The organism is Streptomyces chryseus, from assembly GCF_014650755.1.
Lineage (GTDB): Bacteria > Actinomycetota > Actinomycetes > Streptomycetales > Streptomycetaceae > Streptomyces > Streptomyces chryseus.
Genome location: NZ_BMVO01000001.1, coordinates 966310 through 1015554, shown reverse-complemented (window position 1 = coordinate 1015554; position 49245 = coordinate 966310). Strand labels below are relative to the sequence as shown.

Here is a 49245-nt window from a genome sequence, read left to right as displayed (position 1 = left end):
CGTCGAGGAGTGACCAGTCGACGTACGCGGACAGGGCCTGCGCGCACTCGGTCATCGCGGCGGCGAAGACCGGGGAGGTGTCGAGGAGCTCGGCTCCCATGCCGGCCCACTGATGCCCCTGGCCGGGGAAGACGAACGCGGTCTTCCCGTCCACGTCCGCCGTCCCCGTCACCAGCTCCGCAGCGGACTCACCCGCCGCCAGCGCCTTCAGCCCGGACAGCCCGGCCGAGGCGTCGGTCGTCCCGGCCAGCACCACGGCCCGCTCGTCGAGCGGCGCGCGGGTGAACGCCAGTGCGTGCCCGAGGGCGACCGGGTCGGCCTCCTCGGCGACAGCGCGTACCTGCTCCGCCTGGGCGCGCAGCGCGGCCGGTGTCTTGGCCGACACCGGCCACGGCACGACGGCCGGCGCGGCGCCCGACGCGACGGGCGCCTCCTCCTCGGCGACCGCGTCCGGTGCCTGCTCGATGATCACGTGGGCGTTCGTGCCGCTGACGCCGAAGGAGGAGACGGCGGCGCGGCGCGGCCGGTCCAGTTCGGGCCACGGACGGGCCTCGGTCAGCAGCTCCACAGCGCCTTCGGACCAGTCCACCTTCGTCGACGGCCGGTCCACGTGCAGGGTCTTGGGCAGCACCCCGTGCCGTATCGCCTCGACCATCTTGATGACCCCGGCGACACCGGCGGCGGACTGCGCGTGCCCGATGTTCGACTTCAACGACCCCAGCCACAGCGGCTGTTGTCCGTCCCGCTCCTTGCCGTACGTCGCGAGGAGTGCCTGCGCCTCGATCGGATCGCCCAGCATCGTGCCGGTGCCGTGGCCCTCGACCGCGTCCACGTCGGGGGACTGGAGGTGGGCGTTGGCCAGCGCCTGTCGGATGACGCGCTGCTGCGAGGGTCCGCTCGGCGCGGTGAGGCCGTTGGAGGCCCCGTCCTGGTTGACGGCGGAGCCGCGTACGACCGCCAGGACCGGGTGGCCGAGACGCTGCGCGTCCGACAGCCGCTCGACCAGCAGTACGCCGACGCCTTCCGCCCACCCCGTGCCGTCGGCCGCGTCGGCGTACGCCTTGCAGCGGCCGTCGGCGGCAAGGGCGCGCTGGCGGGAGAACTCCACGAACGAGGTGGGCCGCGCCATCAGCGCCACACCGCCCGCGAGCGCCATGGTGCACTCGCCGTTGCGCAGCGACTGGGCCGCCAGGTGAAGGGCGACCAGTGAGGAGGAGCAGGCGGTGTCGACGGTGAGCGCGGGGCCTTCGAGGCCGAAGGTGTACGAGACCCGGCCGGAGGCGACGCTGCCCGCCGTGCCGGTGCCCCGGTAGCCCTCCGACTCGGCCGGCGCGGCCACCACCTGGGACCCGTAGTCGTGGTACATCACGCCGGAGAACACGCCCACCGACTCGCCCCGCAGCCGCGCCGGGTCGATGCCGGCCCGCTCGAACGCCTCCCACGACGTCTCCAGGAGCAGCCGCTGCTGCGGGTCCATGGCGACGGCCTCGCGCGGCGAGATGCCGAAGAACTCCGCGTCGAACTCGGCCTGGTCGTACAGGAACCCGCCCTCGCGGACGTACGAGGAGCCGGGCCTCGCGCCCTCCGGGTCGTACAGCTCCTCCAGGTTCCAGTCGCGGTCCTCGGGGAAGCCGGACACCGCGTCCGTGCCCTGGTCGACCAGGCGCCACAGGTCCGCGGGCGAGGCGACCCCGCCGGGCAGCCGGCAGGCCATGCCCACGATGGCGATCGGTTCGTCGGAGCCGGCCACCTCGGGCCGTACCTCCTCGATCGCGGTCTCGGCACCGGTCAGCAGGGTGTGCAGCAGACGGGCGACGGCCTGGGGGGTCGGGTGGTCGAAGGCGAGCGTGGCGGGCAGCTTGAGGCCCGTGGTCTCCGTGAGGCGGTTGCGCAGGGTCACCGCGTGCAGTGACGTGAAGCCGAGGTCCTTGAAGGCGCGCTCGGGGCCCACCTGCCCGATGCCGCCGAGGTCGCGGACGCGGGCGGCCTCGGTGCGTACCGTCTCCAGGAGGATGCGCAGCTGCTCGGCCTCGGCCAGCGGGGCGAGCCGGTCGCGCAGGGCGGCGGCGACCTTGCTGTCGGCGGAGGCGGGCGTGGCTGAGGTGTCGATGAGGCCGCTGAGCAGCGGCGACACGCCGCCGCTCGCGATCGCCGCCGTGTCCATGGCCATCGGCAGGCAGTGGGCGGGGCCCGAGAGCTGGGCGGCGTCGAACATGGCGAGGCCGTCGGCGGTGCTGAGGGTGCCGACGCCGGCGGTCGTCTCCCGTGCCCGGTCGATGGAGGCCGTCGGCTCCCACGGGCCCCAGCCCAGGGAGAGCGCCGGAAGGTCGCGGTCGGCGCGGTGCTGGGCCAGTGCGTCGAGGAAGGCGGTGTACGCGGACCGGTCGCCCTCGCCCGGCGCCCCGAGGAGGGTGTCGGCGGACGAGCACACGACGAACGCGGCCAGGTCGTGGCCCCGGGTCAGTTCGTGCAGGTGCAGCAGGGCGCCGACGGCCGACTCCAGGGCCCGGTCGGGCCGGTGGGTGAGCGCGGTCTGCCAGCCGTGTGCGTGCACGACGGCGGTCAGCGGGCGCTCGGCCCGCTCCAGTACGGCGGCGAGCGCGGTCCGGTCGGCCGGGTCGCAGGCGGCGGTGGTCACCTTGGCGCCCAGCGAGGCGAGTTCGCCGCGCAGCGCCACCAGGGCCTCGTCGTCGGCGTCGTACGAGCCGATCAGGAGCAGCCGCCGGGCCCGGTGCCCGGCGACGAGGTGGCGGGCGAGCGCGGCGCCCTGCGCGCTGTCGGCGCCGGTGACGACGACGGTGCCCTCGGGGTCGATGGCGGGCCTGACCTGCGCCTCGGTGCTCGCCGCGACGCGGGCGAGGCGGGGGAGCAGCGGCACGCCGGTGCGGAGCGCGAACTGCGGCTCACCGGAGGCGAGGGCCGCGGGCAGCGCCTCCAGGGACGCGGGGGCCTCGTCGAGGTCCACCAGGACGAGCCGCCCGGGGTGGTCGGCCTGGAGGGCGCGGAGCAGGCCCCAGACGGGGGCGTGCGCGATGTTGTGGAGCGTCTCGTGGGGGCCGGCGATGACGGCGCCCCGGGTGGCGACGGCGATGCGGGTGCCGTCGAGGCGTTCGTCGGCGAGCCAGCGGGCGAGCTGGTCGGACAGTTCGCGCACCGTACGGGCCACGGCGCCCGCGAAGTCGGCGGCCGCCGCCGCCTTCGGCACGTCCAGGCCCAGCACCACGGTCCCGGGGGCGGGCCGTCCCGGCCCGGTGGCGGCGAGCCGGGCGTCGAGCCCGGCGGCGAGCGCCGCCGCGTCGGGGCCGGAGACCGTCCACGGCTCGGGGGAGGCCCCGGCGGGGGGCAGGGTGAGCGGCACCCAGTCGAGGCGCAGCAGCGACTCGTAGTGGCTGCTGTTGGCGGCGCGCAGCCGCATGGGGCGGGAGAGCAGCCGGTGGCGGGTGATCTTGCCGGACTGGGTGCGGGGGATGCGGGCGGTCTCGTACAGCTCCTCGGGCACCTTGTAGTACGCGAGCTGCTCGCGGCAGGTGGCGTACAGGAGTTCCGTGTCGAGGTCCTCGGGGCCCGGCACCAGGAAGGCGACCGGCACCTCGCCGAGCACGTCGTGCGGCTTGCCGACCACGGCGACGTCGGCGACGCCGGGCACGGAGCGCAGTACTTCCTCGATCTCGCCGGGGTGGATGTTCTCGCCGCCGCGGATGATGAGTTCCTTCAGGCGCCCGGTGACGGCGAACCAGCCGGCCTCGTCGCGGCGCGCCAGGTCGCCGGTGCGGTACCAGCCGTCCCGCAGCGCCTCCGCCGTGGCCTGGGGGTCGTTGTGGTAACCGGCCATCACGTTGGGGCCGTTGACCCAGACTTCGCCCTCCTCGCCGGTGGCCACGTCGGCGCCGGTCTGCGGGTCCACCAGCCGTACGTTGACGCCGGGCACCGGCAGGCCGCACGAGCCCTCGACGCGGGCGCCGTTCGGCCAGGTCATGGTGATGGAGCCGCAGGTCTCGGTGGAGCCGTACGCGTCGAGCAGCGGGGCGCCGTACGCCTTCTCGAAGGCGGTGTGCAGGGCGGCGGTGGTGACCGCGCCGCCGACCAGGCACACGCGCAGCCGCGGGGCGGTGAAGCCCTTGCGGGCCGCGGCCTGCACCAGCTGGTGGTAGAGGGTCGGTACGCCGGCGAGGAACGTCGAGTCCTCCTCGCGCACCGCGGCGAGCACGTCGTCCGCCGCGAATCCGTCGACGAGCCGCACGGACGCGCCGACCGCGGTGACCGCGACGACGCACACGATGTGCGACAGGCTGTGGAAGAGCGGCAGCGGCCACAGGACGCGGTCGTCCGCCGACAGCTCGGGGATGGGCACGTAGCTGGCGGCCACCGACCACAGGGCGTTGCGCTGGGTCGAGAGCACGCCCTTGGGCTTGCCCGTGGTGCCGGACGTGTAGAGCATCCACGCGACCTCGTCGAGGCCGAGGTCGTCCCGCGCGGGGGCGGGCGGCTCGGTGGTGGCGAGGGTCTCGAAGGAGAGGGTGCCGGCGGGGCGTTCGGCGCCGGTGACCACGATCCGTACCGACCGGTCCGCGCCGAGCACCCGACGTACCTGGTCCAGGTGGGCGGCGTCGGTGATCACGACGCGGGCGCCGCTGTCGGTGAGCAGATGGGTCAGCTCTGCGTCCGTGGAGCGCGGATTGAGCGGTACGCCGATCGCCGCCGCCCGCAGGACGGCGAGGTAACTCTCCACCGTCTCGACGCAGTTGCCGAGGAGGAACGCGGCGCGGTCGCCCGGCTGCAGCCGCAGGGCCGCCAGGTGCCCGGCGATCCGGCCGGTACGGTCGGCCAGCTGCGCGTAGCTGACGGCGCGGCGGGCATCGCGGTAGGCGATCTTGTTCCCGAAGCGGTTCGCGTGCGCGGTGAGCAACTCCGGCAACGGTCGGATCAGCTCGGTTCGCAGCATGTTCCCCACACCCCTCGATAACACGGCAACAATGAAATACTTCTCTGGGAATCTTTGTCCTGACACCTGATCTACAGGACAACATTCTCGTTGTTGCCGACCTGCCCGTAACCCCAGTCGACCCCCCTAATAGGGCCCTGACTTCGGGTGCGGAGAAGGTAGGGTGCGCCGCCCGATAGTGGGAATTATCGGCCGGGCCTAGCATTCAATCGCGCCCGCGTCGTCAGAGCAATAGTCCGGGCATCCCCGCTGGTGACGAACTGAGGTAACCCGATATGACGCACCGTTGGATCCACGCACGCGTGTCCGCCCCCCACGGGACGGGCAGCGGTGGCATCACCCGCCCCGAACCGCCGGAAAGCCTGCTTGAGCTGGTACGTGACATGCGTGCCGCCGACGGGCGCAGCCGGTGGTTCCTCCACTGGACCGAGCTGGGCAAGAACCCCGAGATCGGACTGTGGGCCAGTTCCACTCAGCCGGTTCTCCGCGAGGTCGAATCCCGATTGCTCAAGGAAGTCTCCCCGTACGGAAATGCGCCGGTCGTCGAGGAATTGCGGGAACCCGTACCGCACCACCCGCTGGCCTGCGACATCGAATTCCACGACGACGTCGCCATGGCGTCCAGTGAACTCGCACTCGCCGTCGCGCGGGAACCGGTCGCGCCGTACGACGCCCAGCTGATCCTCACCATCTGGCATCTGCGGCACGTCGTGGCGCTGATACCGGAAGCGGCGCGAAAGGGATTCCTCTTCCAGTGCTGGCAGCACTGGACGGAAGGGCTCACGCCCGCGCAGCGCACCGAGCTCAGAGACCGCGGCGGCCCGGCGGCCGGCGCCCTCGCCGAGGGGCTGCCCGCCATGAGCGGCGAGACGGCCCGGCGCTGGGACGACTACCTGCGCACCCTGCGCCGCACGGCCAACTCCTGGGCGGCCGAGGGCGCGCCGGTCAACTACCTGCTCTTCGACCACGCGCACCTCACCCACCGAAGGCTGCGCATCCCCGCGGTCACCGAGGCGCTGGCCGCCCGTACCGTCCGCGCGGTCCTCGGCGCCTCCGGAGCCGACACCCAGCCGATCGCGGTGCCCGCGGCCGGACTCCAGACCGCGTGACCGCCACCGCCCGCCCGACCCGCGAACGCAACCCTGGAAGGAGCACCCGATGAGCCAACCGCTCGCACCCGACCACCGGGTGGAAGTGGGCCTCGGCGACCGCACGTACACCGTGCACATCGGCGCCGGCGTACGCGCCCGGCTGCGCGACATCGTCCGGGAGACCGGCGCGCGGCGCGCCGTCGTCGTCTCGGCGCGCCCCGCCGGCATGCTGCCGGAGCTCGACGTGGACACCCTGTGGCTGGAGGCCCAGGACGGCGAGACGAACAAGACCCTCGCCACCGTCGCCGAACTGTGCAGCCACTTCGCCGAGTTCGGCCTCCACCACGGTGACGTGGTGATCTCCTGCGGCGGCGGCACCACCACCGACGCCGTGGGCCTCGCCGCCGCCCTCTACCACCGGGGCATGCCGGTGATCCACCTGCCGACGACCCTCCTCGCCCAGGTGGACGCCAGCATCGGCGGCAAGACCGGGGTGAACCTGCCCGAGGGCAAGAACCTCGTCGGGGCGTACTGGCAGCCCCGGGCGGTCCTGTGCGACACCGACTTCCTCGGCACGCTGCCCGAGCGGGAGTGGACCAACGGGTACGGCGAGCTGGCCCGCTGCCACTTCATCGGCGCCGAGGGGCTCCACGACCTGCCGCTCGCCGACCGGATCGCGGCGAGCGTCCGGCTGAAGGCGTCCATCGTGACCCGGGACGAACGGGACCAGGGCGTACGCCACCTGCTCAACTACGGCCACACCCTGGGCCACGCCCTGGAACGCGCCACCGGCTACCGGCTGCGGCACGGGGAAGCGGTGGCGATCGGCACGGTCTTCGCCGGCCGGCTCGCGGGCGCCCTCGGCCGGATCGACCCCGCGCGGGTGGAGGAGCACCGCTCGGTCGTGGCCGGGTACGGGCTGCCGACCGGCCTGCCCCCGGGCGTCGGCCACGGCGAACTGGTGCGGTACATGCGGCGGGACAAGAAGTCCGACGGCTCCCTCGCCTTCGTCCTGGACGGCCCCGCGGGCGCCGAGCTGGTACGCGAGGTACCGGAAGAGGTGGTGCTGCGGACCCTGGAAGGGATGCCGGTCGAGGACCGGCCGTACGACTGACCCGCGCCGGCCGCCCCGCACGGCGGCCGGCACCACGAAACGGCCCGGACGCGGCATCGTCCGGGCCGTTTCGCTGTGGGGGAGGAAGCGGTGGAGCGGTTACGACGCCACGCCACTGGCGACCGTCTGCCCGGCCGCCGCGCAGAACGACACCACTTCCGCGGGGCGGTTCAGGATGGCGACGGGGCCGGCCGCGAGCAGCGCCTCCTCGTCGACCCCGGCCCACAGCGCGGCCACGGCGGCCACGCCCGCGCCGTGGGCGCTCTGGAGGTCCGTCACCGCGTCCCCGATCATCACCGTCTCCTCGGGACGCGCGCCGAGTACGGACACGGCCAGACGCACCATGTCGGGGGCCGGCTTGGGGCGCGCCACCTCGTCGGACCCGATGATCGTCTCGAACATGTCGGCCAGGCCCAGCTGCGCGAGGAGTGCCCTGGCCCGGTCACCCGCCTTGCCGGTGGCGACCGCCAGCGGGATCCCGCGCCCGCGCAGCTCGCGCAGCATCTCGGGCACCCCGTCGAAGACCGGCACCTGGGAGGCGAGCCGGTAGCTCTCGCGGACGAACGGCGCCTCCATCTCCAGCGGCAGCCCCATGATCTTCATGATGTCCGGGAAGTACCGGCCGAGATGCCGGTTGTACTCCGCGAACGGCGCCTCCCCGGTACCGACGGCCTCCCGGTACGCGACGCTGAAGGCCTCCCGCATCACCTCGTAGCTGTCGACGAGCACCCCGTCGAGATCGAAGACGACCGCCCGGAAGCCGGTCCCGGGTATCGGGACCGGATAGGCGGGATCCTTACCTTCGCGGGTGTCAGGCATGGTGATCCTCCGTGTTCAGTAGGGTCGAGTAGGGCACCGGGCGGGCCGCTCTTGTGGAGCGCGCTCCGATCCGCGCCCTGCGGGCCGAGCGGTAGATGCGCTCGATCACCGCGATCGTGCGGCGGACCTCGTCGACGGTCCGCCCCTGTGACGCCGGGTCCGCGAGCAGCCCCGGCAGCTCGTCGAGCTGCTGGAGGTACTCGGCCCCGATCTCCTCCTCGGGCAGTGGCACCTCGGTCTCGACGCCGTCCCGCACCCGGACCAGCGACGAGCCCTTGCGCCGGTTGGGGCTGAACCCGAAGGTGCAGGTCAAGGTGGCACTGCCGGCACTGCCGTCGACCCGGATGCGGGTCACGTCGTACGGCTCGTGCGAGGCCCAGCTGGCCCGTATGGCCACGGACACGCCGTCCTCGGTCACCAGGAAGCCGCGCGCCGTGTCCTCGACGTCCCCGTCGGAACCGGCGTCCTTCGGGGCGTCCTCGCGCCAGGCCGCCTGCGAGGAACGGTCGTTGACGAAGTCGTCCGACACCGTTCCCACCGCCTGGTCGAACCCCACCGGCCCCAGGATCGGGCCGACGGTGTCGAGCAGGTGCCAGCCCAGGTCGACCAGCGCCCCGCCGCCCGCGAACTGCCGCTGCGTGAACCAGCCGCCGGCGTCCGGCACGCCCCGGGCCCGTACCCACGACAGCTCCACGTGCCGCAGCTCCCCCAGGTCCTGCCGTACGACCCGGCGCAGCGCCGTCACGTCGGCCCGGTAGCGGGCCGCGCTGCCCGCCAGCAGCACCGTGCCGCCCGCCCGCTCGGCGGCGGCGAGCTGCTCGGCCTCCGCCGAGTTCAGGCACACCGGCTTCTCCAGGAAGACGGGGATGCCCATCCGCAGCAGCCGGCACGCGACCGTGCTGTGCAGATGGTTGGGCACCGCCACGACGGCCAGGTCGGTGCCGTCGCGGCTCAGCTCCGCCACGTCGTCCAGCAGCCGCGTACCCGCCCGGTCCTGGGGGATCTCGGCCCGGGCGGCCGGGTTCGGATCCACCACGGAGGCCACGGCGAACGCGGGGTGCTGGCGCAGCCGGGGAAGCCAGATGGACTTGGCCGCCCACCCGAGGCCCACCACGCTGGTGCGGACCGGAGGGCCGTCCGGTCCCCGCACGCCCACCGGGGTGCTCACGTCCGTGCGACCACGTCGGCGACGACCTCGGCGACGACGTGCATCTGCTCCTCCGTGCCCAGCAGGGTGCGGTGGTGCAGCCAGACGCAGTCGGCGTTGATGGCCTCGGTGTGGGGGCACCGGGCGGCCACCTCGTCGACGGTCTCGTCGGGCGCCGCGTTCTCCCAGAAGCCGTCCGAGCGGTAGATCGCGCGGAACGCGACGAAGGCCGGCACGCCCCGCGCCACGAGCGCTTCCACCAGCGCGTTGCGCCGCTCCTCGCTGTAGCCCGGCAGCCGGAACATCTGCATGTAGTGCGGATTGGCGGTGACCCGCTCGTCGCGGCCCTGCGGGACCACCCCGGGGATCTCGGCGAGCAGCCCGGCGAGCAGCGGCGCCCGCTGCTCGCGCAGGGCGATCTGCTCGTCCAGCCGGCCCAGCTGGGCCCGGAGCACGGCGGCGGAGAACTCGTTGAGGCGGAAGTTGGACCCCGACGTCTCGTGGAAGTACTTCTTGTCGGTGCGCGAGCGGCCGCAGCTGTGCCGCAGGAACGCCTCCTGGTACGTCGCCTCGTCCGGGAAGGTGACGGCGCCGCCCTCACCGGCCGTCATCAGCTTGCCGTTCTGGAAGCTGAACGCGGCCACCGAACCCAGCTCGCCGACCTTGCGGCCGTCCCACTCCGCGCCGTGGGCGTGCGCCGCGTCCTGGATCAGCGGCACACCGGTGTCGGCGGACAGCTTGCCCAGGGCGTCCATGTCGGCGAAGTGGCCCGCCATGTGGACCGGCATGATGGCCGCGGTGCGCGCCGTGACGGCCCGGGCCGCGGCCTCGGGGTCCAGGCAGTACGTGTCCGGGTCGACGTCCACCGGGACGGCGACGGCGCCGAGGCGCTGGGCGGCCTGGGACGAGGAGATGAACGTGAAGGCGGGGACGATGACCTCGGTGCCGTGGCCCACGCCCAGCACCTGGAGGGCGAGTTCCAGCGCGTGCGTCCCGTTCGTCACAGCGAGCGTATAGGGCGAGCCGTGGCGCTCCCCGAACTCGCGCTCGAACGAATCGACTTCGCTGCCCCCCATGCGCCACCACTGGCCCTGTTCGAGGGCCCGGACGAGACCGACGCGTTCCTCGTCTCCGTACCGCGGCCACTGGGGAAGGTCCGCGAGCAGTTGCTGCGCACGATCATTCATGACGATCCATTCTCTTGGGGATGAATGCGGCCCGGAGAGAGTCTGGAAATGTGCCGAGAGGGCCCGGTACTGTTCCGGCGGGCCGCTCGGCCAAAGGCGCATTCTCATCCGGGAAATATCACGCTAGCGCGTCGGCCACATCTCTTCCCATCCCCTACGGGCCCCACTATCACCCCCCTTACTTCCGTGTGCGGGGGCCTTCACATACCCCCGCGTATTGCATTGCTGCTACAACCTTCAGGGGGAAACCTTGAAGTCTGCCAAGTTCGCCAGGTTCGCCGAGTACGCGAATCCTGTAACCGAGTGCGAGGTGAGTCATGAGCGCGATACTCCTGCTGAACGGTCCCAACCTCGGAATCCTCGGGCAACGTGAGCCCGAGGTGTACGGCACCGACAGCCTGGCCGACATAGCGCAGGCCGTGCGCGAGGAGGTCGCCGGACCCGACTGGAAGGTCGTGTCGATCCAGCATGACTCCGAGGGCGACCTGGTCCGCGCGGTCCACGACAACTACGACACCGTCGGCGCCATCGTGAACCCGGGCGCGCTGATGGTCGCCGGCTGGAGCCTGCGCGACGCGCTGGCCAACTACCCGCGGCCCTGGGTCGAGGTGCATCTGTCGAACGTGTGGGCCCGCGAACAGTGGCGCCACGAGTCGGTCCTCGCCCCGCTGGCCTCCGGCGTCGTCGTCGGGCTCGGTGCGCTCGGCTACCGGCTCGGCGCCCGCGCCCTCCTCGCCCTCGCCGCGCGGGAGTCGGCGTGAGGACCACGGTCACCTGCTCCCAGCAGTGGATACGGCGCTACCACCCCAAGCCGGAGCGCCGGATCACCCTGGTCGCGCTGCCGCACGCCGGCGGCTCGGCCAGTTACTTCCACCCCCTGTCCGCCGCGCTCGGTCCCCACATCGAGACACTCGCGGTGCAGTACCCGGGCCGCCACGACCGCAGGCACGAGCCGCCGGTGGAGGACATCGCCACCCTCGCCGACCGGGTGACGGACGCCCTGATGCCCTGGGCGGGTCCCGTCGCCCTGTTCGGCCACAGCATGGGCGCGACCGTCGCGTACGAGGTCGCGCGGCGGCTGGAGGCCGGCGGTGCCCCGCCGGCCGTGCTGATCGTCTCCGCGCGCCGGGCGCCGTCCGCCGTCCGGGACGACCGGTTCCACGAACTCGACGACGACGCGCTGCTCGCGGAGATGCGGGTGCTCGGCGGCAGCGAGGACGCGATCCTCCTGGACGAGGAACTCGTACGGCTGACCCTGCCCGTACTGCGCAGCGACTTCAAAGCCGTCGCGGGCTACCGGGACACCGGCGGGGAGCCGCTGACGTGCCCGATCTCCGCGCTGGTCGGCGACAGCGACCCGCGCGTCACCGTCGACGAGATGCACACCTGGGCGCGGCACACCGAAGGCGCGTTCTCCCTGCGTGTCTTCGGCGGCGGCCACTTCTACCTCACCGACCACCAGAAGGCCCTGACCGGCCTCTTCCAGACGACCCTTGAACGCCTTATGCACTGAAAGGCAGTCGGCTCATGTCCCTGCGAGACGCGGCCCCCCTCACGCGGCTGGTACGAGATGAAGCGGCCCCGCTCGAGGAGATCCTCGACCGGGTGAGCGGTAAGTGGACGATGCGGATCCTGTCCGCCGTGCGCGGACCGAGGCGGTTCACCGAACTGGAGCGCTCGCTGGACGGGATCAGCAGACGCATGCTCACCCTGACCCTGCGCAACCTGGAGCGGGACGGCCTGGTCGTCCGCACGGTGTACCCGACGGTGCCGCCGAAGGTCGAGTACGTACTCAGCCCCATGGGCTGCGAACTCCTGGACTCGCTGGCTCCGCTCACGGCGTGGGCGGAGCACAACCTGGCATCCCTCGAAGCGGCCCGCAGCGCCTATCGCGTTCGCGTCGCCGCCTGAACACGCCGATTGCCGAGGAATATCCGCAACACTTCGCCGATCGGTTCCGGAAACGCGTTCCGCTCCACGGAATCCTCGTCATGGGATTCCGTGGGAAGCTCCGCGGGCAGCGAGCCATCGGCAGTACTGACGTGTGTCGACTGCATGTGATCCACCTTCGGCAGGCGAAGTATTGAATTCGAATGTAAGAGCCGCGCAATCCGGCCAAGAACCCCTAGGCACCCCTTTGTCCCGCCGGGAGACCACGTGAGTTATCTGGGAATCGATGTGGGCGGCACCAAGGTGGCGCTCCGCCTTGAACCGGCCGGCGCCGACGACGCGGGAAACAAGCGGGAGACCGTCTTCCACTGGCCGGACGCCGGCGGAGTGGACGCGGACATGGAGGTGCTCGCCGCCGCCGTGGCCGCCCTGCGCCCGGCCGGGGCGGGTCCGGTGACGGCGGTCGGCGTGGCGGTGCCCGCGACGCTGGACACCGAGGGGCGCGTACGGGGGTGGCCGAACCGGCCGTTCTGGCGGGGGCTCGATCTCGGCCGGCGGCTCGCGGCCCTGCTCCCCGGGGCCGAGGTGCGCACCGCCGACGACGGCGACCTCGCCGCGCTCGCCGAGGCGGACGCGGCGCACTGCCGCGACCTGGTCCACTTCGGCGTCGGTACGGGCATCGGCGGCGGCATCGTGCTCGACGGCAGGATCTGCCCCGGCACCGCGCGCGGCTCCTGCGAGGTCGGCCATCTGATCGTGGACCGGGCGGGGGAGCGGTGCGACTGCGGGCGGCGCGGCTGCGTCCAGTCCGTCGCCTCCGGACGCGCCGTCCTGCGGCGCGCGGGTGAACGCCTCGGCCGCGGGGTCGACTTCGCCGAGCTGCGCACCGCCTGGCTGGCCGCCGAGCCGTGGGCCGTCGGCACGGTGACCGACAGCGCCGAGGCGCTCGCCGCGGCGGCCGTGGGCCTGACCGAGCTGGTGCACCCCCGCCTCGTCACGGTGGGCGGCGGCTTCGCCGCCGGACTGCCCGGCTACGTGGCGGCGGTGGCCCGCCACGCCGGGGAGCTGGCCAGAGAGGCGGGGCCCGTGACCCGCGTACGCCCGGCGGCGCTCGGCGGGCTGTCCTCGCTGGACGGGGCGGTGCTGCTGGCCCGGAGCGATCGCCGCTGAGAAGCAGGGACGGCCGTCGGACGGCGGCTGTCAGGCGTAACCGCGCCGGTACGCCGGCCGTGCGCGCCCGCCCGGCGCGGCCAGGGTGCCGAGCCGGCTGCACCGGTGCGCGGCCGAGGGCCGTGCGACCGTACGGGTCCAGCGCGGTCCGGGGTCGGGGGCCAGCGCCGGGTCCTGGTTGAGGATGGCGAGTTCGAGCTCCCGCAGTTCCCGGCCCGGGTCGAGGCCGAAGTCGTCGAGCAGGGTGCTGCGGGTGCGCTGGTAGGCGGCGAGCGCGTCGTGCTGGCGACCGCACCGGTACAGGGCCAGCATGAGCAGCCCGCAGATCCGCTCGCCCGCCGGCTCGGCGGCGGCCATCTCCTGCAGCTCGCCGAGGACTTCGTGGTGCCTGTTCTGGTTCAGGGCCTCCCGGGTGCAGTCCTCGAAGACCGCGAGGCGCACTCCGGCGATGGCCGTCAGCTCGGGCCAGGCGATGCCGGCCTCCGTCAGGTCGCTCAGCGCGGCACCGCGCCACAGGCCGAGGGCCGCGCGCAACTGGGCGAGCCCCGCCTCATTGTGCCCGGCCCGCAGCTCGGCTCCGCCCTGCTCCACGAGGCGCCGGAACCGGCCCAGGTCGAAGCTCTCGGGCTCGATGGTGAGCCGGTAGCCGGGCGGGCTGGTGGTGAGGGAGACGGCCCCCGTGGGGCGGGCGTGACGCTCGATCACCTTCCGCAGGCCCGACACGGCGTTCTGCACCATTTTCCGTGAGGTCGCCGGCGGATCGTATCCCCACAGGGCGTGGATCAATTTGCTGGTCGGTACTACTTCGTTCGCATGCAGCAGGAGAAAGGCCGCAGTTGCCCGCTGGTTGAAGCCTCCCAAATTGACGGGGGCGTCATTCGAGAATGCATTCAAGGGGCCGAGCAATTCGAATCGCATGCTGGCTCACTCCAGCCGAAGTCGAGGGACGGACGCTTCCGCCGTACCACCCCTCACAGTAAACAAACCCAGCGACCGGTTTGTCAATCTCATAGCCGCATGGATCGTGCGGACTTGACGGTGTAGCGAACTAGCAGGTCAGCGGGGGTGAGTTGTGGATCTTCGCACCGTGCGACGACGTACCGACGGCCTGCAAGATCGCCTGGAAGCGCCTGCCGGCCCCCTCGACGACCCCCGACGACACCCCCTCGCAACCCGATGGGCGGTCAGTTGCCGGGCAGTTGACGCGGGAAAACCCGGGACCCCTGAGGGGTTGCTAGCTTCCGAAGTGCCGCCACATGCCGAGGGCCAAGGGAAACCGGCTCGTGCAGCGGCTTTCGGATCCTTTGGACCTGTCAAAACGGGAGGTGGCCAGTGGAACTGGTCGAACGCGCCGAGCAGGCAATGCATCTGAAACAGATGCTGATGGAATGCGATTCCAGGAAAGGCAAGGTGGTACTGCTCGACGGCCCGTCGGGCAGTGGCAAGACCGAGCTGCTGCACCGGGTCGCCGAGCACGCGTCCCGCACCGGCGGCCTGGTCCTGCGCGCCGCCTGCTCCCGTGCCGAACACGCCCTCCCGTTCGGGGTACTGGGACAGCTGCTGCGCAGCGCCCCGGTCCCGGACGCGTCGGCCGGCGAGCTCGAAGAGCTGCTGCTCAGGGCGGCGGCCACCCAGGACGCCGGGGCCGGCTCCGACGCGCACCGCCCGCCGGCCGGCGGCGCCGCCGTCATCGGCCCCGAACTCGCCGGGGTACTCGCCGACATCACCCGGGCCGTACTGAGACTCGCCCGGGACGCACCGGTGTTCCTCGCCGTCGACGACGTCCGGCACGCCGACCGCCTGTCCCTCGACTGCCTGCTCTACCTGGCCCGCAGGACCGGCTCCGCGCGCGTCATGGCCGTCCTGACGGACGACTCGGAACTCCCCGGCGGCCGCCCGATGTTCCGTACGGAACTGCTGGACCAGCCGCACGCGCACCGGATGGCCCTGACACCGCTGACCGAAGCGGGCGTGGCCGGTTTCCTCGCCGCGCACCTCGACCGGCCGAGCGCGGAGCGCCTCGCCCCCGAGTTCCACGCGCTGGCCGGCGGCAACCTGCTGCTCCTGACCGCGCTCCTCGACGACCACCGGGCCACCGGCGGCGTCCGCCGCGAGGGATACGGGCGTGCGGTCCTGCGCCAGACCAGCCGGGTCGACCCGCCGGTGGCCGCCGCCGCCCGCGCCCTCGCCGTCCTCGGCACGTCCGCCCGGCCCGACCGGATCGCCAGGATCGCCGGCATCGACGCGGCCCGCGCCGAGTCGGCCCTGCGCACCCTCGCGGCGGCCGGACTGGTCAACGGCCTCACGTTCCGCCACGACGTCGCCCGGCAGTCCGTCCTCGACGACCTTCCCGCCGACGAGCGGGCGACCCTGCGGATCAAGGCCGCCGAGCTCCTGTACGAACAGGGCTGCCCCGCGACGGAGACCGCCGGCCTGCTCGTCGAGGCGGACCGCCCGGCAGGCGCCTGGAGCGTCGACGTCCTCCTGGAGGCGGCCGAACAGGAGCTCATCGCGGGCCGTTCGCACCGCGCCGCCGCCGCGCTCGAAGCCGCCCTGCGGGCCCGGCCGGAGCCGGCGGCCGAACACGCCGCCATCGAGGCCCGGCTGGTCCAGGTCCGGCGGCTCTCCGACCCCGCGACGGCCGAGACCCACCTGGCCGCGCTCGTCACCGCCGCGCACCGGGGCGACCTGACCCCCGCCCACAGCGTCGACCTCGTACGCCAACTGCTGTGGCAGGGGCGCACCACGGAGGCCGGTGAGCTGCTGGAGCGGCTGCGCGCCGCCGAACTCGAACCGCACGGCGAGGTCGCGGCCCTGCTGCACGACACCGAGCAGTGGCTGGCCTGGACCCACCCGACGCTGGCGCGCAGGGGCCGCAAGCCCCGCGGGCCGCAGCCCACCGCCGACGTCGCCGGGCAGCCCACCGACCCCTGGTGCCGGCCCACCGCGCTGCTCGCCGACGCCCTGGTCAACGGCCGCAGCCACGAGGTCGTGCAGGGGGCGGAGCAAGTGCTCAAGGACCGCGGGCCCAGCTACGACATCACCTGGCCCGAGGAGCCGGCCCTGCTCGCGCTGAGCGTGCTGCTGAACGCGGACCGCCCCGACGCGGGGGCCTGGTGCGACCGGCTGCTGACCGAGGGCCACACCCCGTACTCGCCGACCTGGATGGGCCTGCTGTCGTCGGCCCGCGCGGAGGCGGCCGTCCGCCAGGGCGACCTCTCCCGGGCCGTCGACCACGCCCAGCTCGCCCTCAGCCACGTGTCGCCCAACGCCTGGGGAGTCGCCCTCGGCGCTCCGCTGAGCGCCCTGGTCCTCGCCACCACCCGGATGGGCCGCTACGACGAGGCCGAGTCGTATCTGACCCGTGCCGTCCCGAAGGCCATGTTCGAGACCCGCTACGGGCTGCACTACCTGCACGCGCGCGGACAGTTCCACCTGGCCACCGGCCACGACCACGCCGCGCTCGCCGACTTCCTCGCCTGCGGCGAGCGGATGCGCGCCTGGGGCATCGACGTCCCCGGCATCGTGCCCTGGCGGACCAGCGCCGCCGAGGCGTGGCTGGAGCTCGGCAACCGCGAGCAGGCGGCGCGGCTCGCGTACGACCAGCTGGGCCGCCCGGGCCACAACGGCGCCCGCACCAGGGCGGCGGCGCTGCGGGTGCTGGCCGTGGGCGGACCGGTGGGCCGGCGGCCGCAGATGCTGACCGAGGCGCTCGACCTGTTCGAACAGTGCGGCGACCGGTACGAGCAGACCCGGGTACTGGCCGACCTCAGCGACGCGTACTCCGAACTCGGCGACAACCGCCGGGCCAGGACCCACGCCCGCCGGGCCCGCCACCTCGTCACCCTCTGTGGGGCCGCCCCGCTCAACGAGGCGCTGCTGTCCTTCGTAGACGAGAGCGACGAGCCGGCCGGATCGCACCCCACGGCCACCGACAGCGCCTTGCTCACCGGCTCGGAACGCCGGGTCGCGGCGCTGGCGGTGGGCGGCTACACCAACCGGGACATCGCCGCGAAGCTGTTCATCACGCCGAGTACGGTCGAGCAGCATCTGACCCGGATCTACCGGAAGCTGGGCGTCACCTGCCGCAAGGACCTGCCGATCGAGCTGACCACGAGCGGCGTGGAGGCGGTGAGCGCCGCCGGGGAGGCGTGAAAGGGCCGGGCGGTCCGCTCGGCGGACCGCCCGGCCTGGCGGCGGATGTCACACGAGGTGCGGCCCCGCCACGTGCTTGCGGTACCAGGGCAGCCCCGCGACGAGTCCCGCCGCGAAGCCCGGACCCGGCTCGATGCCGAGCCGGCGCCAGATGCGGCTGCTCTCGTACCAGTGGTCCTCGGTGAGCAGGGCGTGCTGGTGCGCGGAGAGCCCCGGCAGGACGCGCGCGGCCAGTTCCCGGTGGGCGGCGCGCGGCAGGTCGGATCCGGGGAGCGCGACGTCGAGCCCCCGGCACACCTGGGTCGCCATCGCGCGCAGCGTCACCGGACGCGGATGGTTGACGTGGTAGACGGTGCCCCGGTCGGCGTCCCAGTCGCTGTGCGAGAGCGCCGCGACGACTCGGGCCAGGTCCCGCACCGCCACCAGCGAACTCCGGGAGCTGCCGCCCTCGGGCCACACCGGCACCTCGCGCAGCAGCCGGTACAGCAGCGGTACGAACCACTTGTCCCCTGGCCCGTGGACCAGATGCGGCCGCAGGACGACGCCGCCCCGGGTGAGTACCGTCTCCTCCGCCCTGAGCCGCGAGGCGCTCGCGGCCGAGACCGGCGCGGGCACCAGCTGCTCCTCGGTCGCCCCGCGGTGGGGCCCGCCGCCGTAGACCGAAGCGGTGGACACGTACAGGACGCGTGCGCCCGCCGCGTCCGCCTCGCGGGCCACGGCCCGCGTCCCGAGGTCGTTGACCGCGGTGCACAGGGCGGGGTCACGCCCCACGTAGCTGGCCAGGTGGAGAACGGTGCCGACGCCTTCGCACACGCCCCGCAGTCCGTCCGGATCCGTCAGATCGGCGGGTATCCTCCGCGCACCCGCCGAAGTCATCCAGTCCGGTAGCGGACGCCGAGCGAGTATCCGCAGCTCGGGTGGCGGCGCTCCGCTGGAGCCGGGTCTCAGCAACTCGCGCACCACGGCGCTGCCGATGAAGCCGGTGCCTCCGAGGACCAGGAGCGCGCCGGGCTCAGATCGCAAGGACCTTGACCCTGCAGGTCGCGACCGTGGCGCCGCCCTGGTCGAAGCGGACGGACACGGTACGCGGTCCCGCCATCTCGGCCGGTTCGGTGTTCGCGGTCACCAGGCAGGCGCTGTCGAACTCGACGTACTGGTCGAAGGTGGCGTCGCAGGCGACCGCGAGCCCGTCGGGTTCCTGGAGGACGGCGAGCGCGGCCTGGCGCGCCGCCTCCATCAGGACCATGCCGGGGACGTGGTCCACGGGGTGGTCGAAGAGGACAGGGTGGTTCTGGTCGGTGCGCAGCGTCCAGACGCGCTCGACGCCGGTCGCGCAGATCACCACGTCGGCGGTCCGGCGCCGGCCGACGAGTTCCGGCGTGACGGCCTCCGGCAGCGTGCGCTGCGGGGAGCTCTGCGCCTTGTCGCCGCGGACCCTGCTGTAGACGGCGGGGGCCATGCAGGCCATGGTCACCGCGCCTGAGCCGATGACCCGGCCGTCCCGGCGGCTCTCGATCTGCGCCGCGTACGCGCTGACCGTCCTGCCGCGCCGCTTGATGTCGGAGCACCGGACGTCGAGCAGGACGTGGGCGGGGCGTCCGGTGAGCAGGGCGCCCTCGGCGGTCATGTCGTGCGCGACGGTGTGGGAGAGGAACTGATAGCCGATGGGCACGTCGTACGCCTGGTGGGAGATGAGCAGCAGGGCCTGGCGTATCGATTCCGCGAGGAGCATCGGATCGTGCCAGCGGTTCGCGACGGGCCCGTAGTAGCTGTGGCTGCGGGGCCACTGGGCCCCCACTCTGAAGTGGTCCGCGTCGATTCTCTGTATCCCGGTCACGAGGACCTCGGACACCGCGGCCCGGTGCACGAGCGTACGCGGAACGGTCTGGAGGAAGAGCTCGGGTGCTTCGGCCGACGACGAGAGATCTGCCTGGTCGAGGAGTGTCGCAACGCGCATCAGGGGCCTCCTGAAGGTGAGTTGAGCAGGACGGAAGTCGAGCTGTGGCACGAGAGGCTTGGTGGAGCGAGGCAAAACAATACTAGCTAGTTGGTTTTTTACGAGAGGTGTGAGCAAAATTGGTGAGTGAGCGGTCGCGGTGTCTCACAAGGGGGGCGAGGAGGTGGGGCGCCGGCGGTCACCGCACAGGATCAGGAGGTTGTTCATGGCCAGGCAGGAACGGGCAGAGGTGACGCGGAGCGCCATCATCGACGGCGCGGCGCGGGCTTTCGACCACGGGGGTTTCTCCGGCACGAGCCTCAGCGACATCGTCAAGGAGGCCGGCGTCACGAAGGGTGCCCTCTACTTCCACTTCGCGTCGAAGGAAGACCTCGCCCAGGCCGTGATCGACGAGCAGTTCTCCATCTGGGACACGATGCGCGACATCGACCGGCCGGGCGTCCAGACGGTCATCGACCTGGTGCACGGTATGGCCCGGCAGTTGCAGGAAAGTGTCCGGGTGCGGGCCGGTATCCGGCTGGTCATCGAACAGAGCAACGTGTCGGGCGTGAGCGCCGAGCCGTACGCGAAGTGGATCGAACTCATCCGCAACTGCCTGGCGCAGGCGCAGGGGCGCGGCGACGTCAGGCCGGAGGTCGACGTCGACCATGCCGCGAACCTGATCGTCGGCTGCTGGACCGGACTCCAGCTCAGTTCCCAAGTACTGGCGGGGCGGCGCGACTTGTCCGAACGTACGACGCAGATGTGGCAGATGCTGCTGCCCGGCCTCGTCCCGGTCCGCCGTCTGGGCCGCTTCGTGGTCACGGGCGGTGAGCAGTCCGCGCTGGAGGACCGCACCGTCCCGCTGAGCGCGTAACCGCCGGCCGCGGCGCCGACGCCGCGGCCCCCACCCGCCGGGCCGCGCGGGTGGGGGCCTCGACGCGCCGGACGCGGGACCTACGGGGTCACGACTCCTCCGCCGGGACGCCGGGGGCTCGCGGCCCTTCGGGCCCTGGCGGCTCGTGCTGCCGTGGCAGCGCCCGGCGGGTACGGGCCGGGGAGAGGGAGACGGGCAGGAAGGCCGTCGCGAGGAAGACCCCGCCCACCCACAGGGTGGCGCGTACGCCCGCCACTTCGCCCAGCAGGCCCGCCACGGCGGCGCCTACGGCGAGTGCGCCGGTGAGCAGGAAACCGACGCCCGGCGCGCGCCACCGTGTCGCCGCGACCCCGGCGAGTACGACGGCCGCCCCGGCGAGGACGCGCGGCCCTCGCCGTGGTGGTCCGGCCGGGCGGCTGGACCCACGAGGGGGTGCGCCTCGTCCATCTGCTCGACGTACCCCTACCGCGCCGTCCTCCCCGCAGGGCACCCGCTGGCCGCGAAGCGGGTGCTGGACCTGACCGGCCTCGCCGACGAACCCCGGGTCCGCGGCGACGGCCCCGGCCCCTGCCTGGACCCCGTGATCGAAGGCTGCGCGGCGGCGGGCTTCAGCCCGCACTTCGTGGCCCGGAACCGGTCAGGGTGATCCAGGCGCGGTACGGGAGGCATCGGCAGGCCGCCCCGCCCTCCGGTCCCTGCTCACGGCCCTGCGGGACGTGGCTCCGCGCTGACGGCCCGAAATCCGCCGCAACAAGAAACAGCCTCCCGCAGGGGAGGGTGGTGGGCGCCCCCGGCAGGACTCGAACCTGCGGCCAAGCGCTTAGAAGGCGCCTGCTCTATCCACTGAGCTACGGGGGCCGGATCACGGCCTCGGCGGCCTGGGGCCCCGGTCGGGCGGGGTCCTGGACCTTGCCGGGGACAAGGATAGGGCTCCGATCACCTTGGGCCGGTTGCTTCACCTCCGTGGCACGATGTGGAGGTTCGGTGAAGCGAACCCGATAATCGCAGGCGAGTGCGAATCGCGCACCGCTTTTGGCGTCCCGCGCCCCGGGTGTTGTGCACTCGTTATGCCTGCGCCCCACTCGTACCGTCTGTCCGCCACCGCCAATCGGTGCGCCCCAGCGCGCAGAGGGGCCTTTAGGCTTCTAAAAGACGTCAAAATTGGGCATTCTTCGCATGTGGTGACCTTGGACGCACGGCCTCAGCTGATCGACGCACTCTCCGCCCTGCGCGACCGTGTCGCCGCCGTGCGCCTCCCGCTCCCCCTACCAGGGGCCCCACGCGCCCGGCAGGCACGTACCGAGCTGCTCGCGCAGCTCGACGACTATCTGCTGCCACGGCTGAAACAGCCCGAAGCGCCCCTCCTCGCCGTCATCGGCGGCTCCACCGGGGCCGGCAAGTCCACCCTCGTCAACTCCCTCGTCGGCCGGCGCGTGAGCGAGGCGGGCGTACTGCGCCCCACCACCCGCACCCCCGTGCTGGTGTGCCACCCGGACGACCACCACTGGTTCGCCAACCTGCGCGTACTGCCGCAGCTCACCCGCGTCTGGCTGCCCCGGCAGGATGGCGACGAGGAGGCGCCGATCGAGGCGCCGGAGCCCGGCAAGGGCGGCGCGGACACGCTCCGGATCGAGACCGCGGGGACGCTGCCGCGCGGTCTGGCCCTGCTCGACGCGCCCGACATCGACTCGCTGATCGCCGGCAACCGGGGGCTCGCCGCCGAGCTGATCTGCGCCGCCGACGTGTGGGTGATGGTGACCACCGCCTCCCGGTACGCCGACGCCGTGCCCTGGCACCTGCTGCGCACCGCGAAGGAGTACGACGCCACCCTCGTCACCGTCCTCGACCGGGTCCCCCACCAGGTCATCGGCGAGGTGTCGCGGCAGTACGCCGCGCTGCTCACCAAGGCCGGACTGGGCGACGTACCCCGCTTCACCATCCCCGAGCTGCCCGAATCGGCCGGCGGCGGGACCGGCCTGCTGCCCTCCACCGCCGTCGAGCCGCTGCGCACCTGGCTGGCGCACCGGGTGCACGACCCGGCGGCCCGCCAGCAGGCCGTCGGCCGTACCGCCACCGGCGTCATCGAGTCGCTCAACGCCCGGATGCCCGAGCTCGCCGGGGCCGTCGCCGCCCAGTACGCCGCCTCCGTACGGCTGACGGCGCACGTCGAGGAGGCGTACGAGAAGGAGGGCGCCCGGGTACGCGGCAGGCTCCGGCGCGGCGCCGTCCTGTCCGGCGACGCGCTCACCCGCTGGCGCGGGTATCCGCTGGACAGTTCGGCGGGTGAGCTTCTCGACTCGCTCGTCGCGAGCCTCACGGCGCTGCTCCAGTGCGCCGTGGCCGCCGCCGACGAGCATGTGCACGAGGCGTGGCGGCGCGAGCCGGCCTCCGACGCCGTGGCGTTCGCGATCCCCGACCGGGAGGCCGGCGAGCGGATCGGGGTGACCGCACGGCGCTGGCGCCGGGTACTGGAGGAGCTGGCCGAGGAGGAGGTGCGGGACCTCGAACGGCCGCCCGCGCCCGACGCCGAGACCGTCGCCGCCCTGCTCGCCGCCGCGCTGCTGGGCGGCCGCCGGGCCCGCACCGCCGGGGAGCGGCTGGCCGAGCGGATCGGCGCCGTCGCCGCGACCCGGCTGCGCGACAAGGGCGGGGAACTGCTCACGACGTACATCGACCGCGTACTCAATACCGAGAGGGACCGCCGGCTCGCTCCGCTCGACGCCCTCGCGGTGACCCCGGAGCCGCAGGCCGAGCTCATCGCCGCGCTCTCCGTGCTCCAGAAGGAGAAGTGATCGCAAACGTGACTGCTGTGACTGATGACACGGACGGCGTCGACGGCGCGGCGAGGGTCGACGGCGTGAGGGACGCGGGTGAGGTGCGCGGCGCCGGCGACGCCGAAGGGGCCGGCGCCCCGGACCCGGCGGACGGCGCGGCCGAGGGGCGCTGGGACGACGGGCTGATCGCCCGGCGCGCCGAGGGCGCGGCGGCGCGGGACGAGCGGGCCGTCCGGGCCCTGCGACCCGTGCGGCCGCCGTCCGAAGGGCCGCCGCCCGGCGGACAGCGGGAATCCCTCGACGAGTACGACGGCCTGCTGCCCGGCGGCGCCTACGGCGGGCGGCTGCGCGGACGCCTCGACGCCCTGCGCGAGCTGGTCGGCCTCTCCCGCACGCGCCTCGACGGAGGCACCCTCGCCGAGGCCGGCCGCGTGCTCGACGAGGCCGCGGCCCGCCAGCGGCTCTCCTCCCGCCACACCGTCGTCGCCGTCGCCGGCGCCAGCGGCAGCGGCAAGTCGACGCTGTTCAACGCGCTCGCCGGCGTCCAGATCTCCGAGACCGGGCTGCGCAGGCCGACCACCTCCGCGCCGATCGCGTGCAGCTGGACGGACGGCGCCGCCGGACTGCTGGACCGGCTCGGCATCCCCGGACGGCTGCGCCGCAGGCCGGCGCCGCCCGGCTTCCGCGACGAGGCGCTGAACGGGCTCGTGCTCGTCGACCTGCCCGACCACGACTCGGCCGCCACCGCCCACCGCGACCAGGTCGACCGGGTCCTCACGCTCGTCGACGCGGTGATCTGGGTCGTCGACCCGGAGAAGTACGCCGACGCCGTGCTGCACGAGCGCTACCTGCGGCCGCTCGCCGGCCACGCGGAGATCACCTTCGTGGTGCTCAACCAGGTGGACCGGCTGCCGGGCGACGCCGCCGACCTGGTCCTCGACGACCTGCGCAGGCTCCTCGACGAGGACGGCATGGCGCTCGGCGAGCACGGCGAGCCGGGCGCCACGGTCCTGTCCCTGTCCGCGCTCACCGGCGAGGGCGTCGGCGAACTGCGCGAGATGCTCGGCCAGTTCGTACAGGAGCGCGGGGCCCCAGCCCGCCGCCTGTCCGCCGACCTGGACGCCGCCGCGGCCCGGCTGCGCCCGGTGTACGTCGCCGACGGGCGGCGCCCGCCGGAGCTGGGCGAGCGGGCCCGGAACGACTTCACCGACCGGCTCGCGGAGGCGGTGGGCGCGGCGGCGGTGGGCGAGGCGGCGGAGCGGGAGTGGCGCAGGAACGCCGGCAAGTCGTGCGGGACGCCGTGGCTGAGGCTGTGGCGCTGGTACGAGGCGCACCGCGCATTGGGGTCCGGCATCGACCCGATCTCCGGGCGCACCCCGACCGAGGGCGAGGAGGAGGAGATCACCGCCCGCCAGCGCGTGGAGCAGGCCGTGCGTACGGTCGCCGACGAGGCCGCCGCCGGGCTGCCCGCCCCCTGGGCGCAGGCGGTGCGGGAGTCCGCGGTGCGCGGCGCGGCGGGACTCCCCGAGGAGCTGGACGTACTGGCGGTACGGGCCGGGCTGCCCCGCGGCAGGCCGCCGAGGCCCGCGTGGTGGCCGGCGGCGGTGCTGACGCAGGCGTCGATGACGCTGTTGCAGATCTTCGGCGGGCTGTGGCTGGTGGGTCAGATCGTGGGCGTGCTGGAGCCGCGGTTGCTGCCGCCCGTCCTGGTGATGCTCGCCGGCATCCTCGGCGGCCCGCTGGTCGAGTGGGCGTGCGCGGTGGCGGCCAGGGGGCCGGCCCGGCGGTACGGGCAGGACGCCGAGCGGCGGCTGCGGGAGGCGGCCGCCGGGTGCGGGCGGGCGCGGGTGCTGGATCCGGTGTCGGCGGAGCTGATGCGGTACTGGGAGGTGCGGGAGCAGTACGTGGCGGTGACGGGTTTGTCCACAACCGGCCGGTGATCCACAGGCGCCGGCGGCTGTGCCGCGTCCGGTCCAGCATGGAAGTCGGCCGGCCGCACGGGGCGGACCGGGACGGCGGAGGGCAGAGGGGGAGCCGGGATGAGCGACACCTGGGTGACGCTGGTGGGCAATGCCGCCACGGGAGTGGACTACCGGGACACGGCGGCGGGCGGTGTGGCGCGTTTCCGCTTCGCGGTGACGGCCCGCTTCTGGGACCGCCAGAAGGAGAGCTGGGCGGACGGACACTCCAGCTTCTACACGGTGTGGGCGCGGCGGTCGCTCGCCACGAATCTGGCCGGTTCGGTGTCCATCGGCGAACCACTGCTCGTGCACGGCCGGTTGCGGGTCCGCGACGAGGAGAAGGACGGGCAGCGCAGATTCTCGGCGGACATCGACGCGCTGGCGGTCGGTCACGACCTGACGCGCGGTACGTCCGCGTTCAGACGGGTGGTGAGAGGAGACGCGCCACTGACACGGCGGGCGGTGACGGAAGCAGACAACCCGGCCGATTCGCACGGGGATTTGTCGACAGAGCCGGTGCGTACAGGCGATGGGCGATAACGATTCCGATTCGGAATGGCTATCTGACGGTATGACAGGGGGCTGTCGATCGTCGCGTCCCTAGGATTTCCGGATACTCACGGGGCACTTGAGTCTGCCGGCGAGGCGCTCCCCCCACAGTCGCACCAGCGAAAGGGCCTCGCCCGAAGGGGAATTCTGTGTTTTCTGCTTTCTCTGCGTTCTCTGTACGCGGGCGGGGCTCGGCCCGCCTGACCGCGGCGGCCCTGGCTTCGGGGCTCCTCGCCGCGGGGGCGCTGGCCGGGGCGGCACCGGCCGCGGCGCAGGAGGCACCGCAGCACCAGGGCGGTGCGGCGGCCACGCTCGACGGGCTGAAGACCTACGACAGGGCCGTCCTGCGCACGGAGGGCGGCGACCAGCAGATTCCCGCCGGCCTGTTCGAGATGACCGTCGACGGCGGCGGCACGCTCAAGACGTACTGCGTCGACGCCCACCGCCCGACGCAGGAGCAGGCGAAGTACCTGGAGACCTCCTGGGACCAGACCTCGCTCGGCACCAACCGGGACGCCGGCAAGATCCGCTGGATCCTGGAGCACTCGTACCCCCAGGTGAACGACCTGAGCGCGCTCGCCAAGCGGGCCGGCGTCGACTCCCTCACCGAGCAGACCGCGGCCGCCGGCACCCAGGTGGCGATCTGGCGGTACTCCGACCACGTCAAGGTCGACGCCCTCGACCCGAAGGCGGAGAAGCTCGCCGACTTCCTGGAGAAGAACGCGCGCGGCGCCGCCGAGCCCAGAGCCTCCCTGACCCTGGAGCCCAACGCCGTCTCCGGCAAGGCCGGCGGGAAGCTCGGCCCCGTCACCGTCCGCACCAACGCCGACCGCGTCACCGTCGCCCCGCCCGCCGACGCCGCCAGCGGCGTCGAGGTCGTCGGCAAGGACGGCAAGCCCGCCACCACCGCGGTCAACGGCGGCGAGCTGTACTTCGACGTGCCGGCCGACGCGGCCGACGGCTCGACCGCGCTGACCGTCCAGGCCACCACCTCGGTGCCGGTCGGCCGGGCCTTCGCCGGGGTCACCCGGAGCCAGACCCAGATCCTGGCCGGCTCCAGCGAGTCGACCGTCTCCGCCACGGCGAGCGCCACCTGGGCGAAGAAGGGCGCCATCCCCGCGCTCTCGGCCGAGAAGAACTGCGCGAAGGGCGGCGTGGACATCACCGCCGCCAACAAGGGCGACGAGCCGTTCACCTTCGAGCTCATGAGCGTCGAGCACACCGTCCCGGCCGGCCAGTCGCGGACCGTCACCGTCCCGGTCCAGGAGGACCAGGCGTACGACTTCACCATCGAGGGCCCCGGCGGCCTGAAGAAGAGCTTCAAGGGCATCCTCGACTGCGAGACCTCCGGCGCCACCGGCGCGGCAGCCGGACCCGGCGCCGGCACCCTGGACCAGCCCGGGAACCGGCCCGGCCCTGCCACGGCCGGTGAGACCCCCCTCGCCGTCGACGGCCCCGACCTCGCCGAGACCGGCAGCTCCAACGCCACGCCCATGATCCTCGGCATCGCGGTCGCCTTCGTCGTCCTCGGCATCGCGGCGGTCCTCTTCGTCCGCAAGAAGCAGCCCGCGTCCGACGACGAGTAGCGGCCGCGACGAGCGGCGACGCCCGGTCACCGGGCGATCACGACGGCCCCGGCGCGCCTTGGCGCACCGGGGCCGTCACCGCACGCGAGGCCATACCCGTTTCCGTCCCGGGGTGGACGTCAGGCAAGATGGGGTGTATCTGCCCACACATCGATTGCCGGACGGTTTCTCTTGGCTGAGTACATCTACACGATGCGCAAGACGCGCAAGGCGCACGGCGACAAGGTGATCCTTGACGACGTCACGCTGAGCTTCCTGCCGGGAGCGAAGATCGGTGTGGTGGGTCCCAACGGTGCCGGTAAGTCCACGGTGCTGAAGATCATGGCCGGACTGGAGCAGCCGTCCAACGGTGACGCGTTCCTGTCGCCCGGCTTCAGCGTCGGCATCCTCATGCAGGAGCCGAAGCTCGACGAGTCGAAGACCGTTCTGGAGAACGTCCAGGACGGCGCTGCCGAGATCATGGGCAAGCTCAAGCGCTTCAACGAGGTCGCCGAGCTCATGGCGACCGACTACTCCGACGCGCTGCTCGAAGAGATGGGCAAGCTCCAGGAGGACCTCGACCACGCCAACGCCTGGGACCTCGACGCCCAGCTCGAGCAGGCCATGGACGCGCTGGGCTGCCCGCCCGGCGACTGGCCCGTCACCAACCTCTCCGGTGGCGAGAAGCGCCGTGTCGCGCTCTGCAAGCTGCTGATCGAGGCGCCCGACCTGCTGCTCCTCGACGAGCCCACCAACCACCTCGACGCCGAGTCGGTGAACTGGCTGGAGCAGCACCTCTCGAAGTACGCGGGCGCCGTTGTCGCCGTCACCCACGACCGGTACTTCCTGAACAACGTCGCCGAGTGGATCCTGGAGCTCGACCGCGGCCGCGCGATCCCCTACGAGGGCAACTACTCGACGTACCTCGACAAGAAGTCCGCCCGCCTCAAGGTCGAGGGCCGCAAGGACGAGAAGCGTCAGAAGCGGCTCAAGGAAGAGCTCGAGTGGGTCCGCTCCAACGCCAAGGGCCGCCAGACCAAGTCGAAGGCGCGTCTCGCCCGGTACGAGGAGATGGCCGCCGAGGCGGACAAGATGCGGAAGCTGGACTTCGAGGAGATCCAGATCCCGCCGGGCCCGCGCCTGGGCTCGGTCGTCGTCGAGGTCAACAACCTCTCCAAGGCGTTCGGTGACAAGGTCCTGATCGACGATTTGTCCTTCACGCTGCCGCGCAACGGCATCGTGGGCGTCATCGGCCCGAACGGTGCGGGCAAGACGACCCTGTTCAAGATGATCCAGGGTCTGGAGACGCCGGACTCCGGCGCGATCCGGGTCGGCGAGACCGTCAAGATCTCGTACGTCGACCAGAACCGCTCCAACATCGACCCGAAGAAGTCCCTCTGGGCCGTCGTGTCGGACGAGTTGGACTACATCAACGTGGGCCAGGTCGAGATGCCTTCGCGGGCGTACGTCTCCGCGTTCGGCTTCAAGGGCCCTGACCAGCAGAAGCCGGCCGGCGTCCTGTCCGGTGGTGAGCGCAACCGCCTCAACCTGGCCCTGACGCTCAAGGAGGGCGGCAACCTGCTGCTCCTCGACGAGCCGACGAACGACCTGGACGTCGAGACCCTGTCGTCGCTGGAGAACGCGCTGCTCGAGTTCCCGGGCGCGGCCGTGGTCATCTCCCACGACCGCTGGTTCCTGGACCGGGTCGCGACGCACATCCTCGCGTACGAGGGCGAGTCGAAGTGGTACTGGTTCGAGGGCAACTTCGAGTCGTACGAGAAGAACAAGGTCGAGCGGCTCGGTGCGGACGCGACGCGTCCGCACCGAGCCACGTACAAGAAGCTGACGCGGGGCTGATCTTGTCGCGTCACATCTACCGCTGCCCTCTGCGCTGGTCGGACATGGATGCCTTCGGGCACGTCAACAACGTCGTCTTCCTCCGGTACCTGGAGGAAGCGCGGATCGACTTCATGTTCCGGCTGGCGCCGGGGGACGGTTCGCCGTCGTTCGCGGGCGGGTCCGTGGTGGCCCGGCACGAGATCGACTACAAGCTGCCGCTGGTCCACCGGCACGAGCCGGTGACCATCGAGTCCTGGGTCACGAAGATCGGCGCCGCGTCGCTGACGATCGCGTACGAGGTCAAGGACACGGACGCCGACGGCGCCGAGCGTGTGTACGTGCGCGCCTCGACGGTCGTCGTGCCCTACGACCTCGAAGCGGCGCGGCCGCGCCGGATCTCGGCGGAGGAGAAGTCGTTCCTCCTGGAGTACCTGGACGACGGCGACGCCGGCCGGGCCGGCCGGCGGGAACCGCGGGGGGCTGTCGCCGCATGACGGCGCTCGGGCGGCGGCTGGTGCTCGCCGACGCGGGGGAGGCGGCCGATCTCGCCGCCTTCCTCGGACGGCTGATCCATTACGACCGGGCCGCGGCGGTGCGACTTCAGGCGGGCACCGGGGCGGTGGCCGTTTTCGGACGGCCGCCGTCGTTCGAGGTGCTGGCCGTGCGCACGTCCCGGCTCGCGGTCGGCGTCACGGCCGGGGGCGGCGCCGGCGGCCGTGCCGGTGCGGACGAGGACGGTACGGGCGAGCTGGACGTCACCGTCTCCGCCGGGGAGCTTCTCGAAGGCATCGACGAGGGCACCGGCGCGGTCCTGGTGCCGCGGGCGGTGACCGGCCCGCCGTGGGCCGGGGTGCTGCCGCCCCGGGGCGGATGGCGGCAGGTTCCCGGGCTGCCGGGAACCGACGCCATGCGCGCGGTCGTCGCCGCCGCCGTCGCCGAGTTCCGCGCGCGGGACGAGGCATTGGCCCCGGAGGACCGGACGCGGGCAGCCCGGGACCGTGTCGGCCGCGAGATCTGGTCCCGCACGCTGGCCGACACGGAGCTGCCCCTGCGGGCGGTGCACGCCGCGCACTCGCTGGGCTTCCTGCGCCCCGGCGCGGATCCGGCGGCGGTGGCACTGCTGTCGGCCGCGGGCTGGCTGCGCCTGCGTACCCCGTACGGCTCGGTGGCGGTACGCCGCGCCGGGCTCGGGGTGCTCCCGGTGGCTCCGGTGTAGGTGGGGCCGTCGTCGCGGGCCGGTGCGGGTGCGGGCCCGAGCCGTCCGGCGGGATGCGAGCGGCTCGGCTGCCCGGAACCCGGCGGGCCCGTCCGCCGGACGGCCGCGACGCCCCCCCCGGGTGCGACTGGGCCGGTCGTTGCCCCGCCGGATCGACGATGTGGTCCTCGGGGGACGCGCCGCCGGGAACGGCCGTGCGCCCGCAACAGGGCACCCTCGTCGGCCCGTTCGGCGCTCAGGAGCCGGGTGGCGAGGAGAAGCGCGGACGTGACGCGATCGTGACGGATTCCAGTCGCCGGCCACCGCGACGCGGGTCGGCCTCGGTGTTCAGCCGTCGGTGTTGAGCATCGACGCGGCGGCGTACGTGAGGTAGTTCCACAACTGCCGCTCGTGCTCCTCGGACAGACCGATGTCGTCGACGGCGACGCGCATGTGCCTGAGCCAGGCGTCGTGCGCGGCCTTGTCGACGGTGAACGGCGCGTGCCGCATCCGCAGGCGCGGGTGGCCCCGGTTGTCGCTGTACGTGCGGGGCCCGCCCCAGTACTGCATCAGGAAGAGGGCGAGCCGCTCCTCGGCGGGTCCCAGGTCCTCCTCCGGGTACATGGGCTTGAGCAGCGGGTCCTCCGCGACTCCCTGGTAGAACCGGTGCACCAGGCGCCGAAAGGTCTCCTCGCCGCCGACCTGCTCGTAGAAGGTCTGCTCCTGAAGCGTGCCGCGCGGAATCTCTTTCACGCGTCCATCGTCTCAGACGGACCGGCCGACGACCTAAGGACTAGGACCGGCCGCCCGCTGTTCCCGGCCACCCCACCGTCCCCGGCGCCTCCAGCCGCTCGCCCGGCGGCCCGCGCCGCGCGACAGTGGGCGTATGGGCGCACCTCACACGGACATGTACGCCGAGGCCCGGGCCGCGCTGGTGGCGGAGATGGCGGCGGCCGGGGTCCTCGACGACCCCGCCTGGCGCGCGGCCTTCGCCGAGGTGCCGCGGCACCTGTTCGTGCCGTACTTCTTCGTCAACGGCCCGGCCGGCCACGAGCGGCTGTGGGGTGAGGACCGCGATCCCCGGCGGCGGGAGCGGTGGCTGCGCGGGGTGTACTCGGACACGCCGCTGGCCACGCGCATGCGCGGCGGCGAGCTGGTCTCCTCCAGCAGCCAGCCCTCGCTGATGGCGGGGATGCTGGACGAGCTGCGCGTACGGGACGGGCACGCCGTGCTGGAGATCGGCGCGGGCACCGGCTACAACGCGGCGCTCCTCTCGCACCGCCTCGGCGACGAGCTGGTCACCACCGTCGACCTCGAACCGGAGATCACCGAGTCGGCGCGCGGTCATCTGGCGGCCGCGGGCCACCACCCGGCGGTCGTCACGGGCGACGGCGCGCTCGGGTGTCCCGCCCGGGCCCCGTTCGACCGGATCATCGCGACCTGCGCCCTGCCGTCCGTGCCGCGCGCCTGGATCGCGCAGTGCCGGCCGGGCGCGCGGATCCTGGCGCCGCTGGCGACCGGGCTGATCGCCCTGGACGTACGGGACACCGCGCACGCCGAGGGACGCTTCCTGCACACCCCGGCGTACTTCGTCCCGTTGCGCGGCGCGGTGGGGGAGGGCCCGCCCCGGCACGTGGGCGGGCTGCCGCGGCGGGTGCTGGAGAACGACCTCTTCCGCTTCATGCTGGCCCTGACCGCGGGCGGCCTGGACCCGCACGAGGCGCTGACCCTGTGGCACCGGGAGCAGCGGCCCGCGCGGGAACGCTTCGGCGTCACGATCACCGAGGACGGCGAGTGGGCCTGGCTGGACGACCCCCGGGGACCGTACGCGTGGCCGCTGCCGGGGCGCGGCGCGGGGGCGTAGGAGCGGGTCGCCGGGCGGCTGGATCCGCCCCGGCCCCGGGGAGGGGCCGGGACTCCGGGCCGGGCTAGCCCCTTCGTACCGTGATCGTCGTCCACGCGCCCACGTGGACGCGGTCGCCGTCCTGGAGCGGGACGGGGACGTAGGGCTGGATCGGGTCCTCGGCGCCGTTCACCGTGGTGCCGTTCGTCGAGTTCTGGTCGACGACCGCCCAGGAGCCGTCGGGCTGCTGGACCAGGACCGCGTGCTGGTGCGAGACGCCCGGGTCCTCCGGGGGCACGGCCAGGTCGATGTCGGGCGCCTCGCCCGTGCTGTGGCGGCGGCGGCCGATGGTGACCTGGTTGCCGGTGAGCGGGCGCTGCTGCTCGGGCGAGTACGCGGGCAGGTTGAGGCCCGCGGCGTCGGGGCCGCTGCGCTGCATCATCGCCATGAAGTACTCACGGTCCGGGCCCACGGTCGCCGTCCAGCCGGCCGGCGCGGGCGCCTGCCCCGGGTACTGCTGCTGAGGCGGCTGCGACTGCTGGGGTGCCTGCTGCTGGAACGACGGCGGCGGGCCCGGCTGCTGCCGAGACGGCGGGGGCAACATCCAGTCGTCGTCGCCGTTGCGGTCCCGCTGCGGGGGCGCCAGCGGCTGCTGGTGCTGTGGCGGCGGCGCGGGCGGTGCCTGCTGCTGGAACGACGGCGGCGGGCCCGGCTGCTGCTGGAACGGCGGCTGCTGGAAGGCCTGCGGCGGCGCCTGCCGCCCCGACTGCTCGGGCGCCAGCGGCTCGGCCGGCCGGTTCATCTGCGACGGGCGCGAGCCCTGGTACTCGTACGGCGGCGGGCCCTGCGGCTGCCCCTGGGGCCGCGCCTGGAAACCGGGCGGCAGGTTGAGGCCGGGAGCGGGACCGGAGTTCTGCGGGGCCACGGGCGTGTAGGAGGTCGCTGTGTTCGTGAGGTAGTTCCAGCGGCACTCCTCACAGAACGGAGCCATCGCCTCGCGCGGCGTGCGGCACTGCGGGCAGATCTCCGCCTGGGCGGTGGCGTCGGGCCCGGGCGGCGGGAAGCCGTAACCGGAACCGGGAGCGGAGGCGGGCCCGGGACCAGGGCCGGGACCCTGCGGGTAGCCATAACCGGGAGCGGGGGGCGGCGGCGGGGGAGGCGGCGGCACGGCGCCGGCCATGCGGTGGCCGCAGACCTCGCACCAGTCGTCGGAACCCGACTGGTGTCCGTTGGGGCAGGTCGGCATGTCGGCGCTTCCCCCTCTCTCGTCCGGCCCGAAGGCCGCAAATCGGTACTTCTCGCAGCTTTTTGGTTACTTCTTGACGCGAACTGTCTTGGTGGAGCGCGTTTCGAGGGTCATCTCGTCCGCCTCCGCGACCTTCGCCTTGAGTCGCACAGTACCGGTCGTCGCGTCGACGACGTCCACCACCTTCGAAAGGAGTTTCGCGGTGTCCGCGTTCCCCGAGGCCGCCGCCAACTGCACCGCACGGCCCAGTTTGGCCGTGGCTCCGTCGAAATCACCGGACTTGCGTGCTTCGATCCCCTGTTGGATGACATGGGCCAGTTCGGCCTGGCCTGTGTAGTGCGCCACCTGCGGGTTGATGGACGTGGAGGCGACCATGTCGTCCGTCCACACCGCCCGTACGAGCCCCTGGGAGAGCGTCTGCGGCGTACCGCCCGGCGGGTCGGGCAGCACGAGCGAGACGCGGGCCGCGAGCATCTCCTGGCCGACACCGGCTTCCGGGACCCGTACGCACACGTGGTAGTCGCGGGACTCGTCGCCCCAGGAGCCCGTCGGGTAGTCCCCGGCGCGCGGGCCGGCCTCGGTGCGGCGCCCGGTCAGGTCCTCGACGGCCGGTGCGACCTGCTTCACGAACCTGATCTCCGCGCCGACGGGCGTCCACAGCCGCAGCGCCACGTCCGCGACCTCCTTGCCCATCGCCTTGCGCATCATCTGTGTGAAGTCCGCCGCGAGGCCGCTGGGGTCGGCGACGATGTCGGCCGTGCCGAGCAGCGCCGAGGCGATGCCCGTGACCTCTTTCACGTCCCAGTCCGTGCCGACGCCGCGCGCGTCACAGGTGAAGCGGCCCGCGCAGGCTTCGAGCGCGTCCCGCAGGTGCTTGGGCGACTCGTGCTCGTTGCGTCCGTCGGTCAGCAGGACGCCGTGCCGGATCGGCACGTCGGCCCGGGCGAGCAGCTGGTCGGCGAGCCGCAGCCAGGTGCTGATCGCCGTGCCGCCGCCCGCGGTCAGCCGGTACAGGGCCTCCTTGGCCTGCGCCCTGGTCGCCTCGCTCGCGGTCGCGAGGCGTCCGTCGCCGGGGTAGACCTCCTTGGCCTGGTGCGTACCGCTGACGACGGCGAAGGCGACACCGTCGCGCAGGGTGTCGACGGCGGCCGCCGTCGCCTCCCGCGCGTTGCGCATCTTGGTCGGCGGGTACTCCATCGACCCCGAGCAGTCGACCATGATCACGACGGCGGCGGCCGGCCCGGGCCCCTGTCCCGCCGGTATGTACGCGGGCGAGGCCCCGGCTCCGGCGAGCAGCGCGGCGGCCCCGCTCGTGCCGCCCCCGGTGGAGGTCACCGTGACGATCGCGTTGACCTCGCGCCCGCCCTCCGGCAGGTACTCGTTCTGGTAGACGTCGACGGAGAACTGCGGCACGCGCGACTTGGAGAAGTTGGCCATGGTCAATCGGCTCCTCAAGACGGACGGACTCGCTCCCCGCCCCTCCGTACGAGAGGCGGTGCGGGTGGTCGAGGCGGTGAGTGAGTGACGGGTCTGGTCGGGGAAGCGGGGGGCCTTACGCCGTGCCGTAGGCCGATCCTGCCCCTTGCTCCGGCACGGCGAACGGCAGCACGGCCACTGTTACGTTGTCGTGGCCCCCGCCGTCGAGCGCGTGCCCCACCAGCACCTGGGCGCAGTGCAGCGGACGGGCCGCGGCGTCGGCCGGCGCGGCCAGCGCCATCTCGTGGGCCGCCTCCGCGTAGTTCCACAGGCCGTCGGTGCACACCACCACCACGCCCGGCCGGTCCGGCTTGAACGAAGCGGTGTGCGGCTCCAGTTCGTACGCGTCGGCGCCGAGCCAGCCGGTGATCGCGTGGGCGCGCTCGTCGGCGTACGCCTCCGCCTCGTTCATCAGGCCCGCGGCCACCATCTGGGCCGCCCACGAGTCGTCCTCGGTGAGCCGGGCGGGCGGCGCGGTGCGGTCGTCGGGGACCCAGTAGACGCGGCTGTCGCCGACCCAGCCGACGACGAGCAGACCGCTCGCCACGATCGCGCCGACCAGCGTGCAGGCCGGTGCGTTCGTGTGCCGGTGCGGATCGTGCTCCGGGCCCTGGTCCGGGTCGGCGGCCAGGAGGTTGACCGACTCGGCCGCCGCGACGATCGCCTCGTGCATCGCCTGCTGCGGATGCGTGCCGCGCGGCAGGGCATCCAGCAGGGCCTCGTTGGCGGCGGTCGCGGCGGCTGCCGACGCCTCGTCGGGGCGGGTCGCCGACGACACGCCGTCGCAGACGATCGCGACGACGGCGGGCGAACCGTCGGGCAGGGCCGCCGCCGAGACCGCGAACGCGTCCTCGTTGCGGTGGTGGCGCAGCCCACGGTCGCTGACGGCGGCGACCGCGTCCAGCTCCTGCTCCGTGTGGTCGCGCTCGCGGGGCTGCGCGTGGCCGCAGTTCTCGCAGTAGCCGTCCGGGTCGATCCGGCCGGTGCGGCACGCGACGCACACCTTCGCGGCCGGGCCGGCGGCGGGCGCCGGCCCGGGGGCGGCGGAGCGGGGGTCGGCGGGCGGCGGCTCCGCCTCCGGTCGCGCGGGTACGGGCCCGGGGGCCGCGAGTTCGAAGTCGTCGATGCCCGGCGCGGGCGCGCCCCGGGGCGGATCGTCGTACCGGACGGCCGGGGGCGGCGGCGCGGTGCCGGGCCCCACGGCTGCGCCCGTCCCGGGCGGCACGGTGATGGCCACCGTGGGGTGGTCCACGGGCGGCTGCGCCAAGGCGGACAGGTCGTACCCGCACGCGCCGCAGAACAAGTCCCCGGGCTCCAATGGCTCTTCACAGCCGGGGCAGGTCGGCTCAGCAGGCGGCCGGCGCATCTGCGACATCTTTCACACCCAGGTCCGGGGGCGGAAACGGTTTGCCCGTTCCACCAGGTCGATCCTCTCCTCGCCGCGCTGCGCGAGCCGGGCGAGCACCCGGTACGAGCGTTCCAGACCGAAGCGCAGTCCGCGCTCGTCCAGTCGGCTGCCGAGCAGCGCGGTCTGCGCGGGGCGAGCCCCGTGCCCACCGGAGAGTACCCAGTCCAGCGCGGTGCCCAGCACCTCGGTGGCCAGCTGCTCCCGGCGTACCGCGTCGAGTCCGAAGTGCTCCAGGGCCTCCACCTGGGCGGCCGCCGCCGTCAGGTCGTCGATGAGCTCCTCCCGCGCGGCGCGCCGGCGAAGGCGCGCGCGTACGGCGGCGACCCGGGCCGCCGTGTAGTGGATCGACGCCTCCGGCACGGACTCCAGCGTGCGCACGGCGCTGGGCCGGTCGCCCGCCGCGAGCTGGACGCGGGCGAGGCCGAACGCGGCGCTGACGTAACTCGGGTCGGTCGCCCAGACGAGGCGGTAGTACTCGGCCGCGTTGTCGAGCTGCCCGAGCACCTCGGCGCACACGGCCAGCGCGAGCTTGGGCGCGGCCTCGCCGGGGAACGCGTCGTACACGGCGTCGAAGGACAGGGCGGCGTCCTCGTGGTCCCCCGAGACGAGGGAGGCGACGCCCCGGTACCAGACGACCCGCCAGTCGTCGGGGTGCTGGAGCTCCAGCGTGCGCAACGCCTCGGCCGCCACGCCCCGTTCGTCCATCTCCAGCCGGGCCCGCAGCTCGCGCAGCCGGCGCTCGACGGAGTCCGCGGGGGCGGCCTGGAGCGCGGCGACGAGCTCCGCCGGCGCGGACGCCAGCAGACCCGCGAGGAAACCGGCGTTGGGGTCGTCCGGGTCGACCCGCGGCACGGGCAGCGCGAGCGCGGTCGGCGCCGTCTTCAGGGGCGCGAGGTAGGGCGACAGCGCCGGTACGCCGCCGGGCCCGACGCCGGGAGCGGCCCCCGGCGGTGCGACGGCCCCGGGCACGGTCACGGGCGCGGGCACGGCGGCCTGCGTGGCGGGGTGGGGCGCCCCGGCCCCGCCGCCACCGGGCAGGGGCGGTGCGCCGCCGGGCCGCCTGCCCGCTCCGGCGTGGGCGCCGTCGTACGGGCCCGACCGGGTGGGGTCGCCGCCGATGGTCCCGGAGGCCGATGATCCCGTACCCCCCGCTCCGTACGCCCCGCCGCCCAGCGGTGAAGCGCCGGTGTGCCCGCCGGTGCCGCGCCCCGGGGCGCCCGCGACGGCGTACCCCTGGGGCACACCGGGCAGGACGCCCGCCGAACCGGGCCCCGCGCTCTGCGCCGGCACGACGGCCGGCACCCCCGGCCCACCGACCGGGGCCCCCGCCGCCGCGCGCCGCGCCCGTCGTCCCGCCGGGGCCGACCGGCCGCCCAGCAGCGAGACGTCGCCCGTCAGCTCCGCGAACAACTGGGTGTCCGCGACGCGCAGTTCCGGGCCGAACAGCGTCGAGAGCGCCGGGCGCGGGCGGCCCGTCTGGACCGCCACGACCTCCCGCAGCACGCCCGTCAGCTGCTCCGCCATCTCCGCCGCCGACGCGAACCGCCGTGCCGGGTCCGGGTCGGTCGCCCGGACCAGCAGCCGGTAGAACGACTCGTACCGCTGGAAGACCTCGATGTGGCCGGGGTCGGGCAGGCTGTCCACGAAGACGTTCGTGTACCCCTGGAAGTCGAAGGTCAGCACGGCCAGCGTGCGCGCCACCGTGTAGAGGTCGGAGGCGACCGACGGGCCGACCTCCGCGACCTCGGGCGCCTGGTACCCCACCGTGCCGTAGATCGCGCTCTCGTCGTCGTCCATCCTGCGGACCGCGCCCATGTCGATGAGCTTCAGCTGGTCCTGCTGCTGTATGGCGTTGTCGACCTTGAAGTCGCAGTACAGCAGGTTGCGGCTGTGCAGGTGCCCCAGCGCCTCCAGCGCCTCGATGCCGTACGCGCACGCCTGCTCGACCGGCAGCGGGTCCCGCCGGCCCGTCGCGCCGCGCCGCTCGTTGGCGATCTCCTTGAGCGACTTGCCGCCGACGTACTCCATGACGATGTAGCCGTCCATGGAGCCGGTGCGCTGGTCGAGGTGCTCGACGAAGTTGTAGATGCGGACGATGTTGGAGTGCTCGATCTCGGCGAGGAAACGCCGCTCGGAGATCGCCGCCGCCATCGCGTCCTGGTCACCCGTGTCCAGCAGGCCCTTGAGGACGACCCACCGGTCCGACACCGCGCGGTCGACCGCCAGGTAGACCCAGCCGAGCCCGCCGTGCGCCAGGCAGCCCATCACCTCGTACTGGCCGTGCACGATGTCGCCCGCGCCCAGCTTCGGCACGAAGGAGTACGGGTGGCCGCACTTGGTGCAGAAGCCCTCCGTACGCCCCTTCCGGTCCCCGCGCGAACGCCCCACCGGGGCCCCGCAGTCGGAGCGGGAGCAGAACCGCTTGCGTTCCGGGACCTCCGAGTGCGCCATCACCGCGGACTGCGGGTCGGGGCGCGGCACGTCCGGGACGGAGACCAGGCCGGCGCCCAGCCGGTTGCGCCCGGACGCGCCCGACGACGCACCGGAACTGCGGACCGAGACCGACCGGGACGCGGACGGGCCCGACAGGGAGCGGGACAGCCGGCCGGAGACCGAGCGGCGCGACGTCGAGGACCGCGACGAGCGGGAGGAGGAGCGGGACGAGGCGCCCGAACCGCTGCGCGCGGACGAACTGTCGCCGCCGCGCCCGCCGGCCGCGATGCCGGTCGGCGGGGACGAGAGCATCCCCTCCCCGAGTTCCGGACCGCTCCCGGACACGGGTGACCCCGTGGGCGGGACGACCGGCGCGAGACCGCAGGTGTCGCAGTAGAACTCACCGCCGCCCATGTCCTCGTACGTGCCCTCGCACCCGGGGCGCCGGCACTGGCTCATGAGGGGCTCCCCGTGTGATCGCTGGGCCCGCTCCGTCGCGGAACCAGAACCTCCGCCGCTGCCTGCTGGTACCGCAGGACCGCCTGCTCGGCGACCCGCAGGTCGCACGGCGCGCTCCACAGCATGCGGCGGGCAGCGTCGTACCGCTCGATCAGCAGCGGGTCCTCCGCCATGCCGTGCCGGGCGACCTTCGCCTTGTACGCGTCGAGCCGGCCCCGCAGCTCGGCCCGCACCGCCAAAGGCGCGGTCACGGCCGTCAACGACTCACGGGCCCGCAGCAGTTCGTCCTCCGCCTCGCGCTCCAGGGACTCCAGGAGCGGCGACAGCCGGTGCCACTGCGCGTGCCTGCGGTAGTCGGCCGCCAGCACCAGCTGCTCCTGGAGCGCGGTCGGCGGACCCCCGACCGCCGGCACCTCCGACGCCGCGATCTTCGCCAGCACCTCGCCGCGCGCCGACCTCGCCTCGGTCAGCGTCCGGTCCGCGCGCGAGAGCACGTCACGCAGCCGCACCAGCCGCTGCTCGGCGTCCTGCCGTACGGTCAGGACCGCGTCGATCTCGCGCCGCACGTCCTCCAGGGCGCGGGCCGCCCGGTCGTAGCGCTCGGTGTCGGGACGGCCGCCGCCCGGGGCCGAACTGCCCAGCCCCGGCCGCCAGAACGCGAGCGGATCGGTCACCACCTGGGTGCGCAGCGCCTTCAGCTCGTGGGTGATGTCCTCCAGGTCGTCGCCCGACGGATGCTCACCGGGCCGTACGCCGACGGAGTGCGCCAGCGAGCGGGTGCGCTGGAGCTCTGCCGCGAGCAGGTCGATGCGGGCGGGCAGCGCGGACCACACCGCGTCCGCCGTCACGACCATGTCGAGGGACCGCGCGTACAGGTCGTTCATCCGCGACACCAGCGCCGCCAGGGTGATGTGCTCGGAGAGCTTGGCGGGGCCGGTGATCGACGGCTGGGTGTGGGAGGACGGGCCGCCCGCCACGGTCACGCTCTCGCCGCGCAGGATGTCGGTCAGCTCGCTCAGGTCCGTACGGCTGGGAAAGCGCCGCCGGGCCCGCAGTTCGCGGGCGGCGCGCAGGGCGGCGCTGTACGTGTCGAAGTACGACCACAGCAGGGTGATGGCCGGCTCGGTGGCGTTCCAGCGGTCCAGCGTGACGCCGGTCAGCTCGGCGCCCTCCAGCAGCCTGCGGCCCGCGTGGTCCTGGAGCGCGAGGAGCGAGGTCTCGATCGCCTCGTACTCCGCGCCGAGCCGTGCCAGCGCACGGTCCACCTCGTCCCGGTCCATCACCGGCCCGGTGGCACCCGCCGCCACGCTCATCGATCACCTCTCCGCTCTTGTGTGTTCTCGATGTGCAGCGATGTACTGCGATGCACTGCCTGTCTCGTTCTGCCCAGGATCCAACCGGCTCAATTGTCGCGGTACTTGGGCTCCGGGGGCTTTTTGATCCCCGGGAGGTCGTCCTTCAGCCATTTGCCGTACGCCTTCATCCACCGGCCGTCCTCCCCGCCCTCGCGGTACTCGTCCAGGACGTGGTTCAGGCGGCGGACCAGGTCGTCGTTGCCGAGCTTCGTCGCCACGCCGTAGTACTCCCGGGTGAACGGTTCTCCTTTGAGCTCGACCGCCGGGTCCTGCGCGGCCTGGCCGGCCGCCAGCGCGTTGTCCGTCACCACGGCGTCGACCTCGCCGAGCTGGAGCCGCACCAGGCAGTCCAGCTGGTTGGACACGGTCAGCCCCTCGAACTTCGCGCCGAACGACTTGGCCGCCAGCGCGTCGTACGCCGTGGAGCCCTTCGCCGTGCAGATCCTCTTGCCGGCGAGCGAGGCGTCGTAGCCCTTGACCGTCGACTCCTTCGGGGCCAGCACCTGCTGTCCCGCCTCGAAGTACGCGGTGGAGAACGCGACGTCCTTGATGCGCGCGCAGTTGACCGTCATCGTCCTGACGACGACGTCGACCCGGTCCTCCTGGAGCGCGAGGACGCGCTGGTTGGTCGGTATGGCCCGGTAGACGACCTTGTCGGGGTCGCCGAGGATGTCCTGGGCGACGGCGCGCACCAGGTCGATGTCGAAGCCTTCGAGGTCACCGGTGGCCGGATTGCGGTAGCCCCAGCGGAAGCTGTTCTGGTCGACGCCCGCGATCAGCTTGCCCCGCGCCTTGATCTTCTCCACGGCGGGCCCGTCCGCCTCCGACGGCGGCAGGCTGGCCTCCGGGTCCTCGCAGGTGTCCGCCCGCGCGGCGACCGCGCGTGCCACGCCCTGCCCGGCGGCGTCCGGGCCCTGCCCGTCGCCGGCGCCGCGGGAGAGCGGCAGCAGCGTCACCGCGGCCGTCAGCGCGCAGGCGGCGGCCATCCCGGCCACTCCGCCCCAGCCGCGCAGCCTGCTGCCCGTGCCGACGTACCGGCTGCCCGACCTGGTCACCGCGCCTCCTCCCACCCGTGTCACCTGTACTCCGAAAGCCTGCGCCCGATGCCGAGCACGGCACCCGCCGCGCCCACGACCGCCAGGATCGCGGCGCCCAGTGGCAGTCCGGTGAGCGCGCCCCGGCCGCCCTCGGCCGCCCGGGTGAACTCCGCCTGCTCGTGGGCGAGGGCCTTCTCCAGCGCCGCGTCCACCCCGTTGAAGCACTCGCCGGTGGAGCCCTTGCCGCCGATGACCTTCGCCAGCGCGCCCTCGTAGTCACCGCCGTCGTCGGTGGCGCGGGCGGCGGTGTGCCGCTTTCGCCACTCGTCGGCCTTGGCGGTCGCGTCCGTCACGGGCAGGCCGCCCTGCGGGTCGTCGGCGAGCGCGCGCGCCTGGGCGAGGCGCCGGCCCAACGCCTTCATGCCGTCGGCGTACTGCGATTCGTACAGGTCGCGCTTGCCGTCGGCGGCCAGTACGGCGCCGCGCGCGACCAGGGTGAGGTTCTCGTTGGCGCGGGCGTTGAGGGAGCTGATGCGCGCGTCGTTGAGGACTTCGAGCGACTCCTGGCCGTGGGCCATGGCGTCCTCCAGTTCGGCCCGTGCCACGACGTGACCGATGCCGAGCCAGAGCAGGACGACGGCTGAGGCGACGCTCGCGGCCAGCAGACCGTGGTTGAACACCCGGTTGGTCCGCAGGTACGTGCGCCGCTGGGCCCAGCCGAGACCGGCCAGCGCCAGCACGCCGAGCCCCAGCCCGACGAACGGCCAGGCGCGGGCCTCGTCGTAGTCCTCCCCGAGCGTGCTCGTCTCCGCCGTGTAGAGCCGCTCGGCGGCGGGCAGCAGCTTGGTGGTCATGCGCTCGTTCGCGTACCGCAGGTAGGCGCCGCCGAGGGGCAGGCCGAGGCGGTTGTTGGCGCGGGCTCGTTCTACCAGGCCCGTGTACTGGGGGAGTTGCGTGTTCAGGGCGGCGATCTCGCGCCCGGACGCGCTGGTGCTCTCCGTATGCGTCGCGGCCTTCGCGAGCAGCGCGGACGCGGTCGCGATGTCGTCCTCGTACCGCTCGCGCAGGTCCTGTGGTTCCTGGGCGCCGGCGAGGAACCCGCTCGCGGCGGCGGAGTCCGCGTCGGCGAGGGACCGGTAGATGCTGGCGGCGTCGGCGCTCAGGGGCTGGCTGCGGGTGACCACGTTGCCGGCGGCGGTCGCGCGGTCCGAGATCTCCCACGCGGTCACCGCGCCGAACGCGACGACGAGGGCGGCGACCAGGGCGCCGATGACGCGCAGCCGGCCGGGTTCGGTCGTGGCGCCGGCGCGCAGCCGGTCCACGCCTTCCGCCCATGCGGTGCGCGTGGGCGGTCGCGCCTCGCGCACAAGCGGCGGGTGTGCCACGTGACCTCCCCCTCGGTCATCGACGGTCTGCCGTGCCCGGCAAGCAGTATGGCCGCAGGGGCCGGTATCCACACCAGGATTGGCCGGATCCCGCGTCGATCAAGGCCGCGCCCACGCTGAACTCCCCCTCATGTATACGCAGCGGCCCCGCCCGTGGTTCCCCTTCCCCCTCTCTGCGGGGAGGGGACAGCGCCGCAGGCGACCGCACCCACCACACCCCCGCACCGCCCCCCACCCCTCCCGCTTACGCGTAACGCGCCCGCAACCGCGCGGCCGCCCCCTCCGGGGCCGAGGTGCGGTCCAGGCCCAGGAGGGCCGCTCCCAGGACCGGCGGCGCCGTCACCACGCGCAGTACCGCCTTCGGCGCACGGTCCGCCATCAGCGCCGCGACGCGCCCGTCCAGCTCCGGGTGCCGGGCCGCCAGGACACTGCCGCCCAGCACCACCGGTGCCTCCTCCCCGAGCAGGTCGAGGCGGGCCAGCGCCACCGTGGCCATGGCGACGACCTCGTCGGCCTGGCGGTGCACGATCGCCCGGGCCACCGCGTCCCCCGCCGCACTGACCGCGAAGAGGACCGGCGCCAGTTCGTGCCGCCGCCCCGGCGCGACGCGCCCGAGGTGCAGCGCCTCGATCAGCGCGTACATCGACGGCAGCCCGAAGTGCGCCGGAAGCGCGTGCGCCAGCTCCGTGGGCTCGCCCCGCCCGTCCTCCGCCCGGGCCGCCCACCACAGCGCCTCGTCCGCCAGCCCCCCGCCGCCGCCCCAGTCGCCGGACAGCCGGCCGATCGCGGGGAACCGGGCGGTGCGCCCGTCGGGCAGCATGCCGACGCAGTTGATGCCGGCCCCGCACACCACCGCCACCCCGCGCGGCTCGTCGACCCCCGCCCGCAGGACCGCGAAGGTGTCGTTGCGGACCTCCGTCGTACGCCCCCACCCGCGCGCGTGGACGGCCTCGCCCAACCGCGCCTCCTCCACCGGCAGATCGGCGTTGGCGAGGCACGCGGAGACATGCCCCGTGCCCGTCACCCCGGCCTGCGCCAGTGCCCGCTCGACCGTCCGGGCCAGCGCGTCGACCGCCGGCCCGACCCCCACCACCGGCGGCTGGAAACCCCCGCCGCGCGCGGTGGCCAGGACCGACCCGTCGGCCCCCACCACCGCCACGTCCGTCTTGCTGTTGCCCGCGTCGATGGCGAGAACCGCCGCACTCACGCCCACGCCAGGTGCTCCCGGTTGTGCGCGATCAGCCGGTCGGTGAGCCCCTCGGCGTACTCGAACTGGCCGATCAGGGGGTGCGCGAGCAGCGCCTTGAAGACGCGGTCGCGTCCGCCCCGCAGCGCCGCCTCCAGCGCCAGGTCCTCGTACGACGTCACGTTCGCGACGAGCCCCGCGTACAGCGGGTCCAGCGCCGGCACGGCCAGCGGCGTCGCGCCCGTCCGGTCCACCCGCGCCTGGACCTCGATGACCGCGTCGTCGGCGAGGAACGGCAGCGTGCCGTTGTTGTACGTGTTCACCACCTGCACCGGGCTGCCGCCGTCGCCCAGCAGCGACGCCGCCAGGTCCACCGCCGCCTCCGAGTAGAACGCGCCGCCGCGCTTCGCGAGCAGGGCCGGCTTCTCGTCCAGCGCCGGGTCGCCGTACAGGGACAGGAGTTCCGCCTCCATCTTCGCCACCTCCGCCGCCCGCGACGGCTTCGTGCCGAGCTCCCGTACCACCTCGTCGTGCGCGTAGAAGTAGCGCAGATAGTACGAGGGGACGACACCGAGGCGGTCCAGCACCGCGCGCGGCAGACGCAGGTCGTCGGCGATGGCGTCACCGTGCTGGGCGAGCAGCTTCGGCAGCACGTCCTCGCCGTCCGCGCCGCCGAGCCGCACCCCCAGCTCCCAGCTGAGGTGGTTGAGGCCCACGTGGTTCAGGTGGACGTCGGTGGGCGCCACCTCCAGCAGCTTCGCGAACTTCCGCTGGAGGCCGATCGCCACGTTGCACAGCCCGACCGCCTTGTGCCCGGCCTGGAGCAGCGCCCGGGTCACGATGCCGACGGGGTTGGTGAAGTCGATGATCCACGCGCCCGGGTTGGCGCGGCGTACCCGCTCCGCGATGTCCAGGACGACCGGGACCGTACGCAGCGCCTTCGCGAGGCCGCCCGCGCCCGTCGTCTCCTGCCCGACGCAGCCGCATTCCAGCGGCCACGTCTCGTCCCGGTCGCGCGCCGCCTGGCCGCCGACCCGGAGCTGGAGCAGCACCGCGTCGGCGTCCGCGACGCCCGCGTCCAGGTCGGAGGTGGTCGTGATGCGGCCGGGGTGCCCCTGCCGGGCGAAGATGCGGCGGGCGAGGCCGCCCACCAGGCCGAGGCGGTCGGCGGCCGGGTCGACGAGGACGAGCTCCTCGATCGGCAGGGTGTCCCGCAGACGGGCGAAGCCGTCGATCAGTTCCGGGGTGTAGGTGGAGCCGCCACCCACTACAGCGAGCTTCATGCCAGTCATCAGCCCTTTACTCCGGTCAGTGTGACGCCTTCGACGAACGCCTTCTGGGCGAAGAAGAAGACGACGATCACAGGGGCCATGACCAGTACGGTCGCGGCCATGGTCAGATTCCAGTCGGTGTGGTGCGCGCCCTTGAAGGATTCGAGTCCGTACGACAGCGTCCAGGCGGCCGGGTTCTCGGAGGCGTAGATCTGCGGTCCGAAGTAGTCGTTCCAGGCGTAGAAGAACTGGAACAGGGCGACGGCCGCGATGCCCGGCCTGGCCATCGGCAGCACGACCCGCACCAGCGTCCGCAGCTCGCCGCACCCGTCGACCCTCGCCGCGTCCAGGTACTCGTCGGGGATGGTCAGCAGGAACTGCCGCAGCAGGAAGATCGAGAAGGCGTCGCCGAACGCCATCGGGATGATCAGCGGCCACAGCGTGCCGGACAGGTCGAGCTGCTTCGCCCAGAACAGGTACATCGGGATGACGACGACCTGCGGCGGCAGCATCATCATCGAGATCACGAGCATCAGCGACAGCTTGCGGCCCCGGAAGCGGAACTTGGCGAGCGCGTAGGCCACCGGCAGGGAGGAGACCACCGTCAGTACGGTGCCGAGCCCGGCGTACAGCAGCGTGTTCCGCCACCAGGTCAGGAAGCCCGGCGTCTCGAAGACCTTGACGTAATTGCCCCACTCCCAGGTGTCGGGCGTCAGGTCGCGGGTCAGCGCCTGCTGGTCGTTCATCAGCGACGTCAGTACGACGAAGACGAAAGGCAGCACGAAGAAGAGCGCGGCCGCGATGCCCAGCGCGTGCACGGCGATCCAGTGCAGCAGCGCCCCGCGGCGGGCGGTGCGCTCGGCGGGGGATACGGCCGCGCCGCTCGCCTCCGTCTTCACCGGCTGGTCGAGAAGGTGCGTCATGACGGTCACTCACCTGCCTGGAGGATGCCGCCGCGCCGCCGCATCAGAAGCGCGGTGAAGGCCATGGCCAGGGCGAACAGCACGAGCGCGACCACGCACGCGGCGCCGTAGTCGAAGCGCTGGAAGCCCAGGTTGTAGACGAGCTGGGGGAGCGTCAGCGTCGACTTGTCGGGATAGCCGGGCTCGAACTGCTGGCCCGAGCCGCCGATGACGCCGGAGGCGACCTTCCCCGCGACCAGCGGCTGCGTGTAGTGCTGCATGGTCTGGATCACCCCGGTGACGACGGAGAACATCACGATCGGCGAGATGTTCGGCAGAGTGACGAACCGGAAGCGCTGGAGCGCGGACGCCCCGTCCAGCTCCGCCGCCTCGTACTGCTCCTTCGGTACGTCGAGCAGCGCGGCCATGAAGATGACCATCAGGTCGCCGATGCCCCACACCGCGAGCATCGTGAGCGCCGGTTTCGACCACGACGGGTCGTTGAACCAGCCCGGGGCCGGCAGCCCCAGATCACCGAGGACCGAGTTCACCGGCCCCGTGCCCGGGTTGAGGAGGAAGACGAAGGCGAGGGTCGCGGCGACGGGCGGTGCGAGGAACGGCAGGTAGAAGAGGGTACGGAAGAGACCCGTACCCATCCTGATCCTGGTGATCAGCAGGCCGACGCCCAGCCCGAAGACCACCCGGCAGGTGACCATGACCAGGACCAGCCACAGGGTGTTGCGCACCGACGGCCAGAACATCGGGTAGTCGCGGAAGACCCACGTCCAGTTGTCGAGCCCGTTGAACCTGGGGACACCGAAGCCGTCGTACTGCGTGAAGGAGAAGTAGACGGTCGACAGCAGCGGGTAGGCGAAGAAGACGCCGAACCCGACCAGCCACGGCGCCATGAACGCCACGGTCCGCGCCGCCGATCCGCGGCGCTTCGAGCGCAGCGTGGGGGAGGTCTTGCTCATCGGCGGACTACTTCGCCTTCGCGATGTCGGTGTCGATCTGCGCGGCGGTCTTCTCCAGACCGGCCCGCAGGTCCTTCACCGCGCCCTTCTCGTACTGGTAGCCGAACTCCTGGATCGTCATGAGGTACGTCGCCCCGTTCACGGCGCCGGCGGGGGTGCTGGACTTCGGGTGCCGCGCGATGTCCAGGAACGTCTTGAAGCGCGGGTCGAGCTCGAGGTCCGGCGACTTGAGCGCGGCGAAGGTGGACGGCACGTTGCGAATGGCGTTGGCGAACTCCACGACGGCGTTCGTGTCCGTGGTCATGAACTCGACCAGCTCCCAGGCCGCGTTCTGCTTCCTGCTCGCCGGGGCGATGCCCATGACCGTGCCGGAGAGGAAGCCCTTGCCGTAACTGTCGGCCTGGTCGTCGGCCACCGGCATCGGAGCGACGCCGACCTCGAACGGCACCTTGGCGTCCTCGGCCATTCCGAGCCGCCATTCGCCGTCCAGCTGCATCGCGACCTGGCCGGTGTGGAACGGGTGCTCGGCACCCCACTCGTCACCGAAGGTGCCCCGGTACTTCTCCAGCTTCCGGAACCCGCCGAGCTCGTCGACCAGCTTCTTCTGCTGCCTGAACATGGCCGCGAAAGCCGGGTCCTTGGCTATGTTCGACTTGCCGTCGGCGTCGAAGTACCGCTGGTCCCAGCTGCCCAGGTAGTGCTCGGTCGTCGTCTCGTAGCCGTGGTAGTTCGGCATGAAGCCGAGCTGCTCGTAGCTGTCGCCCTTGGTCTTCGTCAGCTTCTTCGCGACCGAGGTCAGCTCGGACATCGTCCTGGGCGGCGCCTCGATGCCGGCCTCCTTGAAGGCGTCCTTGTTGTAGTAGAGGCCGTACGCGTCGGTGAGCAGCGGCATCGCGCACCGCTTGCCCTCGAACTGCGTGTACTCCAGCGTCACCTTCGGGAAGGTCTTCTCCAGGTCGAGCTTCGACTTCTCGATGAAGGGTCCCAGGTCGGCGAAGGCACCCGACGAGCAGAACTTGCCGACGTTCGAGGTCGTGAACGACGAGACGACGTCCGGGCCCTTCGGACCGCCCGCGCGCAGCGCCTGGTTGAGTTTGTCGTCATTGATGTTGCCGACGACGTTCACCTTGATGTTCTTGTGCCGCGCCTCGAACCGGCCGACGTTCGCCTGGATCGCCTTCACCTCGCTCGGGGCGCTCCAGCCGTGCCAGAAGGTGATCGTGGTGTCCGCCTTCGGGTCGTCGGTCGCCCCCGATCCGGGCTCGCCCGTACACGCGGTGGCGAGCACGGACATCGCGGCGACGGCGACGGCTGAGCTGACGAGGCGGCGGCTGCCGCTGTTCTTGCGCATGGCGAAGCTCCCAGGGGCGGGGGGCGGGGGGCGGGGGGCGGGGGACGGGGTGAGGGGAGAGCGGAGGAGGCGCTAGCGGGAGGTGGTGTCGAAGACCTCGTCACGGGTGGTGGCCAGGGCGCTCTCCAGCGCCCCGCGCAGTACGGGCTCGTCCCGTACGGAACCGATGACGAGCCGGGGCCGGGGAGCGGCGAGCTCGGCGAGCTCCGCCTGGACCAGCCCGCGCAGCGGTTCGCCGCCGGCGACGAGCACTCCGCCGGACAGCACCACCAGCTCCGGGTCGAGGAGGGCGACCATGGCGGCGAGACCCGTCGCGAGACCTGTCGCGAAGGCGTGGAGGAGGTCCCGGTACGGCCCGTCGGCCGCCCGGGACGCCTCGCTCAGCAGCGCGATCGCCTCGTCGATGTACGTCTCGCCCGGCGGCACCGCGATGCCCAGCTCCCGGGCCAGCCGGGGCACCGCCTGCCCGCCCGCCAGCTCCTGGAAGCCGCCGGAGTTGGCCTTGGTCACCCGGCGCACGAGCGGAGTGCCCGGCACCGGCATGAACCCGACCTCGCCCGCGCCACCGGTCCAGCCCCGGTGCAGCCGGCCGCCGATCACCAGCGCGGCGCCGAGACCGCCGTGGTTCCACAGCAGGACGAAGTCCTGGTGTCCGCGCGCCGCGCCCAGCCGCTGCTCGGCGACGGCGGCGAGGTTCACGTCGTTCTC

Annotated in this window: 38 protein-coding genes and 1 tRNA gene (1 of these 39 only partly in view); 17 read left to right on the top strand and 22 right to left on the bottom strand. The window is 73.0% G+C overall.

Translation table 11 applies throughout. The annotated features are described in order from the left end of the window. Positions 1-4942: type I polyketide synthase (locus tag IE185_RS04615; RefSeq protein ID WP_189714638.1), on the bottom strand; the 4942-nt coding region annotated here is incomplete at its 3' end. Positions 4943-5244: 302 nt separating this feature from the next. Here IE185_RS04615 and IE185_RS04610 point away from each other — a divergent pair. Together IE185_RS04610 and IE185_RS04605 are read left to right on the top strand one after the other, a co-directional pair. Next, on the top strand, positions 5245-6051 hold the full coding sequence (locus tag IE185_RS04610) for a hypothetical protein (protein WP_138894136.1): 807 nt from the start codon (positions 5245-5247) through the stop codon (positions 6049-6051). 49 nt (positions 6052-6100) lie between these two features. After that, entirely contained in the window at positions 6101-7147 is a 1047-nt protein-coding gene (locus tag IE185_RS04605; protein WP_138894135.1) for a 3-dehydroquinate synthase, read from the top strand. Between the two features lie 99 nt (positions 7148-7246). Here IE185_RS04605 and IE185_RS04600 read toward each other — a convergent pair whose 3' ends face one another. The 3 genes from IE185_RS04600 to IE185_RS04590 are packed head-to-tail and all read right to left on the bottom strand — an operon-like array spanning position 7247 to position 10300. Further along, complete coding sequence (locus IE185_RS04600) at positions 7247-7966, bottom strand: HAD-IA family hydrolase (protein WP_138894134.1); 720 nt, start codon at positions 7964-7966, stop codon at positions 7247-7249. Continuing rightward, the gene (locus IE185_RS04595) at positions 7959-9134 is read right to left on the bottom strand and encodes a Gfo/Idh/MocA family protein (RefSeq protein WP_373303681.1); all 1176 of its coding nucleotides are present in this window, start codon (positions 9132-9134) and stop codon (positions 7959-7961) included. Before IE185_RS04595 ends, IE185_RS04600 begins: the two co-directional genes overlap by 8 nt. After that, positions 9131-10300 (bottom strand): DegT/DnrJ/EryC1/StrS family aminotransferase, encoded by a 1170-nt coding sequence (locus IE185_RS04590; RefSeq protein ID WP_138894133.1) that lies wholly within the window; start codon positions 10298-10300, stop codon positions 9131-9133. The genes IE185_RS04595 and IE185_RS04590 overlap by 4 nt, the downstream gene beginning before the upstream one ends. Positions 10301-10617: 317 nt before the next feature. Here IE185_RS04590 and IE185_RS04585 point away from each other — a divergent pair, with 317 nt between their 5' ends. From IE185_RS04585 to IE185_RS04570, 4 genes are all read left to right on the top strand, one after another. Next, on the top strand, positions 10618-11061 hold the full coding sequence (locus IE185_RS04585; RefSeq protein ID WP_138894132.1) for a type II 3-dehydroquinate dehydratase: 444 nt from the start codon (positions 10618-10620) through the stop codon (positions 11059-11061). After that, positions 11058-11813 carry a thioesterase II family protein gene (locus IE185_RS04580; RefSeq protein WP_138894131.1) on the top strand — a complete coding sequence of 252 codons (756 nt, stop codon included), beginning with the start codon at positions 11058-11060 and terminating at the stop codon, positions 11811-11813. Before IE185_RS04585 ends, IE185_RS04580 begins: the two co-directional genes overlap by 4 nt. Positions 11814-11827: 14 nt before the next feature. After that, complete coding sequence (locus tag IE185_RS04575; protein ID WP_138894130.1) at positions 11828-12211, top strand: winged helix-turn-helix transcriptional regulator; 384 nt, start codon at positions 11828-11830, stop codon at positions 12209-12211. 246 nt (positions 12212-12457) lie between these two features. Continuing rightward, positions 12458-13360 (top strand): ROK family protein, encoded by a 903-nt coding sequence (locus IE185_RS04570; RefSeq protein ID WP_138894129.1) that lies wholly within the window; start codon positions 12458-12460, stop codon positions 13358-13360. 30 nt (positions 13361-13390) lie between these two features. Here the strand turns inward: IE185_RS04570 and IE185_RS04565 are convergent, their stop codons facing one another. Beyond that, positions 13391-14278: an AfsR/SARP family transcriptional regulator gene (locus IE185_RS04565; RefSeq protein WP_138894128.1), complete on the bottom strand. Its 888-nt coding sequence runs from the start codon at positions 14276-14278 to the stop codon at positions 13391-13393. A 414-nt stretch (positions 14279-14692) separates the two neighbouring features. Here IE185_RS04565 and IE185_RS04560 point away from each other — a divergent pair, with 414 nt between their 5' ends. Then, on the top strand, positions 14693-17515 hold the full coding sequence (locus IE185_RS04560) for a helix-turn-helix transcriptional regulator (RefSeq protein ID WP_138894127.1): 2823 nt from the start codon (positions 14693-14695) through the stop codon (positions 17513-17515). Between the two features lie 48 nt (positions 17516-17563). On the opposite strand, the gene IE185_RS04555 is transcribed toward IE185_RS04560, so the two are convergent. Beyond that, the gene (locus IE185_RS04555) at positions 17564-18538 is read right to left on the bottom strand and encodes an NAD-dependent epimerase/dehydratase family protein (RefSeq protein WP_138894126.1); all 975 of its coding nucleotides are present in this window, start codon (positions 18536-18538) and stop codon (positions 17564-17566) included. Further along, positions 18528-19472: a ScbA/BarX family gamma-butyrolactone biosynthesis protein gene (locus tag IE185_RS04550; protein WP_138894125.1), complete on the bottom strand. Its 945-nt coding sequence runs from the start codon at positions 19470-19472 to the stop codon at positions 18528-18530. The genes IE185_RS04555 and IE185_RS04550 overlap by 11 nt, the downstream gene beginning before the upstream one ends. Before the next feature lie 205 nt (positions 19473-19677). Between IE185_RS04550 and IE185_RS04545 the strand changes: the two genes are divergently transcribed. Both IE185_RS04545 and IE185_RS04540 read left to right on the top strand, forming a co-directional pair. Beyond that, entirely contained in the window at positions 19678-20328 is a 651-nt protein-coding gene (locus IE185_RS04545; protein WP_138894124.1) for a ScbR family autoregulator-binding transcription factor, read from the top strand. Positions 20329-20473: 145 nt separating this feature from the next. Next, a complete protein-coding gene (locus IE185_RS04540) occupies positions 20474-20974 on the top strand; it encodes a type 2 periplasmic-binding domain-containing protein (RefSeq protein WP_189714634.1) in 501 nt (166 codons plus the stop codon). 139 nt (positions 20975-21113) lie between these two features. Here the strand turns inward: IE185_RS04540 and IE185_RS04535 are convergent. Next, a tRNA-Arg gene (locus IE185_RS04535) sits at positions 21114-21186 on the bottom strand. Between the two features lie 329 nt (positions 21187-21515). On the opposite strand from IE185_RS04535, the gene IE185_RS04530 reads away from it, so the two are divergent. The 7 genes from IE185_RS04530 to IE185_RS04500 all read left to right on the top strand — a co-directional run bounded on the left by IE185_RS04530 (position 21516) and on the right by IE185_RS04500 (position 30232). After that, the gene (locus tag IE185_RS04530) at positions 21516-23120 is read left to right on the top strand and encodes a dynamin family protein (protein ID WP_138894123.1); all 1605 of its coding nucleotides are present in this window, start codon (positions 21516-21518) and stop codon (positions 23118-23120) included. A gap of 8 nt (positions 23121-23128) precedes the next feature. After that, entirely contained in the window at positions 23129-25042 is a 1914-nt protein-coding gene (locus tag IE185_RS04525; RefSeq protein ID WP_373303680.1) for a YfjP family GTPase, read from the top strand. Between the two features lie 99 nt (positions 25043-25141). Continuing rightward, entirely contained in the window at positions 25142-25603 is a 462-nt protein-coding gene (locus IE185_RS04520) for a single-stranded DNA-binding protein (protein WP_138894122.1), read from the top strand. Positions 25604-25761: 158 nt separating this feature from the next. Further along, positions 25762-27198, top strand: a complete 1437-nt coding sequence (locus IE185_RS04515; RefSeq protein WP_170198253.1) for a Cys-Gln thioester bond-forming surface protein — start codon at positions 25762-25764, stop codon at positions 27196-27198. Between the two features lie 171 nt (positions 27199-27369). Next, the gene (gene ettA, locus IE185_RS04510) at positions 27370-29034 is read left to right on the top strand and encodes an energy-dependent translational throttle protein EttA (protein WP_138894121.1); all 1665 of its coding nucleotides are present in this window, start codon (positions 27370-27372) and stop codon (positions 29032-29034) included. 2 nt (positions 29035-29036) lie between these two features. Then, a complete protein-coding gene (locus IE185_RS04505) occupies positions 29037-29510 on the top strand; it encodes an acyl-CoA thioesterase (RefSeq protein WP_138894120.1) in 474 nt (157 codons plus the stop codon). Next, positions 29507-30232 (top strand): DUF8185 domain-containing protein, encoded by a 726-nt coding sequence (locus IE185_RS04500; RefSeq protein WP_138894119.1) that lies wholly within the window; start codon positions 29507-29509, stop codon positions 30230-30232. The genes IE185_RS04505 and IE185_RS04500 overlap by 4 nt, the downstream gene beginning before the upstream one ends. Positions 30233-30559: 327 nt before the next feature. Here IE185_RS04500 and IE185_RS04495 read toward each other — a convergent pair whose 3' ends face one another. Further along, entirely contained in the window at positions 30560-30964 is a 405-nt protein-coding gene (locus IE185_RS04495) for a globin (RefSeq protein WP_138894118.1), read from the bottom strand. Between the two features lie 133 nt (positions 30965-31097). Here IE185_RS04495 and IE185_RS04490 point away from each other — a divergent pair, with 133 nt between their 5' ends. Continuing rightward, a complete protein-coding gene (locus tag IE185_RS04490) occupies positions 31098-32075 on the top strand; it encodes a methyltransferase domain-containing protein (RefSeq protein WP_138906622.1) in 978 nt (325 codons plus the stop codon). Between the two features lie 64 nt (positions 32076-32139). Here IE185_RS04490 and IE185_RS04485 read toward each other — a convergent pair whose 3' ends face one another. From IE185_RS04485 to IE185_RS04425, 13 genes are all read right to left on the bottom strand, one after another. Further along, on the bottom strand, positions 32140-33300 hold the full coding sequence (locus tag IE185_RS04485) for an FHA domain-containing protein (protein WP_189714632.1): 1161 nt from the start codon (positions 33298-33300) through the stop codon (positions 32140-32142). A 66-nt stretch (positions 33301-33366) separates the two neighbouring features. Beyond that, a complete protein-coding gene (locus IE185_RS04480) occupies positions 33367-34737 on the bottom strand; it encodes a vWA domain-containing protein (protein ID WP_138899187.1) in 1371 nt (456 codons plus the stop codon). Positions 34738-34852: 115 nt separating this feature from the next. Continuing rightward, complete coding sequence (locus IE185_RS04475; RefSeq protein ID WP_189714630.1) at positions 34853-36151, bottom strand: PP2C family protein-serine/threonine phosphatase; 1299 nt, start codon at positions 36149-36151, stop codon at positions 34853-34855. Between the two features lie 3 nt (positions 36152-36154). Continuing rightward, entirely contained in the window at positions 36155-39076 is a 2922-nt protein-coding gene (locus IE185_RS04470; protein ID WP_138897527.1) for a serine/threonine-protein kinase, read from the bottom strand. Continuing rightward, entirely contained in the window at positions 39073-40356 is a 1284-nt protein-coding gene (locus IE185_RS04465) for a coiled-coil domain-containing protein (RefSeq protein WP_138897528.1), read from the bottom strand. The genes IE185_RS04470 and IE185_RS04465 overlap by 4 nt, the downstream gene beginning before the upstream one ends. 122 nt (positions 40357-40478) lie before the next feature. Next, the gene (locus IE185_RS04460; RefSeq protein ID WP_229843339.1) at positions 40479-41486 is read right to left on the bottom strand and encodes a glutamate ABC transporter substrate-binding protein; all 1008 of its coding nucleotides are present in this window, start codon (positions 41484-41486) and stop codon (positions 40479-40481) included. A 20-nt stretch (positions 41487-41506) separates the two neighbouring features. After that, the gene (locus IE185_RS04455) at positions 41507-42853 is read right to left on the bottom strand and encodes a GlnX family signal transduction membrane protein (RefSeq protein WP_373303679.1); all 1347 of its coding nucleotides are present in this window, start codon (positions 42851-42853) and stop codon (positions 41507-41509) included. Between the two features lie 244 nt (positions 42854-43097). After that, positions 43098-44066, bottom strand: a complete 969-nt coding sequence (locus IE185_RS04450; RefSeq protein ID WP_189714628.1) for an N-acetylglucosamine kinase — start codon at positions 44064-44066, stop codon at positions 43098-43100. Beyond that, positions 44057-45322, bottom strand: coding sequence for a 6-phospho-beta-glucosidase (locus tag IE185_RS04445; RefSeq protein WP_138898473.1), 1266 nt, complete (start codon positions 45320-45322; stop codon positions 44057-44059). The genes IE185_RS04450 and IE185_RS04445 overlap by 10 nt, the downstream gene beginning before the upstream one ends. An 8-nt stretch (positions 45323-45330) precedes the next feature. Further along, positions 45331-46233, bottom strand: coding sequence for a carbohydrate ABC transporter permease (locus IE185_RS04440; RefSeq protein ID WP_138898470.1), 903 nt, complete (start codon positions 46231-46233; stop codon positions 45331-45333). Positions 46234-46238: 5 nt separating this feature from the next. Then, positions 46239-47186, bottom strand: a complete 948-nt coding sequence (locus IE185_RS04435) for a carbohydrate ABC transporter permease (RefSeq protein ID WP_138898471.1) — start codon at positions 47184-47186, stop codon at positions 46239-46241. Positions 47187-47193: 7 nt separating this feature from the next. Next, entirely contained in the window at positions 47194-48537 is a 1344-nt protein-coding gene (locus IE185_RS04430; RefSeq protein ID WP_138898472.1) for an ABC transporter substrate-binding protein, read from the bottom strand. A gap of 72 nt (positions 48538-48609) precedes the next feature. Beyond that, positions 48610-49245, bottom strand: partial view of an ROK family transcriptional regulator gene (locus IE185_RS04425; RefSeq protein WP_373303678.1) — the 3' portion only. It continues 603 nt past the right edge of the window; the window shows 636 of its 1239 coding nt (coding positions 604-1239); the start codon falls outside the window, past its right edge — the gene reads right to left on this strand; its stop codon occupies positions 48610-48612.

What these genes read in the sequence shown, in the direction of transcription:
- IE185_RS04445 (WP_138898473.1), bottom strand. Translation starts at nt 45,322, where the DNA reads ATGAAGCTCGCTGTAGTGGGTGGCGGCTCCACCTACACCCCGGAACTG.
- IE185_RS04590 (WP_138894133.1), bottom strand. Translation starts at nt 10,300, where the DNA reads ATGAATGATCGTGCGCAGCAACTGCTCGCGGACCTTCCCCAGTGGCCG.
- IE185_RS04550 (WP_138894125.1), bottom strand. Translation starts at nt 19,472, where the DNA reads ATGCGCGTTGCGACACTCCTCGACCAGGCAGATCTCTCGTCGTCGGCC.
- IE185_RS04470 (WP_138897527.1), bottom strand. Translation starts at nt 39,076, where the DNA reads ATGAGCCAGTGCCGGCGCCCCGGGTGCGAGGGCACGTACGAGGACATG.
- IE185_RS04490 (WP_138906622.1), top strand. Translation starts at nt 31,098, where the DNA reads ATGGGCGCACCTCACACGGACATGTACGCCGAGGCCCGGGCCGCGCTG.
- IE185_RS04430 (WP_138898472.1), bottom strand. Translation starts at nt 48,537, where the DNA reads ATGCGCAAGAACAGCGGCAGCCGCCGCCTCGTCAGCTCAGCCGTCGCC.
- IE185_RS04565 (WP_138894128.1), bottom strand. Translation starts at nt 14,278, where the DNA reads ATGCGATTCGAATTGCTCGGCCCCTTGAATGCATTCTCGAATGACGCC.
- IE185_RS04475 (WP_189714630.1), bottom strand. Translation starts at nt 36,151, where the DNA reads ATGTCGCAGATGCGCCGGCCGCCTGCTGAGCCGACCTGCCCCGGCTGT.
- IE185_RS04600 (WP_138894134.1), bottom strand. Translation starts at nt 7,966, where the DNA reads ATGCCTGACACCCGCGAAGGTAAGGATCCCGCCTATCCGGTCCCGATA.
- IE185_RS04480 (WP_138899187.1), bottom strand. Translation starts at nt 34,737, where the DNA reads ATGGCCAACTTCTCCAAGTCGCGCGTGCCGCAGTTCTCCGTCGACGTC.
- IE185_RS04435 (WP_138898471.1), bottom strand. Translation starts at nt 47,186, where the DNA reads ATGAGCAAGACCTCCCCCACGCTGCGCTCGAAGCGCCGCGGATCGGCG.
- IE185_RS04575 (WP_138894130.1), top strand. Translation starts at nt 11,828, where the DNA reads ATGTCCCTGCGAGACGCGGCCCCCCTCACGCGGCTGGTACGAGATGAA.
- IE185_RS04545 (WP_138894124.1), top strand. Translation starts at nt 19,678, where the DNA reads ATGGCCAGGCAGGAACGGGCAGAGGTGACGCGGAGCGCCATCATCGAC.
- IE185_RS04485 (WP_189714632.1), bottom strand. Translation starts at nt 33,300, where the DNA reads ATGCCGACCTGCCCCAACGGACACCAGTCGGGTTCCGACGACTGGTGC.
- IE185_RS04605 (WP_138894135.1), top strand. Translation starts at nt 6,101, where the DNA reads ATGAGCCAACCGCTCGCACCCGACCACCGGGTGGAAGTGGGCCTCGGC.
- IE185_RS04520 (WP_138894122.1), top strand. Translation starts at nt 25,142, where the DNA reads ATGAGCGACACCTGGGTGACGCTGGTGGGCAATGCCGCCACGGGAGTG.
- IE185_RS04465 (WP_138897528.1), bottom strand. Translation starts at nt 40,356, where the DNA reads ATGGACCGGGACGAGGTGGACCGTGCGCTGGCACGGCTCGGCGCGGAG.
- IE185_RS04500 (WP_138894119.1), top strand. Translation starts at nt 29,507, where the DNA reads ATGACGGCGCTCGGGCGGCGGCTGGTGCTCGCCGACGCGGGGGAGGCG.
- IE185_RS04440 (WP_138898470.1), bottom strand. Translation starts at nt 46,233, where the DNA reads ATGACGCACCTTCTCGACCAGCCGGTGAAGACGGAGGCGAGCGGCGCG.
- IE185_RS04585 (WP_138894132.1), top strand. Translation starts at nt 10,618, where the DNA reads ATGAGCGCGATACTCCTGCTGAACGGTCCCAACCTCGGAATCCTCGGG.